Here is a 57430-nt window from a genome sequence, read left to right as displayed (position 1 = left end):
CTGGCGGGCAACGAGAGCATGTGTACCGAGGACAAGATCCGCCTTTACCGCCTGGTTGAGACCCTGAGCGGGGGCACCGCCGTGGTCGAATCCATGCACGGCGCAGGCTCCCCCCAGTCCCAGCGGATCATGATGCTCCGGGATGCCAAGCTGGAGGAGAAGCTGAAGCTGGCCCAAAAGCTGGTGGACTGCGAAGGCGCCTGCTGCGGCCAATAAGGAGGGAAACGCAAGATGTCTTATCATTCCATTATCCTCACCAAAGCGGACGGGGTGGCCGTAATCCAAATGAACAACCCCAAGGCGATGAACGCGCTGGAGGACGAACTTTCCGCCGAACTGCTCTCCGCCTACAAGGATGTGGCCGCAGACCCCGCGGTCGGCGCGGTGATCCTTACCGGGGCGGAGAAGGCCTTCTGCGCCGGCGGCGACCTGAAGAAGCTGAACGAGGGATTTCCCACCGCGGAGGCGGGTTATGACTATATGAAGTCCTTCCGGGAAATGGTCACGACCTTTCTGAACATGCCCAAGCCCACCATCGCCGCCGTCAACGGCTTTGCGGTAGGGGCCGGGTTCTGCATCGCCATGCAGGCCGACCTGATCCTGGCCTCCGACAAGGCCAAGTTCGGTATGGCGTTTGCCAATGTAGGCCTGATCCCCGATCTGGCCGGGCTGTATACGCTGCCCCGGCTGGTCGGCCTGCAGCGGGCCAAGGAACTGGTCTTCACCGGGCGTACCATCGGCGCGGAGGAGGCCGGCGCGATGGGCATCGTCAACCGCGTCGTCCCGCATGAGCAGCTGCTGGACGAGGCCCAAAAGCTGGCCCGGCGTCTGGCGGACGGCCCCCGGGTCGCCCTGCGGATGGCCAAAAATGTGATGAACGACTCCATCAACATGACCCTAGAGCAGCTGCTGGATCTGGAGCCCCACGCACAGTCCATCTGCTTCCAGAGCGAAGATCATAAGATCGGCGTCCAGGCCTTCTTCCGGAAGGAAAAACCGGTATTCAAGGGACGCTGAACCCCCGCTCCCAAAACAAGCGGCAGCCGCGCCGGTGCGCGGCTGCCGCTTGTTTCTATCCTGGAGATATGGTATATAATTTATACCTTGTTTCCTTTTTTACATATACATTTTGGCCATTGATCCAGGAAAGTGGGCTCAAATTGAACGAAATACTGCCGTTTTCGCAAGAAAAAAGTTGGCACTTTATTTGCTTAAACAAAAGGCGGCGCGGACAACGCAGTACCGCACGCGAAGTATGGCAGTAAGGGAGGAACCAACATGGAAGGTACAATGAAGGCTATGGTCCTGGAGGGCCCTGGCAGGCTGGTGTATCAGCAAGTCCCCATACCGAAGATCGGACCGAGGGACATACTTTTTAAAATCAGCTATGCGGCAGTTTGCGGCGGCGATCTGCCGGCGTATCGGGATCTGCACTATCTGCAGCACACCCCCATCATTATCGGCCACGAGTTTACCGGCTACGTGGTGGAGGTGGGAGACCAGGTAAAGGACATCCCCGTTGGGATGCGGTTTATGGGCACCAGCATTGAGGGCTGCGGCGAATGCGAGGTGTGCAAAAACGGCGGAAAGGACTGGGAGTGTCCCTACAGCACCAAATACGGCCTGGGCTTCGGCCGGGACGGCGTGTTTGCCGAATACTCCGTGATCCACCACGCCCAGCTGGGCGTCAGCGTACATCCTCTGCCGGATTCCATCAACGATATGGTCGGCGCGACCTGCGAGCCCATGTGCGTGGGCATCGGCAACGTAGGACTCATCAAGCCCCAGCCCAGAGGCGAGCGGATCGTGATCTACGGCGCGGGCATCATCGGCCAGTCCTTTATTCAGGCGTTCAAGGCCGAATGCGAGCAGTGTGAGATCGCCGTGGTGGACGTATCCGACTTCCGCCTGGAGCTGGCCAGGCAGAGCGGGGCGGACTACGTCATCAACCCCGCCCGGGGCAAGAGCGCTTATGATGCCATGGCTGAGATCTGGGGCTACGGCGAGTACGCCTACCATGACCGTTCTACCAAGCCCTGCGGCAACGCCACCATCGCCGTGGAGTGCACCAGCAACATGGGCTGTGTGGCCGAGGCCATGGATATCGTGACACAGAACGGCAAAGTGTGTTATGCCGCGGGATACGGCGATGACGACAAGGCGCTGATCCACCCGGTCAACCTGATGATGAAGGGCGTTCAAGTCATTCCCGGCCTGATGGGGAACTTTGCAAAGTCGGTGCAGTATATGGCCGAGGGCAAATTCCGCACCGAGCATCTGATCACCCACGTCTACCCGCTGGAGCAGCTGGACGAGGCCATCCACAAGTCCATGGATTCCAAGCACAGCTGCAAGGTGTGCATCAAGGTGGACCCGGCGTTCCCCGATTACCCCTACAATAAGCAGGACTGATTCCGTCTCAGCGTTGTTCGGCAATCCCTCAGCTGATATTATGAGAGGAGTGTTTCCATGCAAAAGAAGAAGCTCTATTACGGGTGGATCGTCACCCTGCTGGCCGGCCTGACCTATTTCGGCTCCAACGGCCTGCTGTCTGCTTCTGCGGGCACAATCGTCAGCCAGGTCCTTTTGGTAAAGGGCTGGGATGCCGCCCAGGTCAGTTTCACCTATACGCTCAAGTCCGTCCTGGGACTGGGCCTGCCGCTGGTGGGGCTGCTGCTGATGAAGATCGGCCCCCGCAAGTGTATTTTCTGGACGACCACCATCACGGCGATTTTCCTTGCCCTCACCGGTTGGGTGGATTCCCCGATCGTGTTTATTTTTGTATACGGCGTTGCCGTCAGCTTCAGCATGCTGTTCAACGACCAGCTGGCCTGCTTTACCGCGGTCAACAACTGGTGGGACCGCCGCCGGGGGGAACAGGGCGGTTATGTCCAGGCGCTGGGCGCACTGGGCGGCGTGGTGTTTCCGCCCATCATCACCTGGCTGTTCCTGAACTTCAGCTGGAAAAGCGCCCTCATTATTATGGCGGTGCTGCTGATGCTGATTACCGCGATTCCTCAGATGATCTTTATGAGGGACCATCCCTCCGAACTGGGCCTGGAGATGGACGGCGGTCCGGCAGAGGGGAAGCCCGCCAAGCCGGGAAAGGCGCGCAGGGTCTATCAGGGCTATAAGTCTCCCGTCGACTGGGAGATCAAAGACGCCGTCCGCTGCCCGCAGCTGTGGATCGTGGGCCTGGCCTGGGGCAGCACGGTGTTTGGCTACTGTGCCGTACAGTATTTTGGAATGACGCACCTGATTATGAACGGGTTTGCCGACATAACCGCGGCCAGCGCGGTCTCCATCATGAGCGGCGCACTGTTGGTCGGCAGCCTGATCCTCAGCCCGCTTACCGACCGGATGAACCCCAAGATCGCCCTGGTGCTGATCGGCGTGGTGGCGTCCGTGGGCTGCGTACTCTTCGATGTAGCCGCCAGGAGCGGCAGTATGCCGCTGATGGTGCTTTCCATGATTGTGGCGGGCGCCCCCAACGGCCCCATCATCTGCGCGGTGATGAACACTCTGGTCTCCTATTTCGGCGCCAAGAACTACGCCGGCATCCAGCCCTACTGCAACGTGCTGCTCACCCTGATCGGCGCGGCGTCCTCGGCGGTGTGCGGCTGGGCGCTGACCCAATTCGGCTCCCTGTCCAATGCCTATTATGTGGCGGCTGTATTCGGCGTCGTCATTTCAGTGGCGGTTCTCCTGTTCCTGAAGCCGCCCAAGGTGTCCGAAAAAATGCTGGCCAAGTATCAAGCCAAGGCTGCGCAGTGACCAGCCTTTTCCCGCCCGACAGAGGGAGCCCCGGCAGCGGATGGCTGTTGGGGCCTCCCTCTTTTCTGCTGCGGCAATCTGTGCTATAATAGCAGGTAAAGGCCCCTCTATTTTATGTAATTCCGCCAAAATAAAAGCTCGGGAGGTAGCGCAATGGCTCAGGAGCACCAGCAGGAGTATTCCTATCGTTTTCAGGACAGCCCCCTCTGGCACCAGCCCCGGGATCGGAGCCGTGAGATGCTCTTCCGCGCGCTGGATGCCATTGAGGAGCCGGTCATCATCGTAGACCGGGACACCCGGGTCGTATACGTGAACAGCAGCTATTTGAGGACCTTTTCCGCAAATCTGAGCGCCGCCGGGGTCCGGCCGGAGGAGATCACCAGTTATAAATTGACGGAGATGAAGGACCAGACGGATGTACTCCCGATTCTGGATGTGCTGGAACGGCAGCGGCCCAAGCTGAAGTACTACTCCCTCTGCGGCGACGTGCTCACCACCTTCTCCGACATCATCCCGCTGAAACTGGAGGAGGACGAGCTCTTAGGCGCCGTCATCCTCAGCCGGGACACGGCGCAGATCGCCCAGATGAATCACGAGATGAACCGCTACAGGACCCTGGCCGACGAGCTGCGGCGGGAGCTGGATGCAAAGACCCAGCTCCCCCTGCCCTTCCGTTCGGTGATCGGCTCCTCCCGGGCCTTTGTGGCGGTGTTGCGCACTGCTGCCCAGGTGGCGCGCTCCAATGCGGCGGTCTGCCTGACCGGCGAGAGCGGGACCGGCAAGGAGGTGCTGGCCAAGGCCATCCACTACAGCAGTCCCTATGCCGGCGGCCCCCTCATCAAAGTCAACTGCGCGGCCATCCCGGAGACGCTGCTGGAGAGCGAGCTGTTCGGCTATGAGAAGGGGGCCTTTACCGGGGCCAAGGCCACCGGGAACCCGGGCAAGTTTGAATTGGCCAACGGCGGCACGTTGTTCCTGGACGAAATCGGCGAGATGCCGATGTCCATGCAGGTTAAGCTGCTGCGGGCGCTGCAGGAGCATGAGATCACCCGTGTGGGCGCGACCAGGACCATCAAACTGGATTTCCGGCTCATCACGGCCACCAACCGGGATCTGGAGGCCATGGTGGAGGAGGGCACGTTCCGGGAGGACCTGTACTACCGCATCAGCGTCATCCCGCTGAATCTGCCGCCGCTCCGGGAACGCAGAAGCGATATCCCGGTGCTGGCCAACCACTTCCTGCAGGAACTTCAGGAGCAGTACGGGGGAGACCGCTCCTTCTCCAGTGCGGTGACCGAGCTGCTCTGCGATTATACCTGGCCGGGCAATATCCGGGAATTGAAAAATTGTGTGGAGCGCATGTCGGTGCTCAGTACGGACGAGATCATTTCCACGGAAGTCCTGCCCCACCAGGTCGCCGACTGCCGGAACCGCCGCAGCAAAAAGAACGCGGAAAATTACCGGCTTCAGGATATTCTGGAAAAGACGGAACGGGACACCATTCAGGCGGTCCTCAGCCTGACCGGCGGCAATAAGGCCCGGGCCATCGAGATCCTGGGCATCTCCAAACGGAACTTTTATATGAAACTGGACAAATATAACCTGCGCTGAGAAACGCTGTCCGGCGCCGCCGCACCTTGGTTGTGCGGCGGCGCCGTTTTCCTTGGCGCCCCAGGGCGGCGGCGGGACTTGGTATGGGATTTGCTTTCTCTTCCATAGAACATCATCACAACGGAAAGGAAGCGATGCCCTATGGAGCGGACGTTTCGTACCCTTGTCTGTACAGAGGAAAAGGGGGTATGCACGCTGCTGCTCAACGCGCCGCCGGTCAACGTCATTACCCGCGCCCTGCTGGAGGAGCTGGACGAAGCGTTTCAGACGCTGGAGTTTCACACGGACCTGCGCGCTGTGGTCCTGAGCAGCGCCCTGCCCAAACTGTTCTGTGCCGGCGCGGACATCAAGCAGTTTCAGACCTGGACCAGCGCCACCGGAAGTGAGAACTGCCGGTTTGGCTCTCAGGTCTACCGAAGGATCGAACGCTTTCCCAGGCCTGTCCTCTGCGCGGTAAACGGCAGCGCCTTCGGCGGGGGGCTGGAATTGGCCATGGCCTGCGATGTCCGCATTTTTGACGAGCGCGCCAGAGTCGCGCTGCCGGAATGTACCCTGGGCATGCAGCCGGGCTATGGCGGCACCCAGCGCCTGCCCCGGCTGGTGGGACCCGGATTTGCAAAAAAAATGATGTACACCGGCCTTCCCATTACGGCGCAGGAGGCGCTGCGGGCCGGGCTGGCGGATGAACTGGCTCCGGCGGGCGGGAGCCTGGACGCCGCCCTGGAACTGGCGCAGACCATCGCCCGGCGGGCGCCCATCGCGGTGGCCCAGATCAAAAAAAGCGTTGCCTGCGCCATGGAGCACGGCCTGGAGGAGGGCCTGCGCTTTGAGAACCGCGGAATCGCGCTGCTGTGCGGAACGGGCGACAAGCAGGAGGGCGCGCAGGCGTTTGTGGAGAAACGCCCGCCCGTATTCCGCAACCGCTGAAGCCCTCCACAGGCGCTGCAAAGGGTATACTTTTTATACGGTGTTTCCGAAAGAGATACACAAAGCGGGGAAAACCGGCGGAATCAGCGGGAAATCCGTTGGCATGGCGTTTGCTATAGTAACAACTGTGGAGAGCGCCGCCAAGCGGCGGCATACTTGAGACGGATTGGAAAGGAAGGCTGCACTATGACAGGAAACAGCGGAAAAAGAAAACTTGCATTCATCGGGATACTGATCGTCAATTTCATGACCATGTTCTTGATCTGCGGCGTGGGCGTTTACGGCTACTCGGTGGCGGGATACTTCGACAGCATCGCCTCGGTGGGGATGATCTTCACCCTGGAGAGCGTGGCCCGCTGCGTGGCGATCCCCATCAGCGGAAAACTCAGCGATAAGGCGGGCCACCGGCAGCTCTTTCTGAGCGCGCTGGTACTGTATATCATCTCCTATGCGGTGGCGGCCTTTGCCCCTTCCTTCTGGGTGTTTACCATCGCGCGCACGGTCAGCGGCTTTGCCTGGGGACTGTTCGTCTCCAATATCTTTGTGCTGATCTCCGATCTGTTCGGGCAGAGCGACGCACCCCGTTATTCGGGGATCGCCCAGGCCCTGTCCACGGTGGCCATGATCCTGGGCTCTCCTGTGGCGGGCATCCTGTGCGCCGTCAACTGGCGGGTACAGTTCTATGTCTCCCTGCCCATCCTGGCGGTGGGCGCGATCTTCTGCTTGATCGGGCTGCCCAATGTCCCCAAACAGGCGGGAGAGCACAGCGCCATCGACGTGGGCGGCTGCATTGCCACTTTTGTTATGCTGATCCCCTTCTCCCTGGCCATGAACTGGGGCAGCACGTACGGCTGGACCTCTCCCCTGCTGCTGACGCTGCTTGCGGTGGCGCTCGCCGGACTGGCGGCCCTGGTGCTGGTGGAGCGCAAGGCGGAAAACCCCATCTATCCGGCCAAGCTGCTGGGCAACAAATTCTACCTCGCCATTTTTATGGTCAGCCTGTTTTATTCTCTGGGCAATGCGGCCAATAACTATGTCCCCACCTATGTGCAGTATGTTCTGGGCTACAACAGCACTGTGGCCGGCTTCGTCACATTGCCCGCCCTCGTGATCGCCACGGTCCTGTCGGTCGTATTTGGCAGCCTTGCGGCAAAGAACGGGCGCTATAAGGGGATGACCGTCTTCTGGTCGCTCTCCTCCATTGTGGGCGGCGTGCTCTACTGGGCCATGACCGGCTCGGCCACCCCGCTGATGGGCCTGGTGCTCGTGGTCCTGGCCTCGCTGTTCTACGGCATGGTCAACGGCGTGCAGCAGATCGTCCCCTATACCTATCCCATGAAAGTCCTCAAGCCGGATGAACTGGCGGGGGGAATGGCGTTCATGGGGGCAGGCGGCGTGCTGGGCAACACGATCGCCAGCGGCATCTACGGCGCTCAGCTGGCCGGAGATCCCACCATGGCGGCCCTGTTCCGGATGCCGGTTCTCTGCGCCGTGGTCATGCTGATCTTCGCGCTGCTGTTCCGGGATATCAAAGCGGGAGACACCCTGTGAGCTGGGGCCGTTTTCAATAAACGCGGCCACCGAGTACGGCCCTATGGGGATCCGGGTCTGTGCCGTTTGCCCCGGAGCCATCAATACCAAGATGATCGGAGACATCCTGAAGACCATCGACCCTGCGATCCTAGGTCCAATGGCCCGGCCGGCCGAGCCCCAGGAGATCGCAGACGTGGTGTGCTATCTCGCCTCGGACCGGGCGAGCTACCTCAACGGTGCGATCATCCGTGCCGACGGCGGAAAGGGCCTGTAAGCTCCGCACGGGAGGCAGGCGGCGCTTTCGGCGGAAACACCGCCCCGATGCATGCCGGAAAAGGCGCGCCGGGGCGGTGTTTGCGTTTTGGGCGGCTACCGGCTGCATAGGTCCCCGTTGTGAAAGACGTTTGCCATGCTGCTGGTAATGGGGTGGCCGATGGACTGGCTCATCTCCAGGGACAGCGCCGTCGTTTTCTCCAGATCCAGGCCGGTGTGCACGCCCATCTGGCGGCAGAGGTAGATCAGGTCCTCGGTGCTGATATTGCCCTTGGCGCCGGGGATAAAGGGACAGCCCCCCATGGCGGCCAGAGAGGACTCGAACCGCCAGGAGCCCTCCAGCATGGCGGCGTAGGCGTTGGCCAGGCCTAGGCCGCGGGTGTCATGGAGGTGGATGGCCATATCGCGGGTGTCGATGCCCAGATCCTGCAGCCCGCGCAGTACCCGGCGGGTGGTGTTGGGGTCGCTGTTGCCGCCGGAGTCAGCCAGACCGATGCGGGTCACGCCCAGGGCCTGGGCCTCGCGGATGATCCAGGCCACCCGTTCCACGGGCACCTCGTCCCCAAAGGGAGAGCCGAAGACGCAGCAGATAGCCAGCTGCACGTTGAGGCCGTGGGCCTCCGCCGCCGAGCGCTGGAAGTCCTCCATCGAATCGGCGATGGGCTTGTTGGAGTTGCGCAGATTGTGGGCCTCGCTGGCGGAGAGCACGAAGCAGATGTTGCTCAGCCCCGCGTCCCGGGCCCGTAGCATGCCGCGGGTGTTGGGCACCAGGCAGGAGAGGCTTACGCCCCGCTCCCCGGCATAGCCCGTCACCGCCCGGGCCACCTCGGCCGCGTCGGCGAACTGGGGCACCCACTTCGGGTGGGCAAAGCTGGTGATCTCCATGGAGCGGATGCCCGTGTCCATCATTTTCTTGATGTACGCCACCTTGGTCTCGGTGGGCAGGAAGGTCTTGAAGTTCTGCCAGCCGTCCCGGGGGCAGACTTCGGTGATCTCGACCTGTTCCGGAAGTTTCATCGCGTTCGCCCCTCTCAGTTTATTGCGCCCTGGGCGCGGTAGGCGGCCAGCTGCTCGTCGCTGAAGCCAAGCGCCCGGAAGATCGACGCGTTGTCCTCGCCCAGCAGGGGCGCGCCTTTGGTGTACTGACAGGGGTATTCGCTCATTTTGATGGGATTGCCGATGACGGTGAGCGTTCCCTCACGGCCGTCGTGGGGCCGGGGGACCTTCACGAGCATCTCCCGCACCTGGGTGATGTTCGCGTCGGCGCAGGCCTGGGCGCAGTTGTAGATGGGGGCGGCGGGGATACCCCAGCTGTCGATGAGCGCGACGCACTCCGCGGCGGTCTTGTCGGACGACCAGTCGTTGATGATCTGTTTGAGGGCCTCCCAGTTTTGGTTCCGGCTGGGGGTATCGCAGAAGCGGGGATCCCGGGCCAGCTCGGGCATGCCCATCCCGGCGGAGAATTTGATGAAGTGGGCGTCCGTCCCGCTGGCGATCACATAGTAGTCGTCCTTGGCCCGGTAAGAATCGTAGGGGGCGGAGGTGATATAGCGGTTGCCGGTTTTTTCGGGCATCTTGCCGCCGTAGAGGTAGTTCATAATCTTGGCCTCCATGCCGGAGAAAATGGAGTCCACCAGCGCCACGTCGATCTGCTGGCCCTTTCCGGTCTCCCGGCGCTTGTAGAGGCTGGCGCAGATGGCGATGCAGAGGTTTTGACCCGCCATCAGGTCGCCGATGGCCATGCCAGCCCGAGTGGGCTCGCTGCCCGGCCAGCCGGTGATGCTCATGGAGCCGCCCATGGCCTGGGCGATCAGATCGTAGCCCGGCCGGTAGGAGTTGGGACCATACTGGCCAAAGCCGGAGACTGAAGCGAAAATCAGCGCGGGGTTGAGGCGCCGGCACGCCTCATAGCCAAAGCCCAGCTTGGCCATGACGCCGGGGCGCATATTTTCCACCAGCACGTCGGCCGAGGCGACCAGCTTGGCGAACAGCTCCTTGCCCCCGGCGCTCTTCAGGTCCAGGGCCACGCCCTTCTTGTTGCGGTTGAGGTTGCCGAAATACATGCTCAGGCCGCCCTCCGGCTCGCGGGGCTGGGCGTTGCGGACAAAGTCGCCGCCGCTCTTCAAATTTTCCACCTTGATGACCTCGGCGCCCATGTCGGCCAGGAACTGACTGCAATAGGGGCCTGCCAGGAACTGAGTGAAGTCCAGTACCCGGATACCGTCTAACAAACGCTCGCTCATTCTTTTTTCATCCTGCCTTTCCGTTGCTTGGAATTGATGCTCACCCAGGTTCATCGCAAACAGCGTGCCAAGTCTGGAAAAGGCGGGAAACGCTTGAAAACAGAACGGGTCTGAAGGAAAGCAGGAGTGGGCGGCCGGAGCAAATGTTTTGTTTTCTTAACACTGGTTAACGGTTTTGAAATAACGGAGCGCGGGCAAGCCTACGGCTTGCCCGCGCTCCGTTATTTATGTTTGGCGCTCCTTCTGCCCTTCCAGCTTTTTAAACAGGGCGGTGCGGCTGATGCCCAGCGCCTTGGCGGTCTGGGTCTTGGTGAGGCCCCGGTTGAACAGGGACTGGATGACCAGCCCCTCCACCACCCGGTCCAGCTCCCGCAGGTCCAGGTGCAGGTCGTCGTCCACCAGAGCCGGCTCGGCCCCGTCGGGACTTTCGGGGAACAGAGCCTCCAGGTCGTCCCCTGCGCCGCTGCCGCGGACGGTATAGCGCTGGGCGGCGTTGCGCAGTTCCCGCACGTTGCCCCACCAGTTGTGCTCCAGCAGGGCGCGCTCCAGCTCCGGAGAGAGCTTCACCTCCCGCAGGGGGCGGCCCTGGAGCTGGGAGACGAAGCTGCGAAACAGGAAGAGGATATCCTTCGGCCGCTGGTTCAGGGGTGGTATCCGCACCTCCAGCACATTGAGCCGGAAGAACAGATCACGCCGGAAGGCGTCCCGCTTCACCATCTGGATCAGATTTTCATTTGCCGCTGTAATGATGCGTACATCTAATGGTATGATATAGTCCGAGCCCAGCCGCATGACCTCCTTCTGCTCAATGACCCGGAGGATCTTGGCCTGGGTGCTGGGGGACATGCTGTTGACCTCGTCCAGGAAGATGGTGCCCCGGTGAGCCAGTTCGAACAGGCCTGCCTTGCCCTCCTTCCGGGCCCCGGTAAAGGCGCCGGCCACATAGCCGAACAGCTCGCTCTCCAGCAGGTTTTCCGTCAGGGCCGCGCAGTTGACGGCCACAAAGGGATAGTCCCTCCGGGGGCTGGCGTTATGGATGGACTGGGCGAAGAGCTCCTTTCCGGTTCCGCTCTCGCCGTAGATCATCACGGTGTTGTCGCTGCGGGCGCAGTCTCTTGCCCACTGGATCAGGCCGTGCATGGACTCCTCTTTTGTTAAAATGTCCTCAAAGCGGTAGCGGGCGGTCAGCCCCTTTTTGCTCAGCTGGAAGCGGAGGTTTTTCTCCAGTTCCTGCAGCTTGGTCACGTCCCGCAGGGTGAGCAGCACGCCGCCCACCGGTACGCCGTCGGACAGATCGGTGACGGGACTCATATTCACCGAGAGGGAGTGTTCCTGGGTCTGCACCAGCTGCTCGGAGCGCTTCCCCAGCCGGTAGGCCTCCTGCACCGGAGCAAAGGCGGGGAGCAGGGCGGTCAGCTCCCTCCCCTTCAGCCGGGCAAAGGAAAGGCCCAGCAGCTCCTCGCCCTTCCGGTTGCACAGTGTGACCCGGTTTCTGGCGTCCAGCACCACCACGCCGTCCTCGATGTTGGAGAGGATGGTGGCGATCTGCCGGGCCTTGGCGGCCTCCTTGTCGCGCTCGCGCAGGATGTTGCGGGCATCGGTGCAGCTCTCCCGCACGCCGTCCGGGCTGTTGCGGATCTGCACTGCGTGAAAGCCCCGCAGGCGGGCGGGCTCCAGCACGAAACCGCTGCCGATGATCAGGGTGTTGAGCGGGGCGTCCAGAGAGGCGAGAAACGCCAGCATCTCCTCCACCGGCCCGTAGCGGAAGCAGTGGACCTTGGCGGGGAGCAGGGCGCGGCAGCTGTCGAAATCGAATCGGACGAATTTGGAGAGCACCAGCCAGATCTGGTCGTAGTCCTCCACCCTGCCGTTCAGCGCCTGAAGCACATCCGGCGTGCGCATGACCAGCTCCACCAGCGGCACATCGGAGACGCTCTTTTGCAGGTCCCGGAAGTTGCCGCCCCGGGCCACCAGGGCCTGCGCGCCTGCGCGGAGGAGGTTTTGGGCGGCCTCTTCCGTCTCGCCGGGCCGCACCGTCTGCACCAGCACCTCCCGCCGGGCGACCTCCGCCGGGAAGACCTCCTGGGTAATGATCTCGCTCTCTGCCTCCTCGGTGACGATAAAACCGATACAATAAGCCATAGGGACCCCCTCCTTTTGCCAAGAGTATAAAGCATACCGCTTCAAAAGGCAAGAAAATGTAAACTGGCGTTAATTTATCTTTACGCCAGTATACCCGTCCGAAAGGGCGAGCCTCTGGATATCCCGCATGATATCCGGCGGTTGGAAGGGATTGCGCCGCTTTTGGAAAGTTGGCACTGGCTTTGCTAAAGTCATAATCGTCTTGACAAAGCGAATCTTGTGCCTGGGCCCGTTTGGCGCGGGATGCCCGTATGCGCAGCGGTGCGTCCAATCAAAAGAAGAGAGAATTGGGAGGTATGATCTCAATGTCACAGCTACAGACCCCTCCGGATCAAAAGGCTGCCTATCCCCGCTATAAGCTGATCGGCCTGTTTCTCGGCATTCTTGTCTTTGCGGTTATTTTGCTGATCCCGTCCCTTCCTGGACTGCCCCGCGTCGGGCAGAGTGTGTTGGCCTTGGTGGCGCTGATGGTGGTTTGGTGGGTCACCGAGGCGATCCCCATCGGCATGACCGCTTTGCTGCCGTTGGTCTTGTGCCCGATTTTGGGGATAGCAGGAAAAAAGGTTACCGAACTGGATATCAATTTGTACACCAGTTATGCAGATCCCTCTGTCATGATGTGCTTGGGTATTTTTATGTTCTCAGCGTGTATTGTCAAGTGGGGCCTGCATAAACGTATTGCGCTGCATGTAGTCAAATTGGTGGGTGGCAAGCCTACCCGCATTATCTTGGGATTTTTGCTGGCCACTACGGTCATCTCCATGTGGATCTCCAATACAACCGCCACCGCCATGATGTTGCCGCTGGCCGCAGCCCTAGTAATGCAGCTTGGTCTTACCATGCAGGACGGAATGGCCAAGGCGCTTGTGTTGGCCATTCCATACGGTGCATCCGCCGGGGGCCTGGCCACCCTGATCGGATCGGGTACCAATGTGTCCGGTGTGGCCCTGATGCAGGAACTCTCCGGACAGGAGGTCACCTTCTTTGAGTGGCTGAAGATCGGCTTACCCGTTACCATTGTACTGATGCCGGTAATTTGGCTAATTCTGTGCAAACTGTTTAAGGTAAAAGAAACGAAGGTCGGAGACAGCAGCGTTATTGATGACGAACTGAGCGCGCTGGGCCCCATGAGTCGGGGTGAAAAAATGGTTTTGGTCATCTTTATCCTGGCAATGCTGACGTTTATGACTCGCAAGTATACCATCAGCGCCCTGTTTCCGCTGGTGACCGACGAGACGGTGGCCGTCATTATGGGACTGATTCTCTTTGTGATTCCGGTAGACCTGAAAAGCGGCGTATTTCTCCTGGATATTAAGACGGCGATCAACGGAATTTCGTGGAATACATTTTTGCTGCTGGGCGGGGCTACGTGCATGGGGCAGCTTATGTCCAAGACCGGCATTGCCGAGTGGATCGCCGACGGTATGGGTTTCCTCAGCAGTATGCCTACCATCGTTATGCTGCTGGTACTGGGAACCATCGTCATGCTGCTGACCGAAGTGTGCACCAACCTGGTGGTGGCGGTAGCATTCCTGCCCATGATTTACGGCTTGGCGGTCACCTTGGGCTTCAACCCCTTCCTGATGATGTTTGTGGTCACATTGGGTGCGGGCTGCGCCTGGATGATGCCTACCGGGACACCGCCCAATGCCCTGGCGTTCGGCACCGGTTATATTGAAATTAAAGACATGGTGCGCGCCGGCTTGATCTTAAAGGTTTGTACCATTATTCTTCTTCCAGTGGCCATGTACCTGATTTCCATGCCGCTGACCAGCCTGTTCTGACTATACTGGCATTCTGAGGGCGGCTTTGCCGTTAAACGGGAAAGAAACCCTCCGCCGGATGGCCCCCTTCCGCAGGAACAAATGAAGCGAGGCGCAGTATATGTCTTTGTTGATCACCTTTTTTGACACAGGGAAAGCGATAAAACCACAACAGACAAAGAAACGGTCCTTCCCACTGCAGACACGCTTGATCCGGTTTTTTCGTCATACCACGCCTGGTCCTTAAAACCGCCCCCGGGCGGCCCACAGCGGGCCGCCCGAGGGCGGTTCGTTTTGTAGCGTACAAGGGGATCAAAACAAAAAACAGGGCTTGCTTTTTGTACGTCCCTATGGCATACTTTTGGTATACCAAGGGAATGCCGGTTGGCGGCGCAGCCGCCGGCCGAAGGAAACAGGAGGGGACTATGCAGGCAAACACATTCAGCCAGGCGGAATTTCTGGCTGCCGCCGGGATCGGGGGCCTATGCCCGGCACAGGACGACACGCCGGCGTTTGCGGCGCTGGAGGGAGAGGGCCGGGCCGGGGCGGACGAGACCAGGATCGTCAAGACCTGCTGCCGGGCCTGCATCGCCAACTGCGGCGTGCTGGCCACGGTGCGCAACGGCCGGGTGGTCAAGCTCCAGGGCAACCCGGAGGATCCTATGAGCAAGGGGCGCATGTGCGCCAAGGGCCTGTCGGGCATCCAGGCCCTCTATCACCCCAACCGCAACAAGTATCCGCTCATCCGCGCGGGTGAGCGGGGGGAAAACAAGTGGCGCCGCGCCTCCTGGGACGAGGCGCTGGAGTACATCGCAAAGGGCCTGATGAAGGTGCGGGAGCAGTACGGAGCGGAGGCGGTGGCCTGCTCCACCGGCGGCGGCGGCAACCCGGAGATCTGGAGCATCGCCCGCTTCTGCAACATCTTCGGAACCCCCAACTGGTTCGAGCCGGGCTGCGCCCAGTGCTATCTGCCCCGGGTGCTGGCCTACACCATGATGTACGGCGGGGTGGATCCCAGCATTGCCGATTCCAACGCGCTGGAGCTCTACTTCCCCGACGAGACCCCCATCAAGACCCTGGTGCTCTGGGGGACGGCCCCCTCCTACTCCTGCCCCGCCAGCGGCGGCGGCATGGTCAGCGACCTGCGGGCCAAGGGGGTCAAGACCGTGGTCGTCGACCCCCGCATGACCCCGGACGCCGCCAAGTCCGACGTGTGGCTGCCCATCCGGCCGGGCAGCGACGTGGCCCTGATGCTCGCCTGGATCCGGTACATCCTGGAGCATAAGCTCTTTGACCGGGACTTTGTGCGCAAGTGGACCAACCTGCCCTATCTGGTGGACGTGGAGAGCAAGATGCTCCTCCGGGCGGAGAAGAGCCAGGACCCGGATGAGCCCGACACGTTTGTGGTCTGGGATCAGAAGACGGCCGGTCCCCGCCCCCTGCCCTATCCCTGGGACGACGCCCTGGACCCCGCGCTGGAGGGGACGTTCACCGTAGACGGACGGCGCTGCAAGACCGGCTTCCAGCTTTTGTGGGAGCGGGTGCAGGCGTATACCCTGGAGAAGGCGGCCGAGCTGTGCTGGCTGGACGCAGAGCGGATCGAACGGGCCATCCGGCTCTTCACCGACAACAGCCCCAGCGGCCTGGCCATCGGAGTGGCCACCGACCAGGGCGCCAACTCCGTCCAGGCGGCCATGGCGGCGGCCACCATCGACCTGCTCATGGGCAATGTGGAGCGTCCCGGCGCGCTGCTCCAGCGCTTCCGCACCAGCGGGCTGTTCGATATGCCCAACTACCCGGTGCCCATCGCCGCCCGGATGCTGCCCGAGGAACAGCTGAAAAAGCGCCTGGGCGCCAACGAGCACAAGGGCCTGCACATCTGGTTTGCGGGGCATCCCTCCAGCATCCGGGACGCCATGATCACCGGCAAGCCCTACCCGGTCAAGGCGTGGATCGACCGTTCCGGCAATAAGCTGGGCGCGGTGGCCGACAGCCAGAGCTGGCTGCCCGCCATTGAGAACATGGACCTGATCGTCCACATGTACACCACGCCCACCTCCTTCTCCGCCTATGCCGACGTGCTCCTGCCCGCCGAGGAGTGGCTGGAGACCGACATGATGGTGGAGACCTGCAACAAACTTTTCGCCCGTCAGGCGGCGACCCACCTGTGGGAGACCATGGACGAGACGCTGTTCTGGTCCCGGCTGGCGAAAAAGTGCGCCGAGCTGGGCCATGAGCGCTGCCGGCTGGCCTTCGATCCGGAGTTTATGGGGAAGGATCTGGCCTACTGGGACAGCATGGACGAATTTTTTACCCACTTTACCTCCCGCATCGGCCTGACCTGGAAGCAGTTCAAGGAAAAGGCGCCCTTTGAGTACCTGCCCCGGGACCAGTGGCGCTCCTACTACGTCTACCGGCAGAACGATCCCAAGACCGGCAAGCCCGGGGGCTTCGCCACGCCCTCCAAAAAGCTGGAGCTGTACCTGGAGAGCATGATCACGCTCAGCCGCACGGGCAAGCCCTTCAGCCTGTATGAGCTGCCCCCCGCGTCCAGGGACTACGATCCCCTCCCCTATTACTTTGAGCCCTATGAAAGCCCCATCGCCAGCACGGAGCTGGCCAAGGAGTACCCCCTGGTGCTCACCAGCGGGCGGGTGCCCTTTTACCACCACGGTACGCTGCGCAACATCCCATGGCTGCGGGAGATCTATCCGGCCCCCGAGCTGTGGATCCACCCCACGGCGGCAGGGCAGTGCGGCGTGGCCGACGGAGACTGGGTCTGGGTGGCGTCCCAGCGGGGCAGGACCCAGGCCATCGCCCGGGTCACCGAGGGCATCAACCCGGGCACGGTGTGCATGGAGCGCTTCTGGAACCCGGAGAAGCTGAACACTCCCACCCACGGCTGGCGGGAGATGAACGTGAACATGCTCACCAAGGCCGACGCCCCCTTCAACGACGTGGTGGGCACCTATACCCTGCGGGGCTTTCTGGTAAAGGTCACCAAGGCGGAGGGCCCGCCGGAGGGCGTGTGGCTCAAGCCGGAGGACTTCAAGCCCTGGCTGCCGCAGCCCACCGAACCGACTCCGGAGGTGCGCGTATGAAACATGGTTTTGTGATCGACCTGGACCGCTGCATTGGCTGCAAGGGGTGCCAGGTGGCCTGCAAGCAGGAGAACGGCGTGGCGCTGGGGGCCAACCGCACGCTGGTGCGCACGGTAGGCCCCATGGGGAGCTATCCCGACGTGCAGATGTATTTCCTGCCCACCCCGTGCCAGCAGTGTGCCGACCCGCCCTGCGTACAGGTCTGTCCCACCGGGGCCTGCTGGCAGAACCGGGAGGAGGGCGTGGTGCTCATCGACCGGGAGCAGTGCATTGGCTGCCGCAGCTGCGGGGAGGCCTGCCCCTACCAGGCCAATACGTTTAATCAGGAGCTGCGGGTTATGGACAAGTGCGACACCTGCATCGCCGCCCGGGCGCAGGGGGAGCTGCCGGCCTGCGTGCGCAACTGCGCCGGCGGGGCCCTGCGCTTCGGAGACCTGGACGACCCCGAAAGCGAGGTCTCACGCCTGCTCGCTTCCGTCCCGGCGGAGAAGGTCCATTCCCTGCGGGACCTTGGCAACGGACCGTCCATCCGCTACATCCTGCGCCGGGACAAGTGGGTGGACGCGCTGCCCCAGGAGCTGGAAACTGCGAAAGGAGGGCGCAACGGATGACACATCCTGAGCTGAACGCCGCCCGGGAAGGGCTGTACCGCCTGCTCTCCCGCCTGTACCGGCAGGAGGTGGACGCCCCCCTGCTGGAGCGGCTGCGCGGCATGACCTTTCCCCAAAACTGCCCCCAGCCGGAGCTGGAGGCGGGCTACCGCGCCCTGGAGCGCTGGCTGAGCGCCGGCACAGAGGACGCGCTGGACGCGCTGGCCGTGGATTTTGCCCGGGTATTCCTGGGGGCCGGCAGCGCCGAGGGCTGCGCGGCCTTTCCCTACGAATCGGTGTACACCAGCCCCAAGCGGCTGGTGATGCAGGACGCGTGGGAGCGGGTAAAGTCCCTCTATGCCGCCCACGGAGTACGCATCGACACAGATTCCTCCGAGCTGATGGAGGACCACATCGCCTATGAGCTGGCCTATATGGCCCTTTTGTGCCGGGAGGGGGCCGAACGCGCGGAGCAGCGCGCCTTCCTGGAGGAGCACCTGCTGACCTGGGTCCCGGCCTTCTGCGCGGATCTGCAGCGCTGCGCCGGGACCGGGTTCTACCGCTGCGTGGCCCAGCTGACCCTGGGCTGGCTGAAGCTGGAGGAGGGCCTTCTGCAGGCGGAGGAGAACGCGCCGTCCCCGTTCAGCTGCCGCGTCAGCACCCCGGCGCTGGACCGGATCCTGGAGGCGCTGGGGAAAGAGTACCGCATCTACGCCCCCAAACGCTTTCCCGGCCGGGGCGCCAGGGCGGGGAGCGATTTGGTGCGCTACGCCCCCATCCGCTCGGCGGCTGAGATCGTTACCGACGCGCCCTCCGATTTTTCCGCCAAGGAGATCTTCTACCCCGTCAACCAGACCATGCTGTACTTTCAGGACGATGCGTGCCGGGAGAGCGTGCTCTCCGACCAGCGTGAGATCCTGATCTTTGCCCGGCCCTGCGACATCAACGCCGTCCGGCGGCTGGACCAGATCTTTTTGGGGAACGGCGGGGAGCAGGACGTCTATTACCGGCGCCTGCGGGAAAAGGTACGCTTCCTCCTGCTGGAGTGCGGCGGCGGCTGGGATACCTGCTTCTGCGTCAGCATGGGCAGCAACCGGACCGAGGACTACAGTCTGGCCCTGCGCCTGGAGGAGGGCGGCGCGCTGGTACAGGTGAAGGACCCGGCCTTCGCACCCTATTTTGAGGGGGCCGACGCCTGCGCGTATACCCCGGGCTTTGTGGAGGAGAACCGGCGTGCCGCCCGCCTGCCCGTCATCCCCGACCGGGAGACGCTGAAGACCGCCAGCGGCCTGGACTTCTGGAAGCGGTATGACGAGCAGTGCATCGGCTGCGGCGGGTGCAACACCGTCTGCCCCACCTGCTCCTGCTTCGACACGGTGGATGTGATCTACAACGAGACCAGCCGGGACGGCGAGCGGCGGCGGGTGTGGTCCTCCTGCATGCTCCGTGACTTTACCGCCACGGCCGGGGGGCACCGGGCCCGGAGTACGCCGGGAGCCAATATGCGCTTCAAGGTGCTCCACAAGGTCTACGATTACAAGGCCCGCTTCGGCGGCGAAGAGCACATGTGCGTGGGCTGCGGCCGGTGCGACCGGCGCTGTCCGAAGGACATCTCGTTCTACGACGCGGTCTGCGGCTTTACACAGGCCCTGGAACAGGAGGCGGAACACAAATGAACAACATCATGCTGCCCGCGCCCCATAAGATCCTGAAGGTCGTCAAGGAGACCCGCGCGGAATATACCTTCCGGGTGGCCTACGAGGGCGAGACCCGCCACGGCCAGTTTTTTCAGCTCTCCATCCCCAAGGTGGGCGAGGCTCCCATTTCCGTCAGCGGCAAGGGGGAAGGCTGGGTGGAATTCACCATCCGAAAGGTGGGCCGTCTCACAGAGGGGATCTTCGGTCTGGGCGCGGGAGACCTGCTTTTCATGCGGGGGCCTTATGGAAATTCCTTCCCGGTGGAGGAGTTTGAGGGAAAAGATCTGGTGGTGATCTGCGGCGGCACCGGCATGGCTCCAGTGAAGACCTTGCTCAATCACTTTTACGACCACCCGGAGGTGTGCCGCTCCGTCCATCTGATCGCCGGATTCAAGGACCTGGACTGCGTCCTGTTTACCGAGGAGCTGGAGAAGTTCAAGGGCCGGTTCCATACGGTGGCCACGCTGGATACCATGCAGGCGCCCGGCTTTCAAACGGGCATGGTCACCGCTCATATCCCCGCCATCCCCTTTGCGCGCTTTGCGGATTATAACGTGGTCATCGTGGGCCCGCCGGTGATGATGCACTTTGCCGCGCTGGCATGCCGCAGCGCCGGCGTGCCGGAAGAAAAGATCTGGGTCTCCTTTGAACGCAAGATGTCCTGCGCCGTGGGCAAATGCGGGCACTGCAAGATCAACGAGACCTATGTGTGCCTGGAGGGACCGGTATTCAATTACACCAAGGCCAAAGACCTGTTTGACTGAAGAAACGCCCCGCGCCTTCTCGGAAGGCGCGGGGCGTTTTTATGCAAAAAAGGATCGGACGGGAAGGGGGCCACCCGCCCGGCGGCCTCTTTTACCGGGCGATGTGTTCAGATTTGGGGGAAAATGGCCTGAGCGTTGCCGAAAAAGATCTGATCCAGGTCGTTTTTGCTCATCGGCACTGCGTCAAAGAACTCGTCCACCGCCTCGGGATACTCATAGGGGTAGTCGGTCCCAAACAGGATCCGGTCGAGCCCCAGCACGTCCACGGCACAGCGCAGGGCGCTGGGGCAGAAATCGCCGCTGGTGGTGACCCAGATGTTGTGACGGAAGTAATATTCCGGCAGCTGCCGGTTGACGGCGGGCGCGATGCTGTGGTAGCCGCGGATCTTTTCATTCATGCGCCGCATGGTATAGGGGAAAATTTCCCCCATATGGCCGATGAGGACCTTCAGTGTGGGCAGACGGTCAAAGATGCCTTTGCAGATCATGCGCATCAGGTCTACCGACACGTCGATGCCGAAGCCGAAGGGGGCGGCGGCCAGTTGGGGGCCCAGGCCCTTCATCCGCTCGTCGATGGGCTGGGTGGGGTGGATGTACAGCGCGCCGTGATAGTCCGCCAGCTTCTTCAGCAGCGGGAAGTAGCAGTCGTCGTCAATATGGGAGGCGCCGAAGTTGGAATCGACCAGCCAGCCCAGAAAGCCAAGCTCCTTCATGCACCGCTCCAGCTCCTGAAGGGAGGCGTCGAGATCCGCCACCGGCAGGGCGGCAAAGCCCTGGAAGCGGCCGGGATACTTCCGCATCCCCTCGTAGAGGTAATCGTTGGCCTTCCGGCACCATTCCACGCTCTCCTCCGGAGACAGAAAGTCGATGCCGGAGGAGACGCTGAGCACCTGCATGCGGACGCCGTGGGCGTCCATGATCCGGATCCGCTCGTCCAGGGACTCCTCCAGGTGGGTGAGACGGTAGGGATGGCGGAGGGTAAAATCGTCGCTGCGGCGGAAGGTCCTGGTCGCGCGGTCATACATGGGATAATCGGTCCGGGTGGAGAAATAATCCATCAGCTCCGGAAAGTAATAGTGTGCTTCAAAATCAATTCGGTTCGTCATGTTATCCCCTCAATTTGGTGTCGTTAAAATTCCAGGGCAAATATCCTCTGTTCCGTGCGGGTGAGCCGTTCGGCGCCGCCGGCGGCGACGCGGAAGTTGTCACAGCAGATGGCGAACTGTCCGTCCCGCATCAGTTCCGGGTGGATGGCCAGGAACATGCCCTCCTCCAGCGCCATCTCCTCCTGGGGGCAGATGACGGGGGCTTCCATCATATCGTAGCCCTGGCCGTGGCCTGCAAAGCGGCCGTTTTTTGCGATCCCCCGGGCGGTGACAAAGTCGTCGAACACCTCGTTCAGCGCCCGGCCCGTGACTCCGGGCCGGGCCGCCGCCGCCACGGCATGCTGTACGTCCCTGGCGGTCTCGTACAGCTCCAGCAGGGCGGGGGCGGGCTCGCCCAGACAGAAGGTGCGGGCCAGCTCCCCATAGATCCCGCCGGGGCCGGACACCTCGATCATCACGGTGACGCCGTCTCCCCGTTCGATGCGGCGGTTGGCGGCCGGGTTCTGGTGGAAGGGGACGCCGCCGCCGCCGGGGGCGGAGCCCACAGCCACGTTGCCCAGCCAGTCGCAGCACAGGTAGCGGGAGGCGTGCTCCAGATCGGCCAGCACCTCATACTCCATGCGCCCCGGCCGCAGCAGCGCCGGGACCATGGCCATGAGCTGCTCATGGGCGCGCAGACAGCGGTCGATCAGCGCCCACTCTTCCGGACTTTTGACCGCTTTGATGCGGCTGAATTCCGCCGTGAAATCCACCAGCTCGCAGCCGGGTACGCCTTCCCGGACCCCCTCCAGCGTATCCGCGCTCATCAGCTGCCGGAGGATCACGCCGATGCGCCGAAAACCGCGGGAGCGGATCTCACGGGAGAGCACGGCGCCGATCATCCCGTCGGTGCAGCCGAAGGGCTGGCAGTAGGGCTTGCGGATGAGTTTTTCCACGTTGCGCAGGGTGGGAGGGATCGGCGCGGGGTCCATTTCCACCCCGTGGTTGATCAGGACCAGCCCGCCCTGGGCGGGAATGAGCAGGGTAGTGCTGTAGGGATTGGCGGCGGAATCCGTCAGATAACGGGTGATGCTGTCAAAAATGGTGCTCTGGGTCTGGGCAATGCAGCAGTCCAGGCCCTTGTCCCGCATGGCGGCCTGTACCGCCGACAGGCGGCGCTCCAGCTCCGCGCTGGAGACGGGATACTTATAGCGCGGGCCCGCCAGGTTCCATTCCGGCATGTCGTTGGCGCTCCTTTCCATTGGGCCGATCTGCGCCCGGCCGTTCAGCGCAGGGAGGCCACGTCGATCACGTTGAACAGCGGCCGGCCGGCCCGGAAGTTGTCCAGGTTTTCCAGGAACTGTTCCACCGCCCGGTCCACATACAGGGGGCTGGTGGCGGAATACTGGGGCGTGAGGAATACGTTGGGCATGTCCCAGAGCGGGCTGTCCGCGGGGAGGTCGGCCTCGTCGATGGCGTCCAGGGCGCAGCCGCCCAGATGCCCGCTCCGGAGCGCCTGGATCAGGGCGGCGGTCTCCACCACCGGACCCCGGGCAATATTGATGAGGTACGCGCCCGGCTTGCAGGCGGCGAGACGGCCGGCATCGAACAGGCCGCGGGTCTCCTGCGTCAGGGGGGTCAGGATCACTACGAAGTCCATCTGGCCCAGTGCCAGGTCCAGGTCTTGGTTGGAGTAGACCCGGTCATAGTGCTCCAACGGCACCGCCCTGCGCTTGACGCCGATGACCCGGAAGCCCAGGGCCTTGGCGTACTTGGCCACCTCGGAGCCGATGGCTCCCGCGCCCACGATGCCCAGCGTCTTCCCCTCCGGCTCTTCGGGCAGCGCATCCGGCTTCTGCCGGATGTGCTTTTTCTGATTCTCCAGCATCAGCGGGAATTTGCGCAGGTAGGAGATCACATAGCCCATGGTGGTGACGCCCATGGGCTTGCCATGGATGCCGGCGGCATTGGTAATGATGATGTCCAGGTCCTTGATGCCGCATTCCATCAGCGGGTTGACCCCGGCGGAGAAGGAGTTGAACCATTTCAGGCGGCGGGACTGCCGGCAGAAGGTCTCGGGCTGCTTGCCGGTCCCGCCCCAGGCGAAGAGCACCTCCGCATCAGCGCCGCTGGCGAGCAGCTCTTCCTCGTTTTTAAAGTAGTATACATGATCCGCGTGCCGGTGCATCTGCTCCAGATGGCACGCCCGGATCTTCAGGGGCATTTTTTCGCTGTTGGCGTGCATAACGATGACGTCCATTCTGCTTCCCTTCTCTCTCCTGTTTTGTGCCGCGGCGTCAGACCGCCCACATGATCAGCGCGGGGATGTATGCGATCAGCAGCAGTCCCACGACCATGGCGACGATATAGCGCGCCGCGGCGCCCGCCAGCTCATGCAGCTTGGTGTCCGTGACCGCCATGGTGGTAAACAGGACGTTGCCGAAGGGCGGCGTGATCATACCGATACAGCAGGCGATGGAAATGACGGTGCCCCAGTGCACCATGTTGTAGCCCAGCTTCACGAACAGGCTCTGGAACAGGGGCACCACGATGAGGATGATCGGGGAGGTACCCATAAAACACCCCATGATCAGTACGATGACGATGACCAGCAGCATGACCACCCAGGAGCCCATCGTTTCGGCCACCGGCGCCAGGCTGGCGACCACCTTGTCGGGGATCTTGGAATAGGTGAGCACCCAGGAGAACAGCCCCGCGCAGCACATGATCCAGAGCACGGTGGAGGTTCCCTTGCAGGTCTTGCGCAGAACTTTGATCACGTCGCGGATCTCATACTCCCGGTAGACGAACACGCCCACGATGAAGGAGTAGACCACGGCCACCACGGCGGACTCGGTGGGGGTGGCGATGCCGCAGAACATGGAGCCCAGGATAATGACGGGGGCGATGATGGCGGGAATGGCGTCCACGACGATCCGCAGGATCTGCCTGCCGGTCAGCCTGTCCCCGGGCTGGATGTGCTCGAAGCCCTTCAGCTCGTTGAGGCCGTAGGTCTTGGGCAGGCCCTTGTAGCCGTGCCTGCGGCAGCCCCACAGGGCCACCAGCACCAGAGCGGCGCCGATGATCAGGCCGGAGGGCAGGCCGGCCTGATAGAGCTTGGCGATGGACACCTGAGCGGTGGCGCCGTAGACGATCAGGGAGGTGCTGGGCGGGATGATGGGGCCCAGACAGGCGGCGGAGGCGATGATGGCGGCGGAGAACCTACGGTCATAGCCCGCGTCCAGCATATAGGGCAGCATGATGGAGCCGATGGCGACCGAGCAGGCCATGGCGGATCCGGTCAGCGCGGCGAAGAAGGCGCACACCACCACGGTGACCAGGGCCAGGCCGCCCGTAACGTTGCCGAAGATCAGATTAATGACCCGCACCAGGCGCTTGGCAATGCCGCCGGCGCCCATAAGCTCGCCGGCCAGGATGAACAGAGGCACGCACATGATGGTCAGGGAATCCACCGATGAGATCATGCGCTGGGCCACAATGGAGAGGGGGACGCTCTGCATCAGGATATAGACGATCGAGCTCAGGCCGAAGGAGGTGGCCACGGGCGCGCCGATGAGCAGCAGAACGACCAATACCACCAGAAATACGAGAATCGAATTCATTTGTCGCCGTCCTCCTCTTTGCGTTCCGGTTTCCCCTCCTGGCGGTCCTCGTCCACGATGGCCACATACTCAGCGGAGGCAAACTGGCGGACAATCTTGGCCAGATGGCCGAAAAACATGATGACGCAGGAGATGGGGATGATGGAGTAAATGATGGCGTTATTGATGTGCGTGTTGGTGGTGACGGATTTGCTGGCGATCTCCAGCGCCGGGAAGCTGAATACGAACACCAGCACCAGGAACACCATCGCCAGCAGCTGCTGGAGCACGAACAGGACCTTGCGGCCCCTGGCGCTGTGCAGGGCGTCGTTCAGAATGGTGATGTTCACATGCACGCCGTTAACGGAGGTCATAGACGCACCCACATAGGCCAGCATGATCAGACAGATCTTGGCGGACTCTTCCGTCCAGGAAAAACCGTGGGTAAACACGGCCCGCGCCACAAGCTGGATCAGCAGAAAGACCACCATTCCCACCATCAGGACGATGGAGAGCACATCCAAAACCTTCAGCAGCACACCGGTGATTGTTTTCATAGCTTTCATAGCAGATACCCCTCTGTTGAAAAATACGCTTACCGCCCCATAAAGGGGGATGGCAGCCCGAACAGCACACCCGCACTGTCCAGGCTGCTATCCCGCACGTTACGTTTTGTTCAATGGGTGAGTACCGGGCCGCGCGCTCAGTTGGCGGCGCAGATCTCGGCGATGGCGGCGGCGTAGCTGCCGAACTCGTGGGTGGAGACGAAGTTTTCGTAGACGGGCTGCACCGCCTCCTGCAGCTGTGCAATCTCCTCCTCGGTGGGGTAGTAGAAGGTGATGCCGTATTCATCGGTAAGCTTCTGGACATAGGTCTCGTTGTCCGCCTGCAGGGCCTGGGTGCGGAACTCGGCGGCCTCGGAGGCGGCCTTCTGGATGAGGGCCTGGAGGTCCGCGGGCAGGCCCTCATAAAACTTGTTGTTGATGTCCAGGCCATTGAAGTGGGCGGCCTGGTTGGTCACGGCCACATACTTGATGTATTCGCCCTGGCCGTTGCCGGTGTACAGGGTCACGGGCACGTGGTCCACGCCGTCGATGGTGCCGTTCTGGAGGGCGGGCATGATCTCGCTGGCGCTCATAGACACGGGCGCGGCGCCCCAGGCATTGTAGTCGTCCAGGAAGATGGGGCCTTCGGTGATGCGGATGGTCTTTCCGGCCAGCTCGGACATGTTATGGACGGGGCCGGCATTCTCCGTGGTGCAGATGGTGCGGAAGCCGATGCACTGCAGGGCCAGCAGGCTGGCGCCGGTGCTGGAGAACTCGCCCAGCATGTCCGCCCATACGTCGGAGGCCATCACATCGTAAACGTCGTCGTAATCCTTGATGAGGTAGGCCAGGTCCAGCACGTCGAAGAGACGGTTGTAGTTGGCCATGATAGCGGTATTGTTCACGCCCATCTCCAGGGTACCGGCGATGACCTGATCCACGATCTCACGGTCGGAGCCCATGGAGCCCATGTAGAGGTCCACGATGACGGCGCCGTCGGTCCAGGTCTCCACCCGCTCCTTAAAGGCGTTGGCCAGCACGTTCAGATGGCTCTTTTCGTTGCTCTGGGGGGTGGCCAGCTTGATGGTCAGGGGGTTCTCGGGCGTGTAATCGCCAAAGTCCAGGGCCGCTTCGCCCTGTGCGCCGGACTCGATGTCACCCACGTTGGTCAGCGTATCGGAGGACTCGGGTTCTGATGCGGGCGAGGGCGACGGAGCTGCGCTTCCACTTCCGCTTCCGCCGCCGCAGGCCGCGAGGGACAGGGACATGACAAGCGCCAGCAATAGAGCAATCGTCTTTTTCATTGGTACTCCTCCTCAAGAATATTGGTTGATATTCAATTTCAATTATTGAATATCTATGCCATATATTTAGCACTAATTTTAGATTTGGTCAATATAGTTTTTTAAATAAAAAATAAAATCGAGTTTTTGTATAAAATGTCGAGTTAAAATTTGTGCATTAAGTAAAACGGATGGGATTCTCAAAAACATGGGATCTAATTTGGAGATACAGCGCCCAAAGATGACGAAAGCTGCCGGCGCAGTACTGCGCCGGCCGCTTGGCTGGGATAATATGACCTCGTATCAGAGGGCTTTGTATGCCAACTGCGCGGAGATCTCTTCCGCGGCATGCCGGAGATGAGGCAGGGCGTGACGGACATATTCGTCCGTCAGGCGCTCGATGGGGCCGCCTACACTCAGCCCGGCGATGATCTGGCCCAGATGGTTGCGCAGTCCGACGGCAATACTGCCGTTCCCGCTCTCCAGTTGCTCGGTACAGAAGCTGTACCCCAGCTGCTGGACCTCCTTCACCTTTGCCCGGATGCTCTCCGGATCGGTCACCGTCTTGGGGGAGGGTTTGTCGTAACTGGCCTGGCGGAGGTATTCCTCCAGCTGGGCATCGGAATAGCCGGACAGGATGATGATCCCGTTTCCGCCGCAGTGCAGGGGCACATGCTTGCCGATAAAGGGCATCCGCGTCAGCACCGAGCCGGGAGGGCTCACCATGTCGATGTAGACCAGTTCCTGCTGCTGCGGGATGGCCAGGTAGCAGATCCCGTCGCAGCTGGCGGCGATGTTCAGCATATAGGGGTGTACCAGGTCGCGCAGATCGAATTTGGCCCGCACCATGTCCCCGATCAGGGAAAATTTCAGGGAAAGGGTGTATTTGGCCGAATTTTCATCCTGGATCACATATCCACGCTCCCGCAGGGCATTGATCATGCGGAAAGCGGTGCTCTGCGGGATCCCGCTCAGCTTTGCGATATCGTTGAGGCGCATGGGCGCGCCGTTGCGCACCATGGTCTCCACCACGTCAAATATCTTATCTGCGGATTGATTGGTCCGCGTCACCTTTTCAGCCATTCGGATCCTCCATTACACAAGTGCTGCCGGAGCGCGGACAAATTCGGCTCAACCTGGCATATAAATTCAATTATTGAAATTCACCATATATTTTTTACCATAGTTCGCCCCTCTTGTCAATCCAAACGAGCCAAACGGCTCCAAGGGCAAAGAAAGAGCGGACGCCCGGGCGAAGCCGCCCGGCAGGCGTGGAATCCCGTGGGCGCGTTTCGTCCCGGGATTCCGTATGGCGGGATCATGCGCGGGAGCCGCCGGAAAAGGGCGGTCAGACGTTGAAGCGGAAGAGGACGATATCGCCGTCCTTCATGACGTACTCCTTGCCCTCGGAGCGCACGAGCCCCTTTTCCTTGGCCGCGGACATGGTGCCGCAGGCCGTCAGATCGTCAAAAGCGATGACCTCCGCCCGGATGAAGCCGCGCTCGAAGTCGGTGTGGATCTTGCCCGCGGCCTGCGGGGCCTTGGTGCCCCGGGTAATGGTCCAGGCACGGCACTCGTCCTCGCCGGAGGTGAGGAAGGAGATCAGCCCCAGCAGGGCGTAGCTGGCGCGAATGAGCCGGTCCAGACCGGACTCCGGAATTCCAAGCTCCTCCAGGAACTCCTTTTTCTCCTCCGGCTCCAGCTCGGCGATCTCCGCCTCCAGCTTGGCGCACACGGGAATGACCTGGGCCCCCTCCCGGGCGGCCAGATCGGCCACCAGCTGATAGTAGGGGTTGTTCTGGTGGTCGGCAAAGCCGTCCTCATCCAGGTTGGCGGCGTAGATGATGGGCTTGAGGGACAGAAGCTCCGAGGTGGCGATCAGTTCGGCGTCCTCCTCGCCGCAGGCAAATGAGCGGGCCGAGTTGCCGTCGTTGAGCCAGTCCCTCAATGCGGAGAACACCTCCACCTCGTGCAGGTACCGCTTGTCGCCCTTTGCGGCTTTCTGGGCCTTGTCGATGCGCCGCTCTACCATCTCCACGTCGGCCAGGATGAGCTCGATGTCGATGATGCCGATGTCCCGCAGGGGATCGGTGGAGCCCTCCACGTGGATGACGTTTTCATCGTCAAAACAGCGTACCACGTGGATGATGGCGCTGCACTCCCGGATGTTGGCCAAAAACTTGTTGCCCAGGCCCTCCCCCTTGGAGGCCCCCTTCACCAGACCGGCAATGTCCACAAACTCGATGACGGCCGGGGTGGTCTTTTTCGGGTGGTACATTGCGCTGAGCTTGTCCAGCCGCGCATCCGGGACCGCTACCACGCCCACGTTGGGGTCGATGGTGCAGAAGGGGTAGTTGGCGCTCTCCGCGCCGGCGTTGGTGATGGCGTTGAACAGGGTCGATTTGCCCACATTGGGCAGGCCCACGATACCTAATTTCATGGCGTATAGCCCCTCTTTCGCAGCCTTCAGCGGACAAAGGGCGGCGCCGTTGTTCCGCGCGGAGCTCCCATCCGGATTCGCGGCCTGTGCCGTCGGGTGGTTCCGCGCCTGAAAACGCAGCCGGAACACGCGGTGCGCCTTGTTCGCTGAGGGTAAATTCGCCCCAATATTATATAGGAATCCCGCGAAAAATACAAGAGGGCGCCAAAATGAGACCGTCCCCTTGTATTTCCCGGGCAAAGCGTGTAGAATTATCTGGCTGCGCCGCGCGGCGGCGGAGCGATGCTTGATGATGCGGATGACGATGGATAGGAGGTCGTATGGGTATCCTGCGGCAGAACAGCGGCGACATCACCCAGGGGGTCATCTGGAAACAGCTGCTGGCCTTCTTTTTCCCCCTGTGGTTCGGTACGTTTTTTCAGCAGCTCTATAACACCGTGGACACGGTCGTGGTGGGCCGTTTTGTGGGCAAGACCGCTTTGGCCGCCGTGGGCTCCACCGGGGTGGTAGTCAACCTGACGGTGGGCGTCTTTACCGGGCTTGCCAGCGGCGCGGTGGTCATCATCGCCCAGCACTACGGCGCCCGCCGGGGCCCGGAGGTCTTTCGGAGCGTCCATACCGCCATGCTCCTCTCCCTGCTGCTGGGCGCCTTTTTTATGGCGGCGGGCTTCCTGCTGACGCCCTGGTCCCTCCGGGCCATGGGGACCACTGAGGAAGCGCTGCCCGGCGCCATCCTCTATCAGCGGATCTACTTTCTGGGCATGATCCCCAATGTGGTCTACAATATGGGCACCGGTGTGCTCCGGGCGGTGGGGGATGCCCGGCGGCCGCTCTATTTCCTGATTGCCGCCTCGCTGTGCAACATCGTGCTGGACCTGGTGCTGGTGGTGGGCTTCGGGCTGGCGGTGCTGGGGGTGGCCCTGGCCACGGTGCTCTCCCAGCTGCTCTCCGCCGTGCTGGTGGTGCTCTCCCTGATGCGCTCGCAGGGGCAGGCCTATCAGCTTTTCCCCCGGCAGCTGCGGCTGTACGGCGCTCCGCTGAAGGATGCCATGCGGGTGGGCGTGCCCGCCGCCCTTCAGTCGGTGATGTACTCCGCCTCCAACATCGTCATCCAGGCTGCGATCAACTCCTTCGGCACCGACGCCGTAGCCGCCTGGACCGCCTACGGCAAAATGGACGTGATCTTCTGGATGTCCATCAACGCCATGGCCCTGGCCATCACGACCTTTGCCGGGCAGAACTACGGCGCGGGCCAATACGACCGGCTGAAGAAGGGCGTGCGGGTGTCGGTAGGCATGAGCGCGGGCTTTACCGTGCTCCTCAGCACCGCCATGACCGTGTTTGCCCGGCCGATCCTGAGCATATTCTCCCCCGACCCGGACGTGCTGGAGATCGGCGTGGCCATGGTGCGCTTTCTGGCGCCCTGCTATATCACGTATATCCTGGTGGAGCTGCTCCCCGGCGCGATCCGGGGAGCGGGCAGATCCATGGTGCCCATGCTCATCTCGGTGTTCGGCGTGTGCGTGCTGCGGCTGGTGTGGCTGTTTACCGTGGTGCCGGCCCATCACACCATCGAGGCTGTGGAGCTGAGCTATCCCATCACCTGGGCGGTCACTTCCGCAGCCGTGCTGATCTACTACCGCTGGGGGCATTGGCTGCAGCCGCGGAACGGGACGGAATAAACGATCGCACACAGCGGTGCGGCTCTGGACAAGGACTGCCCCGCCGACGCTAAGCGCCGCCGTCAACGATCCCTGATTTCGTGCAAAACGCGGTCGTGCTTCGGCCTTGACAGGTCTGCTATACTGATAAGCAAAAGGGGAATTCCCAAAGAAAGGCAGATGCCGTTTTGAGCGAGCGCATATCCCTGCAGCATCCCGAATATCTGGAGATCACCGGCCCCGGCGGCGCGGTCACCCGTGGGGCGGATCAGGAGTGGTTCCCCGAGGGGTGGCAGCGCATGGCGGGCTGCGGCCCCACGGCGGCAGCGGTGGTCTTTGCCTACCTGGCCCGCGCCCATGCCGCCCTGGCGCCTCTGTGCCCCGGGGACGTGAGCGGCCGGAGGGAGTTTACGGCGCTGATGTGCCGGGTGTGGGACTATGTGACGCCCCGGCATCACGGGCTGAACAAGCCGGAGCTGATGCAGCGGGGCATGGAGGCCTATGCCGGGGCGCGGGGGATCGCGCTCTCCCCTGCCCGGCTGGAGATCCCCGCCGCCCGCACCAAGCGCCCGGAGTATGCCGCGGTGGCCCGTTTCGTGCGGGACAGCCTGGAGCGGGAGTGCCCGGTGGCCTTCCTGAACCTGCACAACGGCAAGGTGAAGGACCTGGACTGGTGGCACTGGGTCACCATCGTCGCCCTGGAAGGGGAGCGGGCCGTCATCCTGGACAGCGGCAGGGAGCTGGAGATCGACCTGGCCCTCTGGCTGGAGACCACCCGCAAGCGGGGCGGCCTGGTGTCCGCCCTGGGGGTGCGGCCGTGAGGGCGTGGCTCGCCGCCCACTGGATCGGGGCGGCGGGATATGTGCTGTGCGTCAGCCTCGCCGCCTTTCTCCTGATGGGGGCGGACAAGCGCCGCGCCCGCCGGGGGGACTGGCGCGTGCCGGAGCGCACCCTTTTCCTGGCGGCACTGCTGGGGGGCGCTCCCGGCGCGCTTCTGGGGATGTGGGCCTTCCGGCACAAGACCCGGCACTGGCAGTTTCGGTTTGGCCTGCCTGCCATCCTGCTGCTTCAGGCGGCCCTGCTGCTCTGGTGCCTCGCCGGCGGGGCGGGCTGACCGGCGCACGCCGGCCGGTTGAAAAAGGGGCTTGGCCGCGTTTGGGGGGAGGCTGCACGAAAGTTTCGCCTCGGTTTCCGGCCGAATTACCGGCCGATCCTTTGCGGGGAACGCCACGTTCTGAGGCCGCAGCGTGAGGACCTGCGCCGGCGGCGCCTGTTTCGCGCAGGCCGGTGCGGCTGTGGCCCCGGAAAAGGCGGATTTCGATTTTACACCGCCGTCTTCGGACGGCGAAACGCCGCAAGGCCCTCCTGCGGGAGGCCTTTGACAGACCGACGTGGGCCTCCGGCTTTGCCGGAGGCCCACGTGACGTTTGCAGGGGGATCAGTCGTCCCGGCTGAGGTAATAGGGCTTCATCAGGCTGGGCTGTTCGGTGGAATCCTTTTGGCTGCCGGTGCGCAGGGTGACCTCCGGCGGCCGGCCGCCGCGCCCCCGGGCGCCGGAACGCTTTTTCTTCGCCTTGGGCGCGGCCAGGGGCTCGGCGGCCGGCCGCGCCGGCTGGGCCTGCTGCGTGCCTCCGGACTTCGTTTTGCCGCCCCGGCGTTTTGGACCGCCGGACGCGGCCCCGGTCCGCTGTTTGTCCTGCTTTGCGCGGGGGGGCTGGGCCGGGCTGCTTTTCGGGGCCAGAAGCCGCGCGGTGGCGTCCAGGATCACATCGCTGGCCAGGGGGTCCGGCTTATAAAAGTCGCTGTACTCCTCCGCGGCGGCGGGGCGGCTTGGCGCGGTGGCGGTCAGGGCCTCTTCCAGCGTGGCGCTGGCCCGGTAGCCCCGGGCGCGCTTTTTCTCACCGGGGGTGCGCTGGGCGGAAGGCGTCTGCTCCAGGGGCCCGGCCGCCTTGGCGGGCCGTGCCGCCTTGGCCCTGGAGGGCTGGGCCGCGTCCGCCGGGCGGGCCGGCGCGGCGTTTGCCTTCCGGTCTGCGGCGGCCGCCCGGTTGGCCGCGTCCCGCTCCTGGCGGCGGGCTTTGGCGGCGGCGCGGGCTTCGGCGTCCTCGGGATTGACTACACGGCCCTTCTTGTCGCGGGGCAGGGGCTCCAGGATCTCCATGGGCCAGGGGTGCCCCTCCACCACCGGGATCTTACGGGCGATCAGCTTCTCAATGGCCTTGCGCTCCTCCTGCTCGTTGCTGTCGCAGAAGGAGACGGCGGTGCCGCCGTGGCCCGCCCGGCCGGTGCGGCCGATCCGGTGCACGTAGGTCTCCGGTACGTCGGGCAGGTTGTAGTTGAACACGTGGGAGAGCTCCTCGATGTCCAGTCCCCGGGCGGCGATATCCGTGGCCACCAGGACCTGCACCGCGCCGGACTTGAAGTCCGCCAGGGCCTGCTGCCGGGCGGTCTGGCTCTTGTTGCCGTGAATGGCGGCGGCGGAGATGCCCGCCTTCACCAGGTCGCCCGCCACTTTGTTGGCTCCGTGCTTGGTGCGGGTGAACACCAGGGCGTTTTTGACCCCGTCCTCCCGGACGAGCGCGGAAAGAAGTTTGGTCTTATTGCCGCGGTCCACATAGTAGAGCTTTTGGTCGATGACCTCCACGGGAGAGGAGATGGGGTCCACCGCCACCTTGACCGGGTCCTTCAGCAGGGAGTCCACCAGACCCTGCACCTCGGCGGGCATGGTGGCGGAGAAAAAGAGGGTCTGCTTTCGGGCGGGCAGCCAGCTCAGGATGCGGCGCACGTCGTGGATGAAGCCCATGTCCAGCATCCGGTCGGCCTCGTCCAGCACGAAGATCTCCAGCCGGGAGAGGTCGATCAGCTTCTGCCCGTACAGGTCGCCCAGCCGGCCGGGGGTGGCGACCAGGATATCGACGCCTTTTTTCAGGCGCTCCACCTGGGGCGCCTGCCCCACCCCGCCGAAAATAACGGCGCAGCGCAGCGGCAGGTTCTTGCCGTAGGCCTCGAAGCTCTCCTGGATCTGGAGGGCCAGCTCCCGGGTCGGGGTGAGAATGAGGGCCCGGATGGGCCGGCCGCTGGCCTTCCCCGCCGCCAGACGCTGCAGGATGGGGGCGGCGAAGGCGCAGGTTTTTCCGGTGCCGGTCTGGGCGCAGCCCAGTACGTCCCGCCCGGACAGGGCGGGGGGGATGGCTTTTTCCTGAATGGGGGAAGGGCGTTCATAGCCCTGATCGGCCAGCGCCCTCAGGATGGGCTTGTTCAGGCCGAGTTCCTGGAATGTCATGTTGCAGAATCCTTTACCATTTAAATTTACCCTCCCTGCGCAGGGGGGCGGATTGCCGGGAAGCCGCGGCGCAGACGCGGCATATCACACGACGAACAAGCCCGCCGGGGCCCCGGCGGGCGTTTCGCACGCGATATTCCTACAACCTGTAGTATATCACATTTTTCCAGAATTACAAGCGCGGCGGGAAACGCCCGCCCAGCGCCCGCAGCACCGCGGCCACCGTCTGCTCCAGGGTATCTCCGGCCACATCCACCGCGGCGCCGGCAAAGCGCTCGTACAAGGGGGCGCGGTAGGCGTAGAGGTCCGCCAGGGTCTGGCCGGGAGCCATGGCGATGCCCCGGGTGGTGATGTTGTCGATCCGGCGTTCCAGCTCCGGCAGGGGCACCCGCAGGTACAGGACCCGGCCCAGCGCCCGCAGGTGTTCCATGGCCCGCTCCCGGCACACGGCGCTGCCGCCGGGGGCGATGACGCTTGCGCGGCAGTCCAGGGAACGGATGGCCGCCTCCTCCGCGTCCAGAAAGGCGTCCAGGCCCCGCTGGTCCAGAAGTTCCTGGAGCAGCAGGCCCTCCCGCTGCTGGATGAGCAGGTCGGTGTCGATAAACGGAAGGCCCAGGGCCTTGGCCAGCAGCACGCCGACGGTGCTCTTGCCCGAGCCCGGCATGCCGATCAGGGTGATGTTGTCCTTCAAGGGAATGCTCCTTCCGGGGATGAAATGTCAGGGCAGTTCCAGGGCGACGGTATGGCAGGCGCCCCCGGAGGCGTCCGCCGTGGCTTCGCCCAGCACCAGCTCGGCGGGACCCTCCGCACCGGCGGGGAGGAAAAAGACCAGCTGCCCGTACAGGGGGTCGTCCCACTGGGCGTCGGACAGGGTAACGTCGTACACCCCGTATTCACTCAGCTTGCGGGAGAGGACGGGGTCCCCGTCCACGGCGCAGACCGTGGTCCCGTCGGAGAGGATCAGGTAAGGGGCGGGAAAGCGCTTGCCCCTCAGGACCTGTCCGCCCTCCACCCAAAGGTCTACCGCTACGCACCGGGGTGGGAAGCCAAACTGCTCGCTGAGCGCCTGCACGCCTTCCACCGCCCAGGCGTCTTCTACGGTGACCTCCATGCCGCTGATGGAGAAGGTCTCCCACAGGGCGTGGGCCCGCGCCTGCGGACGGACGGAAAGCGGTCCGCTCCCCGCGGTCCGCCAGAGGGCCAGGCATGCCCCCAGCAGCGCCGCCGCGGCAACCAGCGCCAGAACGGCCCGAGCGGCGGCGCGCTTCCGGCGCGGCCCGGCCGGCTCCTCACAGGCGGCGCAGTCCCGGATGCGCCCGGCATGCCGCCCGCGTCCCGCCTCCGGCATGCTGCCGCGGGTAGGATGGCCGCGGCCCGGGCGGTTTTGTGCGGCGCGCTGCTGATTCTGCTGACCGGTCTGAAACCGGGCGAGCATCTCCTGCTCCAGCCGGGTGGCGTCGCTGTCCGGCGGGGGGTTGAAGCTGCCGCATTTGGGGCAGAAATCGTCTTTGTCGTAATCGTAGCGTCTGCCGCAGTCCCGGCAGATGATGCATGGCATGGCCGCACCCCTCCTCAGGTCCCGTTTGCATGGCGGACGACGGACCGCTTCCGGAGCCGGTTGAACCATCCGCGCCCTGCCGTTTCGCCCGGCGCAAAAGGACCGCTCCGCCGGCGTTTGCGGGGGAAGAAACAGGGCCTAAGCCCCAAGCTGTTTGCGGCGTGCCTCCAGAATGCGGGGAAAGCGCCGCAGGAAGACCAGGCCGGTGGCGGTGGCGGCCAGAAGGTCGGCCGCCGGCTCGGCCAGGTAGACGGCAAAGACCTGGTTCCCCGTCAGCAGGAGGGGCAGCAGATAGATCAGCGGGATGAGCAGGATGACCTTGCGCAGCAGGGCCAGGAACAGGGAGACCCTGGCCTGCCCCAGCGCGACGAAGGTCTGCTGGCAGGCGCTCTGAAGGCCCATCATAAAGAAGCCGGCCATATAGATGCGCAGCACCCGCACGGTAAGGGCCACCAGCTCCGGCTTGTTATTGAACAGGGCCACGAACACGCCGGGAAACAGCTCCACTGCCGCCCAGCCCGCCACGGACAGAAGCAGGGAAAAGCGGAGCATCAGCGAGAAGCACCGTTTCACCCGGTCCAGGCTGCCTGCGCCGTAGTTGTAGCCGATGATGGGCTGCGCCCCCTGGGCCAGCCCCTGAAAGGGCATCCAAAGCACCTGCATGATGCTGCTTGCGATGGTCATGGCCCCCACATAGAGGTCTCCGCCGTAATGCTTCAGGGAGGAATTGAGGGCGATGTTGACCAGACTCTCCGTGGACTGCATGATAAAAGGAGAAACCCCGATGGCCACCACCGGGGCCAGGATGCTCCAGCGCAGGCGCAGGCAGCGTGCCTGGAGCCGGAGCCTGGTGCGCCTGCCCCGCAGAAAGGAAAGGACCCACAGGGCGGAAACGCCCTGGGCCAGAATGGTGGCCAGGGCCGCGCCCTTCACCCCCATGCCGAACCCGAAAATGAAAATGGGATCCAGCACGATGTTGGTGACGGCGCCGATGACCACCGTGGCCATGGAGTAGGTGGAAAAGCCCTGGGTGGTGATAAAGTTGTTCAGCCCCAGGGAGACCTGCACGAACAGGGTGCCCCACAGATAGACGCCCAGGTAGTCCGCGGCGTAGCCGATGGTGTTGCCGCTGGCGCCGAAGAGGAGGAGCATGGGCTCCTTGAGCAGCTGGAACACCACGGTGACGGCCGCCGAGATGACCGCCAGCAGGGCGGCGCAGCTGCCCAGGATCTCATTGGCCAGGTCCTCCCTGCCCTCCCCCATGCGGATGGCGGCCCGGGAGCCGCCCCCCATGCCCACCAGAGCGGATAGGGCGGAGATAAACATGAGCACCGGGAAGCACACGCCCAGGCCCGTGAGCGCCACATCCCCGACCCCTTCGATATGGCCGATGTACATCCGGTCCACGATATTGTACAGGGCGTTGATGAGCTGCGCGGCGATGGCGGGCAGGGCCAGACGCACCAAAAGCGTACCCACGCGGTCCCGGCCCAGGTCGTTGGTTGGCTTTGCCATTGGGGTCACGCCTCGTCTTTCTCCAAAAAATAAGTAGCCTCCATGTCCGCCAGGGACAGGGCGAAGGCCAGGGGATACTGCTGCAGGGCCTGTCCCACCAGGCGCTTGTCCTCATCCCCGGAAAAACCCATGTGCCAGCGGATGGCCATGGCCTCCTCCCGGGTGAGCTTCAAAAAGCCGGAGATGATGTAGACGCTCTTCTCCCCATGGCCGTAGGGGAGCGTGTCCTCGTAAAAAAAGGTGGGCACGCTCTGCCACTTGCCGTCGCTCCCCTTCACGTTGCGGGAGCCGGCCTTGTAGCAGCCGATCTTGCACAGGTCGTGGAGCAGGGCGGCCACGGCCACGGATTCCGCCGGGTACTCCAGCGCGTACAGCTCCTGCACCCGCTCCCGTTCCAGATAGGCGCACAGGCAGTGGTAGACGTTCAGACTGTGCTCGCACAGCCCCCCGGCGTAGGCGCCGTGGAACCGGGCCGAGGCGGGGGCAGTGAAAAAATCGCTTTTGTGCTCCAGATAATCCAGCAGGGCCTCCGCTCCGTCCCGGCGGATGTTCTCCCGGTAGATCTGGATGAATGTTTCCTTCGCGCTCATAAGGGCCTCCCTCGTATGCAACTCATTGCGCCCTATTCTACCACAGCCCGCCGGAAAAGGCCACCCCCGCACCGCGCGGGCCGGGCGGGCATAAGATGGGCGGAATGGAGTGAGACGATGGCGCATTTGGGAACGGGGCTGGCCGTACTGCTTTTCGTGGCGGCCTGTAATCTGGACACACTGATCCTGGCGATGGGCTACGGGGTCAAGGGGATCCGCCTTTCCGCCGGACGGCGGCTGGTGCTCTCGGCGGTAACGACCCTGGTCACGTGGCTGTCCCTGGTTCTGGGGGATATCGCCGCGCTGGTGCTCACGGCCCGGGCGGGCGCCCGGCTGGGCGGGGTGGTGCTGGTGGGCATCGGCCTGTGGTTCGTGCTGGACTGGCTGCGCCGCGCCGGAGGCGGCGGGGAGCCCGGCGGCGGGGCGGCCACCCTTTGGGAGTGCGTGTGCCTGGCCGCCGCCCTGGCGGTCAACAACGCCGGGGTGGGCGCGGCCGCCGGGGTATCCGGCCTGAACCCCCACTGGGCGGCCCTGGGAAACTTCCTGGCCACGCTGGCCGCCCTGGCCCTGGGCTACCGCCTGGGCGCGGGGCCGGCGGGGCGGCTGCTGGGCAAATACGCCCTTCCGCTCTCCGGGCTTCTGCTCATCCTGCTGGGCGTGTGGGAGATGCTCGGATAACGGGGCCCGGAGCAGGCGCCCCGCTTTATGCGATCCAGCCGCTGCCCACGACGGCGTCTGCGTCGTAAAACACGGCCATCTGTCCCGGCGTGGGGGCGCGGGCGGGCTGATCCATGCGCACGCGCACACAGCCGCCCTCCGGAAGGATCACGGCGCGCTGCTCGGTGCGGGAGTGCCGCAGGCGCACCGTGACCGCCATGGGAGCCGTAAGGGCCTCCACGGCGATCCAGTTGGGCGCGGTGCACAGCAGTTCCCTGCGGCCCAGGTCGCCGCCGTCGGAGAGCACCACCTGATTGCGTTGCGGCCGGATGGCGGAGACGAAATAGCGGTGGGGGCCGGACACCCCAAGCCCCCTGCCCTGCCCCAGGGTGTAGTGATGGATGCCCTTGTGCCGGCCCAGCACGGTCCCGTCGGGGGAGACAAAGTCGCCGGGCGGCGGGGTGTTTCCCCGCCGGTCCAGCCAGGCGGCGTAATCCCCGTCGGGAATAAAGCAGATCTCCATGGAGTCCGGCTTGTCCGCCACCGGGATGCCAAATTCCCGGGCTAGGGAGCGTACCTGGACCTTTTCGTAATCACCCAGGGGAAACATAACGCGCTGTAATATGCTTCTGGGCAGCCGGGCCAGCATGTAGGACTGGTCGTTGGCGGGCCGCCCCTTCCGCAGCACCCCTCCCTCCGCCCGGGCGTAGTGCCCCGTGGCCACAAGGCGGGCCCCCACGCGGTCGGCCAGCGCCAGCAGGGCGGGAAACTTTACGGCGGGGTTGCACCGGGCGCAGGGAAGGGGTGTGCGCCCCGCCAGATAGTCGGCGGTAAAGGGCGCGCAGACATGCTCCTCCAGGGCCTGCCGGATGTCCGCCGTGGCAAAGGGCAGATTCAGGGAGGCGGCCACGGCCGCCGCGTCAGCCGCGCCGGAGCCGCCCAGCCCGATGTCCAGATAGAGGCAGTATACCTCGTAGTCCTGCAGCAAAAGCCGGGCCGCCACGGCGGAGTCCACTCCGCCGGAGAGGCCCAGAACGACTTTTTCCTTCATAAGCACCTCGATCCGTTTGACTGCGGGGCACGCGTGCGCTCAGCCCCGTTCCAGATAGACCATCAGCGCCGCGATATCTGCGGGGCTGACGCCGGAAATACGGCTGGCCTGCCCCAAATTCAGGGGGCGGATCTGGTCCAGCTTCTGCCGGGCCTCGATGCGCAGGCCCTGCATCGCCGCATAATCCAGCCCCTCGGGCAGGGGACGATCCTCCATCCTCCGCCACTCCTCCACCTGCCGGAGCTGCCGGTCGATATAGCCCTGGTATTTGACGGCGATCTCCACCGCCTCCTGCACCGCCGGGGGCAGAGCGGGCCGCCCCGGGTCTGCGGGCGCGAGCGACGCATAGGTGTTTTCCGGGCGGCGCAGCAGGTCGCACAGGCGGCCCTGGGCCGTTCCGGCGTGCTCCAGCCGTTTAATCTCCCGGGCCGCGGCGGCGTATTTTTCCTGTACGCGGGCGTACCGTTCGCCGCTGACCAGTCCGATGGCGTATCCCACGGGGCACAGGCGCTGGTCGGCGTTGTCCTGGCGGCAGAGCAGCCGGTATTCGGTGCGGGACGTCATCATGCGGTAGGGCTCGTTGGTGCCCTTGGTCACCAGATCGTCGATGAGCACGCCGATGTAGCCCTGGTCCCGCCGCAGCACCAGCGGCTCCCGGCCCAGCAGCTTCAAGGCGGCGTTCGCCCCGGCCACAAGGCCCTGGGCGGCGGCCTCCTCGTACCCGGAGGAGCCGTTGAACTGCCCGGCCCCGTACAGGCCGCGCACCCGCTTGTGCTCCAGGGTGGGCAAAAGCTCGGTGGGGTCGGCGCAGTCGTACTCGATGGCGTAGGCGCAGCGGGTCATCTCGGCCCGTTCCAGGCCGGCGATGGTGTGGAGCATCTCCGCCTGCACGTCCTCCGGGAGCGAGGAAGAGAAGCCCTGGATGTACACCTCCTCGGTGTTCAGCCCCATGGGCTCGATGAAGAGCTGATGGCGCGGCTTGTCGGCGAAGCGGACCACCTTGTCCTCAATGGAGGGGCAGTACCGGGGCCCCACCCCTTCGATCACGCCGGAAAAAAGCGGCGAGCGGTGCAGGTTGGCGCGGATGACGGCGTGGGTGGCCGCATTGGTGTAGGTCAGATAGCACACCGCCTTGTTTTCCGGCGGCGCGGCCGTCTCGAAGGAGAAGGGCACGGTCTGCGCGTCCCCCGGCTGGAGCTCCATTTTGGAATAATCCACGCTCCGGGCGTTGACCCGGGGCGGCGTGCCGGTTTTAAAGCGGCGCAGGCCCACCCCCAGCGCCCGCAGGCTGTCCGTCAGGGCCAGCGCGGGCGCGAGGCCGTCCGGGCCGGAGGAGCGCGTCACGTCCCCCACGATGGTGCGCCCGCCCAGATAGGTGCCCGAGGCCACCACCACGGCGCGCACCCGGTATACCGCCCCGTGGCAGGTGCGCACGGCGCTCACCGCGCCGTGCTCGGCGTAGATGTCGGTGACCTCCGCCTGCTTGAGGCACAGGTTTTCCTGCCGCTCCAGGGTGTGCTTCATGATCTCCTGATACCGCCGGCGGTCGGCCTGGGCCCGCAGGGACCACACCGCCGGGCCCTTGCCCCGGTTGAGCGTGCGGTATTGGATGCAGGCCGCGTCGGCGGCCCGGGCCATCTCGCCGCCCAGGGCGTCCAGCTCCCGCACCAGGTGGCCCTTGCCGGTGCCGCCGATGGCGGGATTGCAGGGCATATTGCCCACCGCGTCCAGGTTGACGGTAAAGCACAGCGTCCTCAGGCCCAGCCGGGCCGCGGCCAGGGCGGCCTCGATGCCCGCGTGCCCGGCTCCGATCACTGCAATATCATAAGTTCCCGCTTCATAGTCATGCATTAATGGCGTACCTCACTTTGCTGCGCCGGTCGCGCGGGGGCCCCAAATGCCTTTTTCTTCCTCAGGCGGAATAAATCCGCCTTGCGGCAAGGTTTTCGCTGTGGGCGAAAACGCTTGTGCGCGCCGGTGGGCGCGCCCCCGCTGTGCGGGGTCCCCGTGCCCGGCTCCGATCACTGCGATATCATAAGTTCCCGCTTCATAGTCATGCATTAATGGCGTACCTCACTTTGCTGCGCCGGTCGCGGACGGGCTTATTTCCCATATACGATCGAGACCGCCCTGCTGCAGTTTTCGATCTCCGCCGTTTTGGGCGCGCCGCCGTATTCCCCGTCCAGCGTCCAGGGAAGCTCCTGCCGGCAGGTGATGCGCAGCCGGCTGGTGCGGTAGCTGGTGACCAGCCCCTGCTCGTCGGGCGACATGGTGAGCAGCGCCTTGATGATCGCCTGCAGCTGCAGGGGGTTCTGGGGCTGACGCACCAGGACCACCTCGAAGATGCCGTCGTCCAGACGCACCGGCTCGGTGGGCATGCCCTTAAAACCGCCCACCGAGACCGTGTTGGAAACCATGCCGTAGCAGTAGCTGCCCACCTCCATGCCCGCGTCGTGCTCCACGGTCATGGGGTAGGCCTGAATGGAGCTCAGCCGCGTGGCGCCCTCCAGCACGTAGGCCAGGTGGCCGAAGAGGTTTTTAAACGGCTGGGGGGTGTTGTAGGCCACGTCGGTAAAGGCCCCAAAGGCGGCCACGTAGATAAAGAAGCGGTCGTTGAACCGTCCGATATCCACCGGCCTGGGGCAGCCGGCCGCCGCCGCGCGGGCCATGGCCTCCATGCCCCGGGGCAGGCTCAGGTTTTTGGCGAAATCATTGGTGGTGCCCGCCGGGATATAGCCGACCGCGGGCCGCGTTTCCTGGGTCATGAGCCCGGTCACCACCTCGTGGAGCGTGCCGTCCCCGCCGGAACAGACGATGCGGTCGAACGCACCGGCGCGCTCCGCGGCCACGGCGGTGGCGTCCCCGGCGCCCTGGGTGGGGTGGACGCTCACGTCCCACCCGGCCCGGACAAAGCAGTCCAGCACCGCCGCCAGCCTGCTTTTCAGCAGTCCCTTCCCGGCGTGGACGTTGTAAATAAAGAGCAGCTTTTTCATGGTGGCCTCCGTGTCGCCTGTTCTCTCTAGGGTGGTATTATACAGATATTGTACCAAAAAACAACCTCTCTTTTGTGAACGGACGGGAAATTCTGCCTTCGCTCTTGCTTTTCCCTGCTAAAGCGGATAAAATAAGAATCCAACGCCGCACAAGGGAGTGTTTGCTATGGATCGAAAGGCCCTCTCCGCCGCTTTTCCCGTCACCGTCCCGGTCCTGATGGGATATCTGGCCATTGGGATCGCCTTCGGGCTGATGCTGCAGGAGATCGGATACAACTTCATCTGGGCCTGTTTCATGAGCCTGACCATCTATGCCGGGTCGGGGCAGTATCTGGGGGTCACCCTGCTGGGGACCGGGGCCGCGCTGGGCACCGTGGCGCTGATGACGCTGCTCATCAACTTCCGCCACTTGGTCTACGGCCTGTCCATGCTGGAAAAGTTCCGGGGCATGGGTTGGCGCAAGCTCTATATGATCTTTTCCCTCACCGACGAGACCTATGCCCTGCTCGCCTCCGTCCGTGCCCCGGTGGGGGTGGAGCCGAAGCGCTTCTACTTTGCCATCGCCCTGCTGGATCACAGCTATTGGATCCTGGGTTCGGTGATCGGCGCGGTGGCCGGGGCCCTGATCCCCTTGGATACCACCGGCATCGACTTTGCCATGACCGCCCTGTTTGTGGTCATCGCCGTGGACCAGTGGAAGGCGTACAAAAACCATCTCCCCGCCCTGCTTGGGGCCGGGGCCACCGTGCTGTTCCTGATCGTGCTGGGCCGCCGGTTCGGCCAGCAGCAGATGCTGCTGGTCTCCCTGGGCGTGATCGTGCTGGCGCTGCTGGTGCTGCGGGACCGGCTGGAGGAAACGGAGGAGACGTCATGCTGAGTACCGGACACGCCGTGGCCGCCATCGCGGTCATGGCGGCAGTGACCTTTCTCACCCGATTTCTGCCCTTTCTGCTCTTTGACCGGGGCGAGGCGCCGCCCAAGATCGTCCTCTACCTGGGACGGGTGCTCCCTCCCGCCATCATTGCCATGCTGGTGGTCTACTGCCTGAAGGGCGTCTCCTTCGCGTCCCCCGCCGGGTGGGCCCCCCAGCTGATCTCGGCAGCGGCGGTGGCGGCGCTGCACGTGTGGAAGCACAATAACCTTTTGTCCATTTTCGGCGGCACCATACTCTACATGGTGCTGGTGCAGGCCGTGTTCGTGTAGTGGAAGAAGCCTGGCGACGGACGCCGGGAGGCGAAAACAGAGGGGCGGGTCCGCCGTGATGGCGGGCCCGCCCCGGTTGGTTATTCGGCCAGGTCCCTGGCTACGGCGGAGAGATAATTGGGCGTATAATCCTCGATCCTGCCCGCGTCGCAGGCGGCGGCCACGCCGGGGTCGATGGGCAGGCGGGCCAGGACCCTCAGCCCCAGCTCCCCCGCCACCTTGTCGATGCGGCTCTGGCCGAAGATGCTGTGCTCCTTCCCGCAGTCGGGGCACTTGAAGTAGCTGTAGTTCTCCACCAGACCCAGTACGGGGATCTTCATCATCTCGGCCATCTTCACGGCCTTGGTGACGATCATGCTGACCAGGTCCTGGGGGGAGGTGACCACGATGATGCCGTCCACGGGCAGGGACTGGAAGACGGTCAGGGGCACGTCCCCCGTTCCGGGGGGCATGTCCACGAACAGGTAGTCCAGCTCGCCCCAGATCACGTCGGTCCAGAACTGCTTCACGGCGCCGGCGATGACGGGCCCGCGCCAGATGACGGGGTCGGTCTCATTGGCGGTGAGCAGGTTGAGGCTCATGATCTCCACGCCGGTCCTGGTGACGGCGGGATAGATGCCCAGCTCGCTGCCCTCCGCCCGGGCGTGTACGCCGAAGGCGGTGGGGATGGAGGGGCCGGTGATGTCGGCGTCCAGTACGCCGACCGTTTTGCCCAGCTGCTTCATGGCCACGGCCAGAGAGGACGTGACCAGGCTTTTGCCTACGCCGCCCTTGCCGCTGACCACGGCGATGACCTTGCCGATCTTGGACAGGGCGTTGGTGGGCGCCTGGAGGCTCTGGGGCTCGGCGCGCTCTGTGCAGCTTTCGCCGCAGGAGGAGCAGTCATGGGTGCATTCGGACATGGGAGATTCCTTCTTTCCTATCTTGTTTGAGCCCGCCGCGGCGGGCGGTGCGGCGGGGACGGGCCCCAAAGGGCCACGCTTCCCGCCGGGGGTCGCATCAGTAGCGGTAGCTGCCCCCGCCGATAAATTCCCGGATCAGGGAATCGGAGGCGACCAGCGCGGGGTCCACCGGTTCAAAGTACGCAAAGGCGCTCACCAGATCGTGAAGCTCCCGATAGCGCGCGTTTTCGGGGAGGACCAGGTCCACCGCCTGACGCAGGGGCGCGGCGTAGTTGGCAAAGACGCTCACCTCGTAGCGCAGGGAGGAGTCGATGACGATCTTGGCCCGGCCCTTGAAGGGGGAGATATACGCCTTTTCCCCCCGGCGCACGTTGTACCACATGGACAGGGTCTCCCCCAGGTCGGTGCCGCGGAAGTTGAAGTCCCGCACCGCCCGGCGGGCCAGGCGCATCCAGGTGCCCTTAAAGCGCAGCGTCTCCCCCTCCAGAATATTGGAGCGGGCGGAAATATACAGCGTGGTGGCCTCCGGGTGGCGGCCGGCGATGTCGTCGTTGAGGGCGTGGATGCCCTCGAAGATGGCGATTTCGTTCTGGTCCAGCTTGAGCAGGGAGCCCCGGCTGTCGTTGCGCATCTGGCGGGCGAATTCAAACTTGGGCACCACCACCCACTCGCCCTTGGAGAGCTTGGTAAAGGTCTCGTCCAGCAGGTCCATATCCAGCAGGCGGGGGGACTCATAGTCGATATCGCCCTCGGGCGTGCGGGGGGCGGTCTTCCGGTTCAGGGTCTTGAAGTAATTGTCCATGGAGATGGTGTGGGTGTTCACTCCGCGCCGCTCCAGCTCCTGCTCCAGCTTGAGGGCGGTAGTGGTCTTTCCCGAGCCGGAGGGGCCGGAGAGCAGGACGATGGGGCTGTCCTTCATCCGCGCCAGGATGGCGTCCACGGCGGTATTGATGCGCTGCTGGTAGTGGGCGTCGCACTCGGCCAGAAAGGCCACGGGGTCTTTGCGGAGCTTGTCGTTGATCTCGTTGAGCTGATAGGGCATACTACCCCTCCTTATTTTGATTCCATGCCGCAAAAAAATCCGCCACGCGGGACTTTTCCCGGATCATTTGATCCAGGCCGCGCAGATACTCCTGGGGGTACTTGGCGTTGGCGATGCGCTCGATGCGTCCGGTATGGGGGTCCACCAGCTTGGTCACGCCGCCGCCGCCCAGTGAGACGATGGTATGCAGCTCCTCCATCATGCAGATGTTGTACAGGCTCTCAAAGCCCGGCTTGGCCCAGCCCACGTTCTCAAAGGAGCCGGACATATATTTCTGCCGGTAGAGGTAATAGGGCGTCTGGCGCGCAGCGCGCAGCGCGCTCCAGGCGTAGTCCAGCATGGATCCCACATCCGCTCCCGAGGGCAGCGCGCCCCCCTCCTCCATCAGCCGGGAGCCCTTTTTCAGGGCCAGAGTATGCACGGTGACATTTTCCGGGCCCAGGGCGAGCACCTGCTCCAGAGAGGCCCGGAAGCCTTCGGGCGTGTCGGCGGGCAATCCGGCGATCAGGTCCATATTCACGCAGGGGATCCCGTGCTCCCGCGCCAGGGCGTAAGCGCGGCGGATGTCCTGGCAGCGGTGGGCGCGGCCCATGGCGGCGAGGACCCGGTCGTCCATACTCTGCGGGTTGACGGAGATGCGCCCCACCCCGCGCCGCGCCAGCACGGAGAGCTTTTCCGCCGTGATGGTGTCCGGCCGCCCGGCCTCCACCGTGTATTCGGTGCAGCGGGAGAGATCCACGTGCTCCGCCAGGTGGCCCAGCAGGGCGTCCAGCTGAGGGGCGGACAGGGTGGTGGGGGTCCCGCCGCCGAAGTAGACGGTGCGCACCCGCAGGCCGGCCCGCTCCAGCATGGCCCCTGCGGCGGAGATCTCCCGGTGCAGGGCCGCCAGAAAGGGGTCGATCAGCCTGAGGGCGCGCCCGACGTCGGCGGAGACGAAGGAGCAATAGGCGCAGCGGGTCGGACAGAAGGGAATGCCCACATAGAGGGAGACCTCGTCGCGTCTCAGGCTGTTTTGGGCGGCCAGGCTGGCCCGGGCGCAGTCCATGGCCAGCGCGCGCCGGGGGGCGGACACCCGGTAGGTGTCCCGCAGCAGGGCCTCCGCCTGGGCGGGGGAGGCCCCCTGCGCCATGGCCCGGGCGGGGATCTTCACGGGGCGCACCCCGGTCAGCGCCCCCCAGGGGGGCTCGCGTCCCAGCGTGCGCACCCCCGCGTCGTAAAAGGCCAGCTTTAAGATCCGCTGGAGGGCCCGGCTGTCGGCCAGGCCGCCGGTGAGCTCGGCAGACGAACAGCGCCGGACGGCGGCGCAGCGCTTCCCCCGATAGGAGAGGCGCGCTGTGGCCGTGGCCCAGACCCGCCCCCGGAACAGGGACAATTCCAGCGCGTCCTCCCCCGCTGCGGGCGGGGACGCGGGATACTCCGGCCGCTGGCCGGGAAACAGGGTCAGCAGCATTTGCTCGGCGGCATATTTGTAGTCGTGGCCCTTGAAATAGAGCTTCATGGCCGCCTCCGGTCCGTTGGCCGCGCTTGCCCGGCGGCAGACCGGGACGGGCGGCTTCTCCCATAGCGCCTCATATCAGCCCTCCAGGGCTTCCATCAGGTAGTAGTTGCTCCTGCGCTCCCGTTCCAGGGTGGAGGCGTCCATGTGGCCGGGCAGCACCTGATAGTCGCCGCTCAGCTGCCCCAGGCGCCGGAGGGAGGCCAGAATGGCCTCGTAGGAGCCGCCGGCGAAATCGGTGCGGCCCATGGAGCCCTGGAAGAGGGTGTCGCCGGTGAACAGCGCGTCCCCCGCCAAAAGGGTCACCCCGCCGGGGGTGTGGCCCGGGGTGTGCAGCACGCGCACCGTCAGGGAGCCCACGGTGAGGGCGTCCCCCTCGTCATAGGGCACGGTGGCGCCGATGGGGGGAAAGATGTCGCTTCCCAACAGGGCGGCGTCCGCCGGGTGCAGGTAGACCGGCACGCCGGGCAAGGCCTGCCGCAGCTCCGATACCGCCCCGGTGTGGTCAAAATGGGCATGGGTGAGCAGAATGGCGCGCACCGTCATCCCGTCGGCGCGCAGCTGGGCCAGGATACGCCCGGCGTCGCCGCCCGGGTCCACGACGGCGGCGGCGTTGGTGCTCTCGTCTTCCAGCAGATAGCAGTTGGTGCCCATGGCGCCAACCGGCAGGGCTTTGATTTGCATGGCTTGTTTCTTCCTTTCTTGCCGCCGGACGGCTGTGTCCTTCGGTACCGGGGGTGAGACCGGGCGCCTGGGACGCCCGTCACATCTGGTCGGTGTCCAACAGAATGGTGACCGGCCCGTCGTTCTGCGAATAGACCTGCATGTCGGCGCCGAATTCCCCGTGCTCCACCGGAAAGCCGCGGGCGGCGCACTCGGCCATGAATTTCTCGTACAGGGGGACGGCGAGCGCGGGCTTGGCGGCCCCGGTAAAGCCGGGGCGGCGGGACTTGGTGTCGGCGTAGAGGGTAAACTGGCTCACCACCAGCAGGCTTCCCCCCACGGCCTCCAGATTCCGGTTCATCTTCCCGGCCTCATCCTCAAAGATGCGAAGGCCGCAGATCTTGTCCGCCAGACGGACCGCCTGGGCTTCGGTGTCCGCGGGACCCACGCCCAGCAGCACCAGGAAGCCCTGGCCGATCTCGCCGTTCACTTTGCCTTCAATGGTGACCTTCGCGTTTTTTACGCGGGTAACGACAGCGCGCATAGACTTGTTCTCCTTATCGGTATTCTCGTGTAAAGCCGCGTGCGTAGAGCGGGTCGATGTCAAAGACGGCCGCGTCCCCGGCGGCGCATTTCAGCTCCGTCACGTCCACGATGGTCTCGATGGCGCCGATGCGCCCGATGATGCGGGCCTTTTGGCCGTTGATGCGCACGGTCTGCTTTTTGGCGCTGCGCCACCGCCGCAGGGTGGCCCAGAGTCCGGCGTCCCGCGCGCGGCCCACGCCGAAGCCGTTCTGGTAGCCCACCGGCAGCACCGCCACCCGGGTGGGGTGGCGCAGGGTCACCAGCTGCTCGTTGCCCACCGTGTGGCCGCGGGGAAGCCACCGGGTCTCCTCGATGCCCACCTCGCCGTAGCCCACCTTCAAAAGACCGTCGCCCCGGCTGCGGCGGCAGCGGCCCATCAGGGCGGAGCCCGCCCGCACCGCGTCCAGCCGGGCAAATTCATAGTGCATCAGGGCGTAGGAACCGGCGGCGTGGACGACCCCGGTCTCGAAGCCGGCGGCGCGGATGGCCTCCACCACCTGCTGGAATTCCTCCAGCTGGGGCGCGGCGTCCCGGCCGTCCCGTTTTGTGGCGTGGATCTGCGTATAGACACCCGAGATCGCCACGTTGGGCAGGTTGCGGTAGGCGGAGAGAATCTTGTCCGGCTCGGCGGCCAGAAAGCCCCCGAAGCCCATGCCCGTGTCGATCTGGATATGGGCCTCCGCCACGGTGGAGCGGGCCTCCGCCACGCCGTTGAGGGCCATGCCCGTATCGGCCGAGCCGATGGTGCACACCACGTTCAGGTCGATGAGCTGTTCCAGCTCCTCCCGGTCGGTGGTGGGGCGGAGCATCAGGAGCTCCTCTTCCACCAGCCCGGCCTTGCGCAGGGCGGCGGCCTCGTCGGGCTCGGACACGGCGAAGCGGCCCACGCCCTCCTCCCGCAGCAGCTGGGCCAGCTCCGTGATGCCAGCGCCGAAGCCGTCCCCGGTGAGCACGGCGTAGATACACGCCGATCCGGCCCGGTCCTTGACCACGGTGATGTTATTTTTGACCGCTTCCCGCTCGATGACCAGCTTTTTCATGGCATGGCCGCCTTTCCGTTCAGACTGCGCCCCGCCGCCGCGCCCCTGCCGCCGCGCGCGGCAGGGCAAATGCGGCAGGGGGTCCTTCGCGTGTTTGAAAGCATTATATCACTTCTGTAAATAGACCGTCAACGAAAAGGGGTTGCCGCTTGTGTTTTTCCGGGAAAGATGATACAATTTCAAAAATCGAATACCGTTTTGGAGGAACCGTTTTGAACCGAGAGACGACAAGAATCGCGCCGGAAGACATCGCCCGCCAGCGGGAGTTCTGCGCCCTGCTGCACGAGCGCAGCGCCGCCCGCCCCACGCCGCCCCTGGCCTTTGTGGACACCTACGGCTGTCAGCAGAACGAGGCCGACTCCGAGCGGCTGCGGGGCTACCTGTCCGAGATGGGGTATCAGTTTACCGATCAGGAGGCGCAGGCCGACCTGATCCTCATCAACACCTGCGCCATCCGGGAGCATGCGGAGATGCGGGCTCTGGGCAACGTGGGCGCGCTGGTGCACACCAAGCGGGCAAAGCCCGGCCAGCTGATCTGCGTGTGCGGCTGCATGGCCCAGGAGCCCCATGTGGCCCGGAAGATCAAAGCGTCCTACCGGCAGGTGGACCTGGTCTTCGGCCCCCATGCGCTCTGGCGCTTTCCGGAGCTGCTGTACCGCCTGGTCACCCGCCGGGGGCGCATCTTCGATATCGCGGACGAGCCCGGCTCCATTGCCGAGGGCATTCCCCTGGTGCGCCAGGACGGGGTAAAGGCCTGGGTGTCCATCATGTACGGATGCAACAACTTCTGCTCTTACTGCATCGTGCCCTACGTCCGGGGGCGGGAGCGCAGCCGGGAAGCGGGGGCCGTTCTGGACGAGATCCGGGCGCTGGCGGCGGAAGGCTATCGGGACATTACCCTGCTGGGCCAGAACGTGAATTCCTACGGGAAGGACCTGGAGGGGGGCATGGACTTTGCCGACCTGCTCGCCGCCGCCAACGATATCCCGGGGGACTTTTTGCTGCGCTTTATGACCAGCCACCCCAAGGACGCCTCCCAGAAGCTCTTTGAGACCATGGCCCGGTGCGAAAAGGTGGCCCCCCACTTCCACCTCCCCTTCCAGTCGGGCAGCACGCGGGTGCTGCAGGCCATGAACCGCCGCTATTCCAGGGGGGGGTATCTGGAGCAGGTCCACGCCCTGCGGGCCCTGATCCCCGATATCGTGCTCACCTCGGACGTGATCGTGGGCTTCCCCGGCGAGAGCCAGGAGGAATTTGAGCAGACGTTGAGCCTCATTCAGCAGGTGCGCTTCGACGCGCTGTTCACCTTCCTCTTCTCCCCCAGGGAGGGCACCCCCGCCGCCGCGCTGCCCGACCCCATGCCCAAGGAGCAGAAGGCCGCCAACTTCCAGCGCCTGGTGGAGGAGCAGGACAAGATCAGCGAGGAGCGCCACGCCGCCTACGTGGGCAAAACGGTGCGCTGTCTCGTGGACGGGGCGGACGAGAAGGGCCTTACCGCCCGCACCCCGGGCAACCGCCTGGTGCGCCTGAGCGGGGACAGAGCCCTGATCGGGCGCTTCGTCCAGGTGAAGGTCACCGGGGCCAACAAGTGGTCTCTGACCGGGGAAGCGCAGCCGGACTGAGCGCCTGCCCCCGCGGCGGCCGCCCGGGCGAGATCCCCTTGAACGACCAAACGGCCCCCTGCGGGAAAGCGCCCTGCCCGGCGAAACGACCGCTCCCCCATCCCAAGGTCCCCCGTCCACCAATCCAGGCGTTCAGAGAAAAAAGAAGGAGACACCCCATGGCCGAACTGACCCCCATGCGCAGGCAGTACAAAGAAATGAAGGAGCTCCACCCGGACTGCATCCTGTTTTTCCGTCTGGGGGACTTTTACGAGATGTTTGACGAGGACGCCCTGCTGGCGTCCAAGGAGCTGGAGCTGACCCTCACCACCCGGGACCGGGGCAAGCCGGAGGAGGAGCGCACCCCCATGTGCGGGGTGCCCTACCACTCCGCCGACGCCTATGTGGCCCGGCTCATCAGCAAGGGCTACAAAGTCGCCATCTGCGAACAGATGGAGGACCCGGCGCTGGCCAAGGGGCTGGTGGAGCGGGAGGTCGTCCGCATCGTCACCCCCGGCACGGTCATCGACTCCAACATGCTGGAGGAGGGGCGTAACAACTACATCTGTGCCATCTGCCGGGATGCGCAGGGCACGGGGGTGTGCTTCTGTGATATCTCCACCGGCGAGTGTACCGCCGCCTCTTTCGCCGGGGACGGAGGCGAGCACCTGTACAACGAGCTGGGCCGTTTCTCGCCCCGGGAGGCGGTGCTGTCCGATGAGGCGTGGTCCGACCCGGCGCTGCTGGCGTTTCTCCGGCAGCGCCTGGAGTGCCGCTGTGAAAACGGCGGCGGGGAGCGCTTCCGGCCGGAGCGCGCGCGCAAGCTGGTAAACGACCAGTTTCCGGAGGGCGCCCGCGCCCTGCCGGAGGGGGACGGCCACGCCCTGCAGGCGGCGGGCGGCCTGCTCTCCTATCTCTATGAGACCCAGAAGACCGACTTGTCCCACATCTCCGCGCTGGGCTACCAGACCACGGGGCAGTACATGGAGCTGGATCTGACCGCCCGGCGGACCCTGGAGCTGACCGCCACCATGCGCTCCGGCGAGAAGCGGGGCAGCCTTTTGTGGGTGCTGGACAAGACGAAAACGCCCATGGGGCACCGGCTCATCCGCGCCTGGATGGAGCGGCCCCTGCTCTCCCCCGCCGCCATCACCCGCCGCCTGTCCGCCGTGGAGGACCTGGCGGGGGACGCTGTGGGCCGGGAGGAGCTCGCCCTCTGCCTCAAGGAGGTGGGCGATCTGGAGCGGCTCATCGGCCGGATCGTATACGGCGCCGCCGGCTGCCGGGACCTGGTGGCCCTGGCCGCCGGCCTGGGGCGGCTGCCCCGGCTGCGGGAACTGCTCGCCCCCTATCCCTCCGCCCTGCTGGCTTCCCTGCGGGAGGAGCTGGACGACCTGGAGCCGCTGCGCGCGCTCATCGGCGCCGCCGTGGTGGACGAGCCCCCCTTCTCCGTGCGGGAGGGCGGCTTTATCCGCGCCGGATACAACGCCGATGTGGACCGGCTCCGGGACGTCATGGTCAACGGCAAGGGCATGGTGGCCGCCATTGAGACGCGGGAGAAGGAGCGCACCGGCATCAAGAGCCTGAAGGTGGGGTACAATAAGGTCTTCGGGTACTATATCGAGGTCTCCAAATCCTATTACGATCAGGTGCCGGAGGACTACATCCGCAAGCAGACCCTGTCGGGCTGCGAGCGCTACATCACCCAGGAACTCAAGGACATGGAGCATACCATCCTCTCCGCTCAGGACAAGATCACCGCCCTGGAGTATGAGCTGTTCTGCGCGGTGCGGGAGCAGACCGCCGCCCAGGTGGGGCGCATCCAGCGCTCCGCCGCCGCCGTGGGGCAGGTGGATGTGCTGGCTTCCTTCGCCGCCGTGGCCGACGAGCAGAACTACTGCAAGCCGGAGGTGGATCTGTCCGATACCGTCGAGATCACGGAAGGACGCCACCCAGTGGTGGAGCGGATGCTCAAGACCAGCCTGTTCGTACCCAACGACACCCGCATGGACAGCCGGGAGAACATGGTAGCCATCCTCACCGGCCCCAACATGGCGGGCAAGTCCACCTATATGCGCCAGGTGGCCCTCATCGTGCTCATGGCCCAGATGGGCTGCTTTGTACCGGCCCGACGGGCCCGCATCGGGGTGGTGGACCGGGTGTTCACCCGCATCGGGGCCAGCGACGACCTCTCCGCCGGGCAGTCCACCTTTATGGTGGAGATGACCGAGGTGGCCGAGCTTTTAAAAAACGCCACCAGCAAGAGCCTGCTGATCCTGGACGAGATCGGACGGGGCACCAGCACCTACGACGGCATGTCCATCGCCCGGGCGGTGCTGGAGCATTGCGCCGACCGGCGGCGCCTGGGGGCCAAGACCCTGTTTGCCACCCACTATCACGAGCTCACCTGTCTGGAAGGGCAGATCCCCGGCGTGAAAAATTACAACATCGCCGCCAAGAAAAAGAAGGACGACATCCTCTTCCTGCGCAAGATCGTCCGGGGCGGGGCCGACCAGAGCTACGGGATCGAAGTGGCCAAGCTGGCCGGAGTGCCCGACCGGGTCATCCAGCGGGCCAGGGAGATCCTCTCCGAGCTGGAGCGCGACGGCTGCGTCCGTGGCGCCGCCGAAGCCGCCGCGGACGGGGACGGGCAGGTCTCCCTGCTGGATCTGGGGGCCAGCCAGGCGGCGGAGCGCCTGCGCAGGGTGGAGGTCGATACCATGACGCCCATCGAAGCGATGAATCTTGTGTTCGAGCTGAAACAGCTGCTGTAACGGGGCGAGAGCCGTGAAAAGAAGGAGATGACCGACATGCCGAAACACCGCCGCCAGTGGCGCAGCCAGCTTACCCGCGCGGAGGAGGGGCGGGGGTGGGTGTTTTTCGCGCTGTACGTGCTGGCCTTCCCTTTCCTGATGGGCTTGGTCCAACGCTCGTTCGGGGGCGAGCTGCCCGTGGCCGAGGCCAGCGTGATCTATTACCTGCTCTCGGTGACCCTGGTCTTTCTGGTGTTCTGGAGCTTTTTGAAAAACGGCTTCTACCTGCTTCTGGACTGGCTGCCCGAGAACCTGTTTGCCTTTGGCACCGGCCTTGTGGGGGCGGGGGCGCTCCATTTCCTGGTGATGCGCCTGCCCTATCCGGTGGAAAATCCGAACGTCTACAACTACCTGGAGCAGTACGCCATGTCCCCCGCGGCCACGGTGGTCATCGTGGTGGTGCTGATGCCCATCGTGGAGGAGGCCCTGTTCCGGGGGCTGCTGTTCGGCGCGGTGCGGCGGTACAGCCGGGCGCTGGCCTATGGGCTCTCCACCCTGCTCTTCGCGGTGTACTGCGTATGGCAGTTCGTGTTTACCTACAACGGGATGGACCTGCGCTACCTGCTGCTGTTTGCGCAGTACGTGCCCATGTCCCTGGCCCTGTGCTGGAGCTATGACAACGGCGGCTCCGTCTGGACCCCCGTGGCCCTGCACATGGTCCTCAACGCCGCCGCCCTGTTTCACGCAATCCGTTGATCCCGCCGGGGCCCTTTAGCGGCTGCGCAGACCGTCCGGAGGGACGCCGGCCGGAGTCCCGTCTTCCCTGCGGGGAAAACGCCCGTACTCCGGGGCACCGGTGTACGGGCAGCCCCATGGAAGGAGAATGAGATGCCTCACATCCAGCAATTAGAGCCCCACGTGGCCGACCTGATCGCCGCCGGCGAAGTGGTGGAGCGGCCCGCGTCGGTGGTCAAGGAACTCATGGAAAACGCCATCGACGCCGCCGCCGCCACGGTGACGGTGGAGGTCCAGCACGGCGGCATGACCCTGATCCGGGTCACCGACGACGGCTGCGGCATTGCCGCCGGGGAGGCGGAGACCGCCTTCCTGCGCCATGCCACCAGCAAGATCCGAAGCGAATACGACCTGGAGGCCATCGGCACCCTGGGCTTCCGGGGGGAGGCGCTGGCGGCCATCTCCGCCGTCTCCCGGGTGGAACTGCTCACCCGCGCTCAGGGGGCGCAGCTGGGGATTGCCCTCTCCCTGGAGGGGGGCGCGGTGGTCGCCCGGGACGAGGCGGGGTGCCCGCAGGGTACCACGATGGTGGTGCGGGACCTGTTCTACAATACCCCGGCCCGCCTGAAATTCATGAAGAAGGACGCCGCCGAAGGGGCGGCCTGCTTTGCCATGGTGCAGCGGGTGGCCCTGTCCCATCCGGAGGTGAGCGTCAAATTCCTCCGGGACGGGAAGCAGGAGCTGCGCACCCCCGGCGACGGGAAGCTCCAGTCCGCCCTCTACGCCGTGCTGGGCCGGGATCTGGCCCTGGGCTTCGTGCCGGTCGGCGGCTCCGGCGAGGAGATGACGGTCGCCGGCTTTACCTCCCTGCCCACCTGCTGCCGGGGGACCCGGGGCTATCAGCACTTTTTTGTGAACGGCCGGTATGTGAAAAGCCGCACCATGACCGCCGCGGTGGAGGAGGCCTATGCCAACCAGAAGATGGTGGGCAAGTTCCCCGGCTGCGTGCTGCATCTGAACACCCGCCTCAACGCCGTGGACGTGAACGTCCACCCGACCAAGCAGGAGGTCAAATTCGGCTCGGAAAAGCGGGTGTTCGACGCGGTGTATTACGCCGTCAAGTCTGCGCTGGAGGCCGACCGTACCCGTCCGCAGCTGGAGGGGGGCGCGCGGGAGCGCCCCCTCCGCGCCGCCGTGCGGGATACCGCCGCCCCCAGCCAGACGGCCTTCCGGAATCAGACGGCGCAGGCCTTCCGCCAGGAACACGGCTCCCCCGCCCTGCCCCTGCGCGACGTGACCGCGCCGAAGCAGCCGCCCCGTCCGGACGCTCGGGACGGGACCGCCTCCGCGCGGCCGGCCCCGCAAGCGCCCGCGGCTGCGGTGGGCGCTGCCGGCGCCGGAGCGCCGGGCTGCGCGGCCGTCCCGGCGCCGCCCCGCCCGCTCCGCGCCCCCGCTGCGCCGGGGGAAGACCGCGCGGCGGCCCCGGCCCCCGGCCCGGCCCCCGCGCCGGAAGAGGTCCCCGCGCCGGAGCCGTGGCGTATGGCGGGCGAGGTGCTCCATACTTACATCATCGTGGAACAGGGCGACAAGATCCTCCTGATCGATAAACACGCCGCCCATGAGCGGCTCAATTTCGACCGGCTCAAGGCCGAGGGGTACCAGCCCATGGTGCAGGCCCTGCTGACGCCGGTGGTCTTCACGCCTCCCGCCGAGGAGGGGGCGGCCCTGCTGACCCAGCTTCCCCTGCTGCGCCGCTTCGGGTTCGAGGCGGAGGAGTTTGGCGGCGGAGCGCTCATTGTCCGGGCGGCCCCCGGCGATGTGGCCGCCGGGGAGATCGAGGGCGTACTCACGGAGCTGGCGGGCCGGCTGCTCATCACCGGCCGGGCCGATCCGGAGGCGGCCCGGGACGCCTTGCTGCACACCATGGCCTGCAAGGCCGCCGTCAAGGGCGGCCAGAGGAACGGGCCACAGGAGCTGCAGCGCCTGGCCGAAGCCGTCATGGACGGCACGGTCAAATACTGCCCCCACGGGCGTCCAGTGGCGATTGAACTGACGCGGCAGCAGCTGGAGAAGCGGTTCGGGCGGGCGTGATTTGACCGTGCCCGCGCCTGCGGCGCGTCCAAGCGTTTTGCGCAGCAAAACCTTGCCGCAGCGTGAATTCAGTTCACGCGAGGAGGCAAGATCGTCCGGGGCCCCCGCCGGGCCCGGCCCGGCGGGGTACAAATACTGCCCCCACGGGCGTCCGGTGGCGATTGAACTGACGCGGCAGCAGCTGGAGAAGCGGTTCGGGCGGGCGTGACCGATATTTCGGCCCTTCGACAAAATGCGAGTTGATCCATTGGATAAAATGGTATATATTGGATGCACCCAACAGAAAGAAGGAGTGCATCCAAATGCAAAAGACAAACAACCTGCAGGACCGGTTCCTGCTCCGCGCCCGTAAGACCCGGGCCCACGTCACCGTGTTCCTCATCAACGGCTACCAGCTCCGGGGCGTTATTGCAGGCTATGACGCCTTTGTGGTGGTCCTTATGAGCGAGGGCAAGCAGCAAGTCATCTACAAGCACGCGATCTCCACCATCACGCCGGAGCGGGCCGTGGATTTGAGCGAGGACGAGGCGTCGCCCGCGCCGCAGGCGGGGCGGAGCCCGGCGGAAGGCGCGCCGGACGGACGGTAGGGCGAAGGCAGAAGGCCCCTGCGGGGCGGCCTCCGTCTGCCGGAGCAGGCCGCCG

The 57430-nt window shown here is 64.5% G+C and carries 49 protein-coding genes (1 of these 49 cut by a window edge); 24 read left to right on the top strand and 25 right to left on the bottom strand.

Annotation, left to right across the window (positions count from 1 at the left end; translation table 11 throughout):
• The 8 genes from NE547_RS00730 to NE547_RS00695 all read left to right on the top strand — a co-directional run.
• Window positions 1-216, top strand: the 3' portion of a protein-coding gene (locus NE547_RS00730) for a 4-hydroxyphenylacetate 3-hydroxylase family protein (protein ID WP_256174499.1). The gene continues 1248 nt to the left of window position 1, outside the view; only the last 216 of its 1464 coding nucleotides appear in the window; the start codon falls outside the window, past its left edge; the stop codon is at window positions 214-216.
• Window positions 217-231: 15 nt separating this feature from the next.
• The gene (locus NE547_RS00725; protein ID WP_256174498.1) at window positions 232-1017 is read left to right on the top strand and encodes an enoyl-CoA hydratase/isomerase family protein; all 786 of its coding nucleotides are present in this window, start codon (window positions 232-234) and stop codon (window positions 1015-1017) included.
• Window positions 1018-1278: 261 nt separating this feature from the next.
• Window positions 1279-2412 carry a zinc-binding dehydrogenase gene (locus tag NE547_RS00720; protein ID WP_256174497.1) on the top strand — a complete coding sequence of 378 codons (1134 nt, stop codon included), beginning with the start codon at window positions 1279-1281 and terminating at the stop codon, window positions 2410-2412.
• A 57-nt stretch (window positions 2413-2469) separates the two neighbouring features.
• Complete coding sequence (locus NE547_RS00715; RefSeq protein ID WP_186907451.1) at window positions 2470-3774, top strand: MFS transporter; 1305 nt, start codon at window positions 2470-2472, stop codon at window positions 3772-3774.
• Between the two features lie 153 nt (window positions 3775-3927).
• The gene (locus NE547_RS00710) at window positions 3928-5385 is read left to right on the top strand and encodes a sigma-54-dependent Fis family transcriptional regulator (RefSeq protein ID WP_186907452.1); all 1458 of its coding nucleotides are present in this window, start codon (window positions 3928-3930) and stop codon (window positions 5383-5385) included.
• Window positions 5386-5526: 141 nt separating this feature from the next.
• Window positions 5527-6312, top strand: a complete 786-nt coding sequence (locus tag NE547_RS00705) for an enoyl-CoA hydratase/isomerase family protein (protein ID WP_186907453.1) — start codon at window positions 5527-5529, stop codon at window positions 6310-6312.
• Window positions 6313-6498: 186 nt separating this feature from the next.
• On the top strand, window positions 6499-7863 hold the full coding sequence (locus NE547_RS00700; protein ID WP_207723731.1) for an MFS transporter: 1365 nt from the start codon (window positions 6499-6501) through the stop codon (window positions 7861-7863).
• Window positions 7838-8119 carry an SDR family oxidoreductase gene (locus NE547_RS00695; RefSeq protein WP_370866805.1) on the top strand — a complete coding sequence of 94 codons (282 nt, stop codon included), beginning with the start codon at window positions 7838-7840 and terminating at the stop codon, window positions 8117-8119. Before NE547_RS00700 ends, NE547_RS00695 begins: the two co-directional genes overlap by 26 nt.
• A gap of 95 nt (window positions 8120-8214) precedes the next feature.
• On the opposite strand, the gene NE547_RS00690 is transcribed toward NE547_RS00695, so the two are convergent.
• The 3 genes from NE547_RS00690 to NE547_RS00680 form a co-directional block, all read right to left on the bottom strand.
• Window positions 8215-9135 carry a hydroxymethylglutaryl-CoA lyase gene (locus NE547_RS00690; protein ID WP_256174496.1) on the bottom strand — a complete coding sequence of 307 codons (921 nt, stop codon included), beginning with the start codon at window positions 9133-9135 and terminating at the stop codon, window positions 8215-8217.
• A 14-nt stretch (window positions 9136-9149) separates the two neighbouring features.
• Window positions 9150-10361, bottom strand: coding sequence for a CaiB/BaiF CoA-transferase family protein (locus tag NE547_RS00685; RefSeq protein ID WP_256174495.1), 1212 nt, complete (start codon window positions 10359-10361; stop codon window positions 9150-9152).
• Window positions 10362-10586: 225 nt separating this feature from the next.
• The gene (locus NE547_RS00680; protein WP_256174494.1) at window positions 10587-12503 is read right to left on the bottom strand and encodes a sigma 54-interacting transcriptional regulator; all 1917 of its coding nucleotides are present in this window, start codon (window positions 12501-12503) and stop codon (window positions 10587-10589) included.
• A 305-nt stretch (window positions 12504-12808) separates the two neighbouring features.
• On the opposite strand from NE547_RS00680, the gene NE547_RS00675 reads away from it, so the two are divergent.
• From NE547_RS00675 to asrB, 5 genes are all read left to right on the top strand, one after another.
• Entirely contained in the window at window positions 12809-14287 is a 1479-nt protein-coding gene (locus NE547_RS00675) for a DASS family sodium-coupled anion symporter (RefSeq protein ID WP_256174493.1), read from the top strand.
• A 404-nt stretch (window positions 14288-14691) separates the two neighbouring features.
• Entirely contained in the window at window positions 14692-17367 is a 2676-nt protein-coding gene (locus tag NE547_RS00670) for a molybdopterin-dependent oxidoreductase (RefSeq protein WP_256174492.1), read from the top strand.
• The gene (locus tag NE547_RS00665) at window positions 17364-17978 is read left to right on the top strand and encodes a 4Fe-4S dicluster domain-containing protein (RefSeq protein ID WP_256174491.1); all 615 of its coding nucleotides are present in this window, start codon (window positions 17364-17366) and stop codon (window positions 17976-17978) included. Before NE547_RS00670 ends, NE547_RS00665 begins: the two co-directional genes overlap by 4 nt.
• Window positions 17975-19633, top strand: a complete 1659-nt coding sequence (gene asrA, locus NE547_RS00660) for an anaerobic sulfite reductase subunit AsrA (RefSeq protein WP_256174490.1) — start codon at window positions 17975-17977, stop codon at window positions 19631-19633. Before NE547_RS00665 ends, asrA begins: the two co-directional genes overlap by 4 nt.
• Window positions 19630-20418 (top strand): anaerobic sulfite reductase subunit AsrB, encoded by a 789-nt coding sequence (asrB, locus tag NE547_RS00655; RefSeq protein ID WP_186908380.1) that lies wholly within the window; start codon window positions 19630-19632, stop codon window positions 20416-20418. The genes asrA and asrB overlap by 4 nt, the downstream gene beginning before the upstream one ends.
• A gap of 107 nt (window positions 20419-20525) precedes the next feature.
• Here the strand turns inward: asrB and NE547_RS00650 are convergent, their stop codons facing one another.
• The 8 genes from NE547_RS00650 to ychF all read right to left on the bottom strand — a co-directional run bounded on the left by NE547_RS00650 (window position 20526) and on the right by ychF (window position 29373).
• Entirely contained in the window at window positions 20526-21524 is a 999-nt protein-coding gene (locus tag NE547_RS00650) for an amidohydrolase family protein (protein WP_256174489.1), read from the bottom strand.
• Window positions 21525-21547: 23 nt separating this feature from the next.
• Window positions 21548-22744, bottom strand: a complete 1197-nt coding sequence (locus NE547_RS00645) for a Xaa-Pro peptidase family protein (protein ID WP_256174488.1) — start codon at window positions 22742-22744, stop codon at window positions 21548-21550.
• A 44-nt stretch (window positions 22745-22788) separates the two neighbouring features.
• Window positions 22789-23763 (bottom strand): D-2-hydroxyacid dehydrogenase, encoded by a 975-nt coding sequence (locus tag NE547_RS00640; protein ID WP_256174487.1) that lies wholly within the window; start codon window positions 23761-23763, stop codon window positions 22789-22791.
• Between the two features lie 37 nt (window positions 23764-23800).
• Complete coding sequence (locus NE547_RS00635; protein WP_256174486.1) at window positions 23801-25126, bottom strand: TRAP transporter large permease; 1326 nt, start codon at window positions 25124-25126, stop codon at window positions 23801-23803.
• Window positions 25123-25671 (bottom strand): TRAP transporter small permease, encoded by a 549-nt coding sequence (locus tag NE547_RS00630; RefSeq protein WP_186908385.1) that lies wholly within the window; start codon window positions 25669-25671, stop codon window positions 25123-25125. Before NE547_RS00630 ends, NE547_RS00635 begins: the two co-directional genes overlap by 4 nt.
• 137 nt (window positions 25672-25808) lie before the next feature.
• Complete coding sequence (locus NE547_RS00625) at window positions 25809-26954, bottom strand: TRAP transporter substrate-binding protein (RefSeq protein ID WP_256174485.1); 1146 nt, start codon at window positions 26952-26954, stop codon at window positions 25809-25811.
• 282 nt (window positions 26955-27236) lie between these two features.
• Window positions 27237-28016, bottom strand: coding sequence for an IclR family transcriptional regulator (locus tag NE547_RS00620; RefSeq protein ID WP_186908387.1), 780 nt, complete (start codon window positions 28014-28016; stop codon window positions 27237-27239).
• A gap of 265 nt (window positions 28017-28281) precedes the next feature.
• Entirely contained in the window at window positions 28282-29373 is a 1092-nt protein-coding gene (gene ychF / locus NE547_RS00615; protein ID WP_186908388.1) for a redox-regulated ATPase YchF, read from the bottom strand.
• Between the two features lie 320 nt (window positions 29374-29693).
• Between ychF and NE547_RS00610 the strand changes: the two genes are divergently transcribed.
• From NE547_RS00610 to NE547_RS00600, 3 genes are all read left to right on the top strand, one after another.
• Entirely contained in the window at window positions 29694-31055 is a 1362-nt protein-coding gene (locus tag NE547_RS00610) for an MATE family efflux transporter (RefSeq protein WP_186908389.1), read from the top strand.
• 167 nt (window positions 31056-31222) lie between these two features.
• A complete protein-coding gene (locus NE547_RS00605) occupies window positions 31223-31855 on the top strand; it encodes a hypothetical protein (RefSeq protein WP_243204818.1) in 633 nt (210 codons plus the stop codon).
• Window positions 31852-32148, top strand: a complete 297-nt coding sequence (locus NE547_RS00600; RefSeq protein WP_256174484.1) for a DUF1294 domain-containing protein — start codon at window positions 31852-31854, stop codon at window positions 32146-32148. The genes NE547_RS00605 and NE547_RS00600 overlap by 4 nt, the downstream gene beginning before the upstream one ends.
• Before the next feature lie 324 nt (window positions 32149-32472).
• On the opposite strand, the gene NE547_RS00595 is transcribed toward NE547_RS00600, so the two are convergent.
• From NE547_RS00595 to NE547_RS00575, 5 genes are all read right to left on the bottom strand, one after another.
• Window positions 32473-34314: a DEAD/DEAH box helicase gene (locus NE547_RS00595; protein WP_256174483.1), complete on the bottom strand. Its 1842-nt coding sequence runs from the start codon at window positions 34312-34314 to the stop codon at window positions 32473-32475.
• A gap of 172 nt (window positions 34315-34486) precedes the next feature.
• The gene (locus NE547_RS00590) at window positions 34487-34978 is read right to left on the bottom strand and encodes a shikimate kinase (protein ID WP_186908427.1); all 492 of its coding nucleotides are present in this window, start codon (window positions 34976-34978) and stop codon (window positions 34487-34489) included.
• 54 nt (window positions 34979-35032) lie between these two features.
• Entirely contained in the window at window positions 35033-35872 is an 840-nt protein-coding gene (locus NE547_RS00585; RefSeq protein WP_186908391.1) for a hypothetical protein, read from the bottom strand.
• A gap of 138 nt (window positions 35873-36010) precedes the next feature.
• On the bottom strand, window positions 36011-37387 hold the full coding sequence (locus NE547_RS00580) for an MATE family efflux transporter (RefSeq protein WP_256174482.1): 1377 nt from the start codon (window positions 37385-37387) through the stop codon (window positions 36011-36013).
• Between the two features lie 5 nt (window positions 37388-37392).
• On the bottom strand, window positions 37393-37977 hold the full coding sequence (locus tag NE547_RS00575; protein WP_186908393.1) for an HD domain-containing protein: 585 nt from the start codon (window positions 37975-37977) through the stop codon (window positions 37393-37395).
• A 117-nt stretch (window positions 37978-38094) separates the two neighbouring features.
• On the opposite strand from NE547_RS00575, the gene NE547_RS00570 reads away from it, so the two are divergent.
• Window positions 38095-38655: a sporulation protein gene (locus NE547_RS00570; RefSeq protein WP_186908394.1), complete on the top strand. Its 561-nt coding sequence runs from the start codon at window positions 38095-38097 to the stop codon at window positions 38653-38655.
• Between the two features lie 25 nt (window positions 38656-38680).
• Here NE547_RS00570 and mnmA read toward each other — a convergent pair whose 3' ends face one another.
• The 3 genes from mnmA to NE547_RS00555 all read right to left on the bottom strand — a co-directional run bounded on the left by mnmA (window position 38681) and on the right by NE547_RS00555 (window position 42735).
• Entirely contained in the window at window positions 38681-39685 is a 1005-nt protein-coding gene (gene mnmA / locus NE547_RS00565) for a tRNA 2-thiouridine(34) synthase MnmA (protein ID WP_256174481.1), read from the bottom strand.
• Window positions 39686-39724: 39 nt separating this feature from the next.
• The gene (gene mnmG / locus NE547_RS00560) at window positions 39725-41536 is read right to left on the bottom strand and encodes a tRNA uridine-5-carboxymethylaminomethyl(34) synthesis enzyme MnmG (RefSeq protein WP_256174480.1); all 1812 of its coding nucleotides are present in this window, start codon (window positions 41534-41536) and stop codon (window positions 39725-39727) included.
• 251 nt (window positions 41537-41787) lie between these two features.
• Window positions 41788-42735, bottom strand: a complete 948-nt coding sequence (locus NE547_RS00555) for a diacylglycerol kinase family protein (RefSeq protein ID WP_256174479.1) — start codon at window positions 42733-42735, stop codon at window positions 41788-41790.
• A gap of 109 nt (window positions 42736-42844) precedes the next feature.
• Here NE547_RS00555 and NE547_RS00550 point away from each other — a divergent pair, with 109 nt between their 5' ends.
• A complete protein-coding gene (locus NE547_RS00550) occupies window positions 42845-43555 on the top strand; it encodes an AzlC family ABC transporter permease (RefSeq protein ID WP_256174478.1) in 711 nt (236 codons plus the stop codon).
• On the top strand, window positions 43549-43881 hold the full coding sequence (locus NE547_RS00545) for a branched-chain amino acid transporter permease (protein ID WP_186908399.1): 333 nt from the start codon (window positions 43549-43551) through the stop codon (window positions 43879-43881). The genes NE547_RS00550 and NE547_RS00545 overlap by 7 nt, the downstream gene beginning before the upstream one ends.
• Window positions 43882-43961: 80 nt before the next feature.
• Here NE547_RS00545 and NE547_RS00540 read toward each other — a convergent pair whose 3' ends face one another.
• From NE547_RS00540 to NE547_RS00515, 6 genes are all read right to left on the bottom strand, one after another.
• Window positions 43962-44783, bottom strand: coding sequence for an Mrp/NBP35 family ATP-binding protein (locus NE547_RS00540; protein ID WP_256174477.1), 822 nt, complete (start codon window positions 44781-44783; stop codon window positions 43962-43964).
• Window positions 44784-44880: 97 nt separating this feature from the next.
• Window positions 44881-45825 carry a uridine kinase gene (locus NE547_RS00535; protein ID WP_256174476.1) on the bottom strand — a complete coding sequence of 315 codons (945 nt, stop codon included), beginning with the start codon at window positions 45823-45825 and terminating at the stop codon, window positions 44881-44883.
• 1 nt (window position 45826) lies between these two features.
• Window positions 45827-47323: a coproporphyrinogen dehydrogenase HemZ gene (gene hemZ / locus NE547_RS00530; RefSeq protein WP_256174475.1), complete on the bottom strand. Its 1497-nt coding sequence runs from the start codon at window positions 47321-47323 to the stop codon at window positions 45827-45829.
• A gap of 75 nt (window positions 47324-47398) precedes the next feature.
• Window positions 47399-48004, bottom strand: a complete 606-nt coding sequence (locus NE547_RS00525) for an MBL fold metallo-hydrolase (RefSeq protein WP_186908403.1) — start codon at window positions 48002-48004, stop codon at window positions 47399-47401.
• 79 nt (window positions 48005-48083) lie between these two features.
• Window positions 48084-48527, bottom strand: coding sequence for a D-aminoacyl-tRNA deacylase (gene dtd / locus NE547_RS00520; protein ID WP_186908404.1), 444 nt, complete (start codon window positions 48525-48527; stop codon window positions 48084-48086).
• Window positions 48528-48540: 13 nt separating this feature from the next.
• Window positions 48541-49608 carry an alanine racemase gene (locus NE547_RS00515; RefSeq protein ID WP_256174474.1) on the bottom strand — a complete coding sequence of 356 codons (1068 nt, stop codon included), beginning with the start codon at window positions 49606-49608 and terminating at the stop codon, window positions 48541-48543.
• 212 nt (window positions 49609-49820) lie between these two features.
• Between NE547_RS00515 and miaB the strand changes: the two genes are divergently transcribed.
• The 5 genes from miaB (at window position 49821) to hfq (ending at window position 57375) form a co-directional block, all read left to right on the top strand.
• Window positions 49821-51230 carry a tRNA (N6-isopentenyl adenosine(37)-C2)-methylthiotransferase MiaB gene (gene miaB / locus NE547_RS00510; RefSeq protein WP_256174473.1) on the top strand — a complete coding sequence of 470 codons (1410 nt, stop codon included), beginning with the start codon at window positions 49821-49823 and terminating at the stop codon, window positions 51228-51230.
• 158 nt (window positions 51231-51388) lie between these two features.
• Entirely contained in the window at window positions 51389-53983 is a 2595-nt protein-coding gene (gene mutS / locus NE547_RS00505; RefSeq protein ID WP_256174472.1) for a DNA mismatch repair protein MutS, read from the top strand.
• Between the two features lie 36 nt (window positions 53984-54019).
• On the top strand, window positions 54020-54718 hold the full coding sequence (locus NE547_RS00500) for a CPBP family intramembrane glutamic endopeptidase (protein WP_256174471.1): 699 nt from the start codon (window positions 54020-54022) through the stop codon (window positions 54716-54718).
• 132 nt (window positions 54719-54850) lie between these two features.
• The gene (mutL, locus tag NE547_RS00495; protein ID WP_256174470.1) at window positions 54851-56788 is read left to right on the top strand and encodes a DNA mismatch repair endonuclease MutL; all 1938 of its coding nucleotides are present in this window, start codon (window positions 54851-54853) and stop codon (window positions 56786-56788) included.
• A 302-nt stretch (window positions 56789-57090) separates the two neighbouring features.
• The gene (hfq, locus tag NE547_RS00490; RefSeq protein ID WP_186908410.1) at window positions 57091-57375 is read left to right on the top strand and encodes an RNA chaperone Hfq; all 285 of its coding nucleotides are present in this window, start codon (window positions 57091-57093) and stop codon (window positions 57373-57375) included.
• Window positions 57376-57430: the final 55 nt, after the last annotated feature.

This window comes from Flavonifractor sp. DFI.6.63 (genome assembly GCF_024462255.1).
Lineage (GTDB): Bacteria > Bacillota > Clostridia > Oscillospirales > Oscillospiraceae > Lawsonibacter_A > Lawsonibacter_A hominis.
This window is presented reverse-complemented; position numbering and strand designations above follow the sequence as displayed.

Coding starts and splice junctions, on each gene's coding strand:
- NE547_RS00725 (WP_256174498.1), top strand. CDS start 232: ATGTCTTATCATTCCATTATCCTCACCAAAGCGGACGGGGTGGCCGTA.
- NE547_RS00720 (WP_256174497.1), top strand. CDS start 1,279: ATGGAAGGTACAATGAAGGCTATGGTCCTGGAGGGCCCTGGCAGGCTG.
- NE547_RS00715 (WP_186907451.1), top strand. CDS start 2,470: ATGCAAAAGAAGAAGCTCTATTACGGGTGGATCGTCACCCTGCTGGCC.
- NE547_RS00710 (WP_186907452.1), top strand. CDS start 3,928: ATGGCTCAGGAGCACCAGCAGGAGTATTCCTATCGTTTTCAGGACAGC.
- NE547_RS00705 (WP_186907453.1), top strand. CDS start 5,527: ATGGAGCGGACGTTTCGTACCCTTGTCTGTACAGAGGAAAAGGGGGTA.
- NE547_RS00700 (WP_207723731.1), top strand. CDS start 6,499: ATGACAGGAAACAGCGGAAAAAGAAAACTTGCATTCATCGGGATACTG.
- NE547_RS00690 (WP_256174496.1), bottom strand. CDS start 9,135: ATGAAACTTCCGGAACAGGTCGAGATCACCGAAGTCTGCCCCCGGGAC.
- NE547_RS00685 (WP_256174495.1), bottom strand. CDS start 10,361: ATGAGCGAGCGTTTGTTAGACGGTATCCGGGTACTGGACTTCACTCAG.
- NE547_RS00680 (WP_256174494.1), bottom strand. CDS start 12,503: ATGGCTTATTGTATCGGTTTTATCGTCACCGAGGAGGCAGAGAGCGAG.
- NE547_RS00675 (WP_256174493.1), top strand. CDS start 12,809: ATGTCACAGCTACAGACCCCTCCGGATCAAAAGGCTGCCTATCCCCGC.
- NE547_RS00670 (WP_256174492.1), top strand. CDS start 14,692: ATGCAGGCAAACACATTCAGCCAGGCGGAATTTCTGGCTGCCGCCGGG.
- NE547_RS00665 (WP_256174491.1), top strand. CDS start 17,364: ATGAAACATGGTTTTGTGATCGACCTGGACCGCTGCATTGGCTGCAAG.
- asrA (WP_256174490.1), top strand. CDS start 17,975: ATGACACATCCTGAGCTGAACGCCGCCCGGGAAGGGCTGTACCGCCTG.
- asrB (WP_186908380.1), top strand. CDS start 19,630: ATGAACAACATCATGCTGCCCGCGCCCCATAAGATCCTGAAGGTCGTC.
- NE547_RS00650 (WP_256174489.1), bottom strand. CDS start 21,524: ATGACGAACCGAATTGATTTTGAAGCACACTATTACTTTCCGGAGCTG.
- NE547_RS00645 (WP_256174488.1), bottom strand. CDS start 22,744: ATGCCGGAATGGAACCTGGCGGGCCCGCGCTATAAGTATCCCGTCTCC.
- NE547_RS00640 (WP_256174487.1), bottom strand. CDS start 23,763: ATGGACGTCATCGTTATGCACGCCAACAGCGAAAAAATGCCCCTGAAG.
- NE547_RS00635 (WP_256174486.1), bottom strand. CDS start 25,126: ATGAATTCGATTCTCGTATTTCTGGTGGTATTGGTCGTTCTGCTGCTC.
- NE547_RS00630 (WP_186908385.1), bottom strand. CDS start 25,671: ATGAAAGCTATGAAAACAATCACCGGTGTGCTGCTGAAGGTTTTGGAT.
- NE547_RS00625 (WP_256174485.1), bottom strand. CDS start 26,954: ATGAAAAAGACGATTGCTCTATTGCTGGCGCTTGTCATGTCCCTGTCC.
- NE547_RS00620 (WP_186908387.1), bottom strand. CDS start 28,016: ATGGCTGAAAAGGTGACGCGGACCAATCAATCCGCAGATAAGATATTT.
- ychF (WP_186908388.1), bottom strand. CDS start 29,373: ATGAAATTAGGTATCGTGGGCCTGCCCAATGTGGGCAAATCGACCCTG.
- NE547_RS00610 (WP_186908389.1), top strand. CDS start 29,694: ATGGGTATCCTGCGGCAGAACAGCGGCGACATCACCCAGGGGGTCATC.
- NE547_RS00595 (WP_256174483.1), bottom strand. CDS start 34,314: ATGACATTCCAGGAACTCGGCCTGAACAAGCCCATCCTGAGGGCGCTG.
- NE547_RS00590 (WP_186908427.1), bottom strand. CDS start 34,978: ATGCCGGGCTCGGGCAAGAGCACCGTCGGCGTGCTGCTGGCCAAGGCC.
- NE547_RS00585 (WP_186908391.1), bottom strand. CDS start 35,872: ATGCCATGCATCATCTGCCGGGACTGCGGCAGACGCTACGATTACGAC.
- NE547_RS00580 (WP_256174482.1), bottom strand. CDS start 37,387: ATGGCAAAGCCAACCAACGACCTGGGCCGGGACCGCGTGGGTACGCTT.
- NE547_RS00575 (WP_186908393.1), bottom strand. CDS start 37,977: ATGAGCGCGAAGGAAACATTCATCCAGATCTACCGGGAGAACATCCGC.
- NE547_RS00570 (WP_186908394.1), top strand. CDS start 38,095: ATGGCGCATTTGGGAACGGGGCTGGCCGTACTGCTTTTCGTGGCGGCC.
- mnmA (WP_256174481.1), bottom strand. CDS start 39,685: ATGAAGGAAAAAGTCGTTCTGGGCCTCTCCGGCGGAGTGGACTCCGCC.
- mnmG (WP_256174480.1), bottom strand. CDS start 41,536: ATGCATGACTATGAAGCGGGAACTTATGATATTGCAGTGATCGGAGCC.
- NE547_RS00550 (WP_256174478.1), top strand. CDS start 42,845: ATGGATCGAAAGGCCCTCTCCGCCGCTTTTCCCGTCACCGTCCCGGTC.
- NE547_RS00545 (WP_186908399.1), top strand. CDS start 43,549: ATGCTGAGTACCGGACACGCCGTGGCCGCCATCGCGGTCATGGCGGCA.
- NE547_RS00540 (WP_256174477.1), bottom strand. CDS start 44,783: ATGTCCGAATGCACCCATGACTGCTCCTCCTGCGGCGAAAGCTGCACA.
- NE547_RS00535 (WP_256174476.1), bottom strand. CDS start 45,825: ATGCCCTATCAGCTCAACGAGATCAACGACAAGCTCCGCAAAGACCCC.
- hemZ (WP_256174475.1), bottom strand. CDS start 47,323: ATGAAGCTCTATTTCAAGGGCCACGACTACAAATATGCCGCCGAGCAA.
- NE547_RS00525 (WP_186908403.1), bottom strand. CDS start 48,004: ATGCAAATCAAAGCCCTGCCGGTTGGCGCCATGGGCACCAACTGCTAT.
- dtd (WP_186908404.1), bottom strand. CDS start 48,527: ATGCGCGCTGTCGTTACCCGCGTAAAAAACGCGAAGGTCACCATTGAA.
- NE547_RS00515 (WP_256174474.1), bottom strand. CDS start 49,608: ATGAAAAAGCTGGTCATCGAGCGGGAAGCGGTCAAAAATAACATCACC.
- mutS (WP_256174472.1), top strand. CDS start 51,389: ATGGCCGAACTGACCCCCATGCGCAGGCAGTACAAAGAAATGAAGGAG.
- NE547_RS00500 (WP_256174471.1), top strand. CDS start 54,020: ATGCCGAAACACCGCCGCCAGTGGCGCAGCCAGCTTACCCGCGCGGAG.
- mutL (WP_256174470.1), top strand. CDS start 54,851: ATGCCTCACATCCAGCAATTAGAGCCCCACGTGGCCGACCTGATCGCC.
- hfq (WP_186908410.1), top strand. CDS start 57,091: ATGCAAAAGACAAACAACCTGCAGGACCGGTTCCTGCTCCGCGCCCGT.